Origin of the sequence: Streptomyces sp. NPDC051963, assembly GCF_044593495.1 — a bacterium.
Lineage (GTDB): Bacteria > Actinomycetota > Actinomycetes > Streptomycetales > Streptomycetaceae > Streptomyces.
Window position 1 is genome coordinate 517,744 of record NZ_JBIUCC010000001.1, and the last position, 55,938, is coordinate 573,681.

General features: G+C 70.9%; 52 protein-coding genes and 1 pseudogene (1 of these 53 only partly in view). 32 read left to right on the plus strand and 21 right to left on the minus strand.

Annotation, left to right across the window (positions count from 1 at the left end):
- A protein-coding gene (locus tag ACIHFB_RS02060; protein WP_365268631.1) for a hypothetical protein crosses the window boundary here: on the plus strand, positions 1–894 show its 3' portion. Its footprint begins 645 nt before the window's first position; the window shows 894 of its 1,539 coding nt (coding positions 646–1,539); its start codon lies off the left edge, out of view; the stop codon is at positions 892–894.
- A gap of 45 nt (positions 895–939) precedes the next feature.
- Here ACIHFB_RS02060 and ACIHFB_RS02065 read toward each other — a convergent pair whose 3' ends face one another.
- A complete protein-coding gene (locus ACIHFB_RS02065) occupies positions 940–1,167 on the minus strand; it encodes a hypothetical protein (RefSeq protein ID WP_365268633.1) in 228 nt (75 codons plus the stop codon).
- Position 1,168: 1 nt separating this feature from the next.
- Here ACIHFB_RS02065 and ACIHFB_RS02070 point away from each other — a divergent pair, with 1 nt between their 5' ends.
- The 5 genes from ACIHFB_RS02070 to ACIHFB_RS02090 all read left to right on the plus strand — a co-directional run bounded on the left by ACIHFB_RS02070 (position 1,169) and on the right by ACIHFB_RS02090 (position 5,855).
- On the plus strand, positions 1,169–1,408 hold the full coding sequence (locus ACIHFB_RS02070; RefSeq protein WP_365268636.1) for an alpha/beta hydrolase fold domain-containing protein: 240 nt from the start codon (positions 1,169–1,171) through the stop codon (positions 1,406–1,408).
- A 123-nt stretch (positions 1,409–1,531) separates the two neighbouring features.
- Positions 1,532–2,878, plus strand: coding sequence for a diacylglycerol kinase family protein (locus ACIHFB_RS02075; protein WP_365268638.1), 1,347 nt, complete (start codon positions 1,532–1,534; stop codon positions 2,876–2,878).
- A 113-nt stretch (positions 2,879–2,991) separates the two neighbouring features.
- Positions 2,992–3,612: an L-threonylcarbamoyladenylate synthase gene (locus ACIHFB_RS02080; protein WP_365268641.1), complete on the plus strand. Its 621-nt coding sequence runs from the start codon at positions 2,992–2,994 to the stop codon at positions 3,610–3,612.
- Positions 3,613–3,748: 136 nt separating this feature from the next.
- Positions 3,749–4,504, plus strand: a complete 756-nt coding sequence (locus ACIHFB_RS02085; protein ID WP_400124931.1) for a dienelactone hydrolase family protein — start codon at positions 3,749–3,751, stop codon at positions 4,502–4,504.
- 187 nt (positions 4,505–4,691) lie between these two features.
- Positions 4,692–5,855 carry a glycoside hydrolase family 64 protein gene (locus ACIHFB_RS02090; RefSeq protein ID WP_400124932.1) on the plus strand — a complete coding sequence of 388 codons (1,164 nt, stop codon included), beginning with the start codon at positions 4,692–4,694 and terminating at the stop codon, positions 5,853–5,855.
- On the opposite strand, the gene ACIHFB_RS02095 is transcribed toward ACIHFB_RS02090, so the two are convergent.
- Together ACIHFB_RS02095 and ACIHFB_RS02100 are read right to left on the minus strand one after the other, a co-directional pair.
- Complete coding sequence (locus ACIHFB_RS02095; RefSeq protein WP_400124933.1) at positions 5,848–6,711, minus strand: NAD(P)H-binding protein; 864 nt, start codon at positions 6,709–6,711, stop codon at positions 5,848–5,850. The genes ACIHFB_RS02090 and ACIHFB_RS02095 overlap by 8 nt on opposite strands.
- On the minus strand, positions 6,708–7,139 hold the full coding sequence (locus ACIHFB_RS02100) for a nuclear transport factor 2 family protein (protein ID WP_365268650.1): 432 nt from the start codon (positions 7,137–7,139) through the stop codon (positions 6,708–6,710). The genes ACIHFB_RS02095 and ACIHFB_RS02100 overlap by 4 nt, the downstream gene beginning before the upstream one ends.
- Positions 7,140–7,226: 87 nt before the next feature.
- Between ACIHFB_RS02100 and ACIHFB_RS02105 the strand changes: the two genes are divergently transcribed.
- Positions 7,227–7,814: a TetR/AcrR family transcriptional regulator gene (locus ACIHFB_RS02105; RefSeq protein WP_400124934.1), complete on the plus strand. Its 588-nt coding sequence runs from the start codon at positions 7,227–7,229 to the stop codon at positions 7,812–7,814.
- Here ACIHFB_RS02105 and ACIHFB_RS02110 read toward each other — a convergent pair.
- Positions 7,795–8,808 carry a WYL domain-containing protein gene (locus ACIHFB_RS02110; RefSeq protein ID WP_365268656.1) on the minus strand — a complete coding sequence of 338 codons (1,014 nt, stop codon included), beginning with the start codon at positions 8,806–8,808 and terminating at the stop codon, positions 7,795–7,797. The genes ACIHFB_RS02105 and ACIHFB_RS02110 overlap by 20 nt on opposite strands.
- Before the next feature lie 118 nt (positions 8,809–8,926).
- Here ACIHFB_RS02110 and ACIHFB_RS02115 point away from each other — a divergent pair, with 118 nt between their 5' ends.
- Positions 8,927–9,352: a VOC family protein gene (locus ACIHFB_RS02115; RefSeq protein WP_400124935.1), complete on the plus strand. Its 426-nt coding sequence runs from the start codon at positions 8,927–8,929 to the stop codon at positions 9,350–9,352.
- A gap of 180 nt (positions 9,353–9,532) precedes the next feature.
- The gene (locus ACIHFB_RS02120) at positions 9,533–10,414 is read left to right on the plus strand and encodes an MHYT domain-containing protein (RefSeq protein WP_365268662.1); all 882 of its coding nucleotides are present in this window, start codon (positions 9,533–9,535) and stop codon (positions 10,412–10,414) included.
- Positions 10,415–10,448: 34 nt separating this feature from the next.
- Here the strand turns inward: ACIHFB_RS02120 and ACIHFB_RS02125 are convergent, their stop codons facing one another.
- On the minus strand, positions 10,449–11,063 hold the full coding sequence (locus ACIHFB_RS02125) for a dihydrofolate reductase family protein (RefSeq protein ID WP_365268665.1): 615 nt from the start codon (positions 11,061–11,063) through the stop codon (positions 10,449–10,451).
- 150 nt (positions 11,064–11,213) lie between these two features.
- On the opposite strand from ACIHFB_RS02125, the gene ACIHFB_RS02130 reads away from it, so the two are divergent.
- Positions 11,214–12,716, plus strand: a complete 1,503-nt coding sequence (locus tag ACIHFB_RS02130; protein ID WP_365268667.1) for a metallophosphoesterase — start codon at positions 11,214–11,216, stop codon at positions 12,714–12,716.
- 38 nt (positions 12,717–12,754) lie between these two features.
- Entirely contained in the window at positions 12,755–13,783 is a 1,029-nt protein-coding gene (locus ACIHFB_RS02135; protein WP_365268670.1) for an LLM class flavin-dependent oxidoreductase, read from the plus strand.
- A 2-nt stretch (positions 13,784–13,785) separates the two neighbouring features.
- Here ACIHFB_RS02135 and ACIHFB_RS02140 read toward each other — a convergent pair whose 3' ends face one another.
- Positions 13,786–14,760 (minus strand): TauD/TfdA family dioxygenase, encoded by a 975-nt coding sequence (locus ACIHFB_RS02140; RefSeq protein WP_365268673.1) that lies wholly within the window; start codon positions 14,758–14,760, stop codon positions 13,786–13,788.
- A 148-nt stretch (positions 14,761–14,908) separates the two neighbouring features.
- Positions 14,909–16,459 (minus strand): GH32 C-terminal domain-containing protein, encoded by a 1,551-nt coding sequence (locus tag ACIHFB_RS02145; protein ID WP_365268676.1) that lies wholly within the window; start codon positions 16,457–16,459, stop codon positions 14,909–14,911.
- Positions 16,460–16,629: 170 nt separating this feature from the next.
- On the opposite strand from ACIHFB_RS02145, the gene ACIHFB_RS02150 reads away from it, so the two are divergent.
- Genes ACIHFB_RS02150 through ACIHFB_RS02165 form a run of 4 tightly spaced genes read left to right on the plus strand, consistent with a single transcriptional unit; the run spans position 16,630 to position 21,255 of the window.
- A complete protein-coding gene (locus ACIHFB_RS02150; RefSeq protein ID WP_365268678.1) occupies positions 16,630–18,039 on the plus strand; it encodes an extracellular solute-binding protein in 1,410 nt (469 codons plus the stop codon).
- Positions 18,036–18,989, plus strand: a complete 954-nt coding sequence (locus ACIHFB_RS02155) for a sugar ABC transporter permease (protein WP_365268681.1) — start codon at positions 18,036–18,038, stop codon at positions 18,987–18,989. Before ACIHFB_RS02150 ends, ACIHFB_RS02155 begins: the two co-directional genes overlap by 4 nt.
- Positions 18,990–19,003: 14 nt before the next feature.
- Entirely contained in the window at positions 19,004–19,858 is an 855-nt protein-coding gene (locus tag ACIHFB_RS02160) for a carbohydrate ABC transporter permease (protein WP_365268684.1), read from the plus strand.
- Positions 19,855–21,255 carry a glycoside hydrolase family 32 protein gene (locus ACIHFB_RS02165; protein ID WP_365268687.1) on the plus strand — a complete coding sequence of 467 codons (1,401 nt, stop codon included), beginning with the start codon at positions 19,855–19,857 and terminating at the stop codon, positions 21,253–21,255. Before ACIHFB_RS02160 ends, ACIHFB_RS02165 begins: the two co-directional genes overlap by 4 nt.
- On the opposite strand, the gene ACIHFB_RS02170 is transcribed toward ACIHFB_RS02165, so the two are convergent.
- The gene (locus tag ACIHFB_RS02170; protein ID WP_365268690.1) at positions 21,218–22,300 is read right to left on the minus strand and encodes a LacI family DNA-binding transcriptional regulator; all 1,083 of its coding nucleotides are present in this window, start codon (positions 22,298–22,300) and stop codon (positions 21,218–21,220) included. The two genes, ACIHFB_RS02165 and ACIHFB_RS02170, sit on opposite strands and share 38 nt — an antisense overlap.
- A gap of 120 nt (positions 22,301–22,420) precedes the next feature.
- Here ACIHFB_RS02170 and ACIHFB_RS02175 point away from each other — a divergent pair, with 120 nt between their 5' ends.
- The gene (locus ACIHFB_RS02175) at positions 22,421–23,251 is read left to right on the plus strand and encodes an aldo/keto reductase (protein ID WP_365268693.1); all 831 of its coding nucleotides are present in this window, start codon (positions 22,421–22,423) and stop codon (positions 23,249–23,251) included.
- A gap of 107 nt (positions 23,252–23,358) precedes the next feature.
- Positions 23,359–23,793, plus strand: a complete 435-nt coding sequence (locus ACIHFB_RS02180; RefSeq protein ID WP_365268696.1) for a cupin domain-containing protein — start codon at positions 23,359–23,361, stop codon at positions 23,791–23,793.
- Here ACIHFB_RS02180 and ACIHFB_RS02185 read toward each other — a convergent pair.
- From ACIHFB_RS02185 to ACIHFB_RS02205, 5 genes and pseudogenes are all read right to left on the minus strand, one after another.
- Positions 23,794–26,132, minus strand: a pseudogene (locus tag ACIHFB_RS02185) (SpoIIE family protein phosphatase).
- A gap of 66 nt (positions 26,133–26,198) precedes the next feature.
- Positions 26,199–26,666, minus strand: a complete 468-nt coding sequence (locus tag ACIHFB_RS02190; protein WP_365268702.1) for a peroxiredoxin — start codon at positions 26,664–26,666, stop codon at positions 26,199–26,201.
- Positions 26,667–26,797: 131 nt separating this feature from the next.
- The gene (locus tag ACIHFB_RS02195; protein WP_365268705.1) at positions 26,798–27,319 is read right to left on the minus strand and encodes a MarR family transcriptional regulator; all 522 of its coding nucleotides are present in this window, start codon (positions 27,317–27,319) and stop codon (positions 26,798–26,800) included.
- 51 nt (positions 27,320–27,370) lie between these two features.
- Positions 27,371–28,453 (minus strand): FecCD family ABC transporter permease, encoded by a 1,083-nt coding sequence (locus tag ACIHFB_RS02200; RefSeq protein ID WP_400124936.1) that lies wholly within the window; start codon positions 28,451–28,453, stop codon positions 27,371–27,373.
- Positions 28,450–29,490 (minus strand): iron chelate uptake ABC transporter family permease subunit, encoded by a 1,041-nt coding sequence (locus ACIHFB_RS02205; RefSeq protein WP_365268707.1) that lies wholly within the window; start codon positions 29,488–29,490, stop codon positions 28,450–28,452. The genes ACIHFB_RS02200 and ACIHFB_RS02205 overlap by 4 nt, the downstream gene beginning before the upstream one ends.
- Before the next feature lie 231 nt (positions 29,491–29,721).
- On the opposite strand from ACIHFB_RS02205, the gene fes (ACIHFB_RS02210) reads away from it, so the two are divergent.
- The 10 genes from fes (ACIHFB_RS02210) (at position 29,722) to ACIHFB_RS02255 (ending at position 41,469) form a co-directional block, all read left to right on the plus strand.
- The gene (gene fes, locus ACIHFB_RS02210; RefSeq protein WP_365268710.1) at positions 29,722–31,038 is read left to right on the plus strand and encodes an enterochelin esterase; all 1,317 of its coding nucleotides are present in this window, start codon (positions 29,722–29,724) and stop codon (positions 31,036–31,038) included.
- A 118-nt stretch (positions 31,039–31,156) separates the two neighbouring features.
- Positions 31,157–32,140 (plus strand): ABC transporter substrate-binding protein, encoded by a 984-nt coding sequence (locus ACIHFB_RS02215; protein ID WP_365268713.1) that lies wholly within the window; start codon positions 31,157–31,159, stop codon positions 32,138–32,140.
- A complete protein-coding gene (locus ACIHFB_RS02220) occupies positions 32,137–32,925 on the plus strand; it encodes a 2,3-dihydro-2,3-dihydroxybenzoate dehydrogenase (RefSeq protein WP_365268716.1) in 789 nt (262 codons plus the stop codon). The genes ACIHFB_RS02215 and ACIHFB_RS02220 overlap by 4 nt, the downstream gene beginning before the upstream one ends.
- Positions 32,926–32,959: 34 nt before the next feature.
- A complete protein-coding gene (locus ACIHFB_RS02225; protein WP_365268719.1) occupies positions 32,960–34,153 on the plus strand; it encodes an isochorismate synthase in 1,194 nt (397 codons plus the stop codon).
- Complete coding sequence (locus ACIHFB_RS02230; protein ID WP_400124937.1) at positions 34,150–35,778, plus strand: (2,3-dihydroxybenzoyl)adenylate synthase; 1,629 nt, start codon at positions 34,150–34,152, stop codon at positions 35,776–35,778. The genes ACIHFB_RS02225 and ACIHFB_RS02230 overlap by 4 nt, the downstream gene beginning before the upstream one ends.
- A 15-nt stretch (positions 35,779–35,793) precedes the next feature.
- Positions 35,794–36,426 carry an isochorismatase family protein gene (locus ACIHFB_RS02235; RefSeq protein ID WP_365268725.1) on the plus strand — a complete coding sequence of 211 codons (633 nt, stop codon included), beginning with the start codon at positions 35,794–35,796 and terminating at the stop codon, positions 36,424–36,426.
- A 3-nt stretch (positions 36,427–36,429) separates the two neighbouring features.
- Positions 36,430–36,657: a phosphopantetheine-binding protein gene (locus ACIHFB_RS02240; protein WP_365268728.1), complete on the plus strand. Its 228-nt coding sequence runs from the start codon at positions 36,430–36,432 to the stop codon at positions 36,655–36,657.
- Positions 36,654–40,520 carry an amino acid adenylation domain-containing protein gene (locus ACIHFB_RS02245; protein WP_400124938.1) on the plus strand — a complete coding sequence of 1,289 codons (3,867 nt, stop codon included), beginning with the start codon at positions 36,654–36,656 and terminating at the stop codon, positions 40,518–40,520. The genes ACIHFB_RS02240 and ACIHFB_RS02245 overlap by 4 nt, the downstream gene beginning before the upstream one ends.
- A complete protein-coding gene (locus tag ACIHFB_RS02250) occupies positions 40,517–40,696 on the plus strand; it encodes an MbtH family NRPS accessory protein (protein ID WP_400124939.1) in 180 nt (59 codons plus the stop codon). The genes ACIHFB_RS02245 and ACIHFB_RS02250 overlap by 4 nt, the downstream gene beginning before the upstream one ends.
- Positions 40,693–41,469 carry a 4'-phosphopantetheinyl transferase family protein gene (locus tag ACIHFB_RS02255; RefSeq protein WP_400124940.1) on the plus strand — a complete coding sequence of 259 codons (777 nt, stop codon included), beginning with the start codon at positions 40,693–40,695 and terminating at the stop codon, positions 41,467–41,469. The genes ACIHFB_RS02250 and ACIHFB_RS02255 overlap by 4 nt, the downstream gene beginning before the upstream one ends.
- Here the strand turns inward: ACIHFB_RS02255 and fes (ACIHFB_RS02260) are convergent.
- On the minus strand, positions 41,396–42,628 hold the full coding sequence (fes, locus tag ACIHFB_RS02260) for an enterochelin esterase (RefSeq protein WP_400124941.1): 1,233 nt from the start codon (positions 42,626–42,628) through the stop codon (positions 41,396–41,398). The two genes, ACIHFB_RS02255 and fes (ACIHFB_RS02260), sit on opposite strands and share 74 nt — an antisense overlap.
- 144 nt (positions 42,629–42,772) lie before the next feature.
- Here fes (ACIHFB_RS02260) and ACIHFB_RS02265 point away from each other — a divergent pair, with 144 nt between their 5' ends.
- Both ACIHFB_RS02265 and ACIHFB_RS02270 read left to right on the plus strand, forming a co-directional pair.
- Complete coding sequence (locus ACIHFB_RS02265) at positions 42,773–42,937, plus strand: hypothetical protein (protein ID WP_400124942.1); 165 nt, start codon at positions 42,773–42,775, stop codon at positions 42,935–42,937.
- Positions 42,938–43,073: 136 nt separating this feature from the next.
- Positions 43,074–45,035: a right-handed parallel beta-helix repeat-containing protein gene (locus tag ACIHFB_RS02270; RefSeq protein ID WP_400124943.1), complete on the plus strand. Its 1,962-nt coding sequence runs from the start codon at positions 43,074–43,076 to the stop codon at positions 45,033–45,035.
- A 36-nt stretch (positions 45,036–45,071) separates the two neighbouring features.
- On the opposite strand, the gene ACIHFB_RS02275 is transcribed toward ACIHFB_RS02270, so the two are convergent.
- Positions 45,072–45,791 (minus strand): NAD(P)H-binding protein, encoded by a 720-nt coding sequence (locus tag ACIHFB_RS02275; RefSeq protein WP_365268748.1) that lies wholly within the window; start codon positions 45,789–45,791, stop codon positions 45,072–45,074.
- A gap of 105 nt (positions 45,792–45,896) precedes the next feature.
- Here ACIHFB_RS02275 and ACIHFB_RS02280 point away from each other — a divergent pair, with 105 nt between their 5' ends.
- Positions 45,897–46,586, plus strand: a complete 690-nt coding sequence (locus ACIHFB_RS02280) for a TetR/AcrR family transcriptional regulator (RefSeq protein ID WP_400124944.1) — start codon at positions 45,897–45,899, stop codon at positions 46,584–46,586.
- Positions 46,587–46,662: 76 nt separating this feature from the next.
- Here ACIHFB_RS02280 and ACIHFB_RS02285 read toward each other — a convergent pair whose 3' ends face one another.
- Positions 46,663–46,905: a hypothetical protein gene (locus ACIHFB_RS02285; protein ID WP_365268754.1), complete on the minus strand. Its 243-nt coding sequence runs from the start codon at positions 46,903–46,905 to the stop codon at positions 46,663–46,665.
- Between the two features lie 62 nt (positions 46,906–46,967).
- The gene (locus ACIHFB_RS02290; RefSeq protein WP_400124945.1) at positions 46,968–48,374 is read right to left on the minus strand and encodes a ferric reductase-like transmembrane domain-containing protein; all 1,407 of its coding nucleotides are present in this window, start codon (positions 48,372–48,374) and stop codon (positions 46,968–46,970) included.
- A gap of 258 nt (positions 48,375–48,632) precedes the next feature.
- Here ACIHFB_RS02290 and ACIHFB_RS02295 point away from each other — a divergent pair, with 258 nt between their 5' ends.
- Positions 48,633–49,316: a response regulator transcription factor gene (locus ACIHFB_RS02295; RefSeq protein WP_365268760.1), complete on the plus strand. Its 684-nt coding sequence runs from the start codon at positions 48,633–48,635 to the stop codon at positions 49,314–49,316.
- An 11-nt stretch (positions 49,317–49,327) separates the two neighbouring features.
- Positions 49,328–50,719 carry an ATP-binding protein gene (locus ACIHFB_RS02300; RefSeq protein ID WP_400124946.1) on the plus strand — a complete coding sequence of 464 codons (1,392 nt, stop codon included), beginning with the start codon at positions 49,328–49,330 and terminating at the stop codon, positions 50,717–50,719.
- A 14-nt stretch (positions 50,720–50,733) separates the two neighbouring features.
- Here ACIHFB_RS02300 and ACIHFB_RS02305 read toward each other — a convergent pair whose 3' ends face one another.
- From ACIHFB_RS02305 to ACIHFB_RS02320, 4 genes are all read right to left on the minus strand, one after another.
- Positions 50,734–52,989 (minus strand): carbohydrate-binding protein, encoded by a 2,256-nt coding sequence (locus ACIHFB_RS02305; protein WP_365268765.1) that lies wholly within the window; start codon positions 52,987–52,989, stop codon positions 50,734–50,736.
- Positions 52,990–53,208: 219 nt separating this feature from the next.
- Complete coding sequence (locus ACIHFB_RS02310; RefSeq protein WP_365268768.1) at positions 53,209–54,276, minus strand: MBL fold metallo-hydrolase; 1,068 nt, start codon at positions 54,274–54,276, stop codon at positions 53,209–53,211.
- A 45-nt stretch (positions 54,277–54,321) separates the two neighbouring features.
- Positions 54,322–55,119 (minus strand): SDR family NAD(P)-dependent oxidoreductase, encoded by a 798-nt coding sequence (locus ACIHFB_RS02315; protein ID WP_400124947.1) that lies wholly within the window; start codon positions 55,117–55,119, stop codon positions 54,322–54,324.
- A 41-nt stretch (positions 55,120–55,160) separates the two neighbouring features.
- The gene (locus ACIHFB_RS02320) at positions 55,161–55,841 is read right to left on the minus strand and encodes an SDR family oxidoreductase (RefSeq protein ID WP_365268773.1); all 681 of its coding nucleotides are present in this window, start codon (positions 55,839–55,841) and stop codon (positions 55,161–55,163) included.
- Positions 55,842–55,938: the final 97 nt, after the last annotated feature.

Consider the following 55,938-nt stretch of genomic DNA (forward strand, 5'->3'; position numbering starts at 1 on the left):
CTCGTCGGGCTCGGCATGACGGGCGCCGGACTCGGCGCCGCGGCGATCACGCTCGGACCGGTGCTGCTCTGGTACGACCGCGACTACCTCGGCATGACGCTGCATGAACTGCACGGCGTCAACCACCATCTCGTGCACTTCCTCCAGCACGACCGGATCACCATGGCCGGCACCATGGTGGCGATCGGTGCCCTCTACTCGGGCCTGGCCGTGGGCGGGATCAGACGCGGCTGGCCCTGGGCCCGCGAGGTGTATCTGCTCTCGGGGGCGATCGGCTTCCCCACCTTGTTCTACTTCCTGGTCACCGGCTTCGTGGAACCGCTGCACACGGCCACCACCGTCGTGCTGTTCCCGATGTTCGTCGCCGCGGTCCGCCGGGCCCCGCACACACCGCGGTGGCGGCCGGCGCCCGAGGGACCCGAGCGGGAGCGCCGACGGGCACTCACCGGCCAGCTGCTGCTGATCGTCACGGGAGCCGGGCTGTTCGTCGGTGGAGCCGTGATCTCGGTGGTCGGCCTGACCGGCGTGTTCGTGCCGGCCGACCTGGCCTTCCTGGACACCGGAGCGCAGACCCTGGAAGCGGCGAACCCCCGGCTCGTGCCGTTTGTCGCCCACGACCGTGCAGGTTTCGGCGGTGCCCTGATGGCCGCCGCGGTGGCGATCACCCTGCTCAGCGCGTGGGGCTGGCGGCGGGGTGAGGCCTGGGTGTTCTGGACCCTGGCCACGGCGGCGGCCGCCGGTTTTCTGCCGGCAGTCGTGGTGCACGGCGCGATCCACTACACGGACTTCATCCACCTCGCGCCGGTCTACTTCGGCATTGCCATGACCGCCACCGGCCTGCTGCTCGCGCGGCCATACCTGTGCGCCAAGGCATCGGCGGGACCGAAGGGCTGACGGGCCGTCTGTCCGGCTCGGTCCTGGCCGTGCTCAAGAACAGGCTCAGGTGCGGGGCCGTCCGTCGGCGATGATCGTGACGAGGGTGTCGACGAGTTCGTCGGCGGAGGTGCGCCAATTCCCGGTGCTGAAGTGGCCGCTCAGTTCTGCGCTGATGATGCCGCTGACGCCGGTGAGGAGCAGGGCGCCGTATCGGTGCAGGTCCTGTTCGTCGACGAGTCCGGAGACGACGGCCAGGAATTCGTCCTGAGCGCGCCAGGAGGCACGGATCATCGTGGCGGGGTCGTCGCCGCCGCACACCATCTCCGTCAACGAGCTCGACCCGCTGCGTGACGAGGGGCTGGTCTACCACCGCCGTCTCGTCGAGGCCGGGGTCGAGGCAGCGTCACGGACCGTGGCCGGGACGAGCCACGCGGGCGATCCGATGCTCCGGTCCGCCGTCCCGGAAATGTATGAGGCGATCGTCGAGGGCGTGCACCGTTTTCGCTGCCGGCCTCTGAATGCCCAGCGGTAGGGCCCCCACGTGATCATCGGGGGTTTGCGTTGGCCCCTGAAGCATGATCAGCACCGTCCGAGCCGCTCCGCCTCACCTGGAACAGGTGAGGCGGAGCCCGGGCATCGGCGATGGGATGAACCCATGCGCGGCGCGAAGAACACGACGGCCACGTCCCGGGACCCCGACCGTGCCATGCACTGGACGGCGCGTCTGGCCCTGGTGACCGCGGCCGCGGCGGTGCTGAACCTGCTGGTGGCCGCCGGGCTCAGGGGCATCGCCGTACTGGCTCTCGGGGCGGCCGGGCTCGCCGTCACGGCGGCGGCGGTGTGGTGGGCCCTGGCCCACCGGGGACTGCTGCGGGCGCTCGCGGTCATGCTGGCCCTGGCGGTTCCGGTCGCCCTGCTGGTGCACTACGCCCTGATCGGTCTGCTCTGGCCCGTGGCACTGTCCCTGGTGCTGTGGGCGGGCGCGGCACTCGCCGCGAGAGCCGCGCTGGGCATGGACGCCCGGCCGATCCGTGCGGTGGAGCACTCCGCCGCGCCCCCGAAGCGGCCATTCCTGATCATGAACCCGCGCTCGGGCGGCGGAAAGGTCGGCAGATTCGACCTCGTCGCCAAGGCCCAGAGGCTCGGGGCCGAGGTCGTGGTGCTCGATCCGGCCCATCCCCAGGATGTCTCCGGACTGGCCCAGGAGGCCCTGGCCGACGGCGCCGACCTCCTGGGAGTCGCCGGCGGCGACGGCACGCAGGCCCTGGTCGCCGGTGTGGCCGCTCAGCACGACGTGCCGTTCATGGTCGTCTCGGCCGGCACCCGCAACCACTTCGCCCTGGATCTCGGCCTGGACCGCGACGACCCGTCGACCTGCCTGGACGCCCTGACGGACGGCGTCGAAATCCGGGTCGACCTCGGTGTCATCGGGGACCGTGTCTTCGTCAACAACGCCTCGTTCGGTACGTACGCCGCCGTCGTGCAGAGCCCCGCCTACCGGGACGACAAGGTCCCCACCATCCTGCGCGCGCTGCCCGACCTCCTGACCCACCAGGCCGGCCCGCGGCTGACCGTCCACGCCGCGAACGTGACCATCGACGCCCCGCAGGCCGTCCTGGTGAGCAACAACCCGTATCGCATGGGCGATTCCGCCGGTCTCGGACGCCGCCCCCGGCTGGACTCCGGGGTCCTGGGCGTCCTCGGCGTCACCGTCGACAACGCGGCCCAGGCCGCGGGCATGCTCCGCGGCGCGGGAGCCTCCGGACTGACGGCTCTGACGTCGCAGGAGGCGGTCATCGAAGCCGACACCGCGGAGATCCCGGTCGGCGTCGACGGCGAGGCGCTCACCCTGCCCACGCCCGTCCGCTGCCGGATCCGGCCGGGGGCACTGCGTGTGCGGGTGCCGCGGCATCGGCAGGCCGCGTTCTCGGCGAAGCCGCACCTGAGCTGGCGCAGAGTGGGGCAACTCGCCTTCGCGACCCGGCATGCCCGCGCGGCGTGAACGGGCCGAAGGGCCGGCCCTTCGACGCACAGCGCGGCGGACGTGGCGGAAGGTGCGCTGCCGTACCCGGGTGAATGAGCGGACACCGTGCGGCGAGCGCATAAGCTCAGCGGATGGCGAAGTACTTCGACGTGCACCCCGACAACCCCCAGCCGCGCACCATCGCTCAGGTCGCCGACAGCGTCCGCTCGGGTGCGCTCATCGCTTATCCGACCGACTCCTGCTATGCGCTCGGCTGCCGGCTGGGCAGCCGGGACGGCATCGAGCGGATCCGTACGATCCGCCACCTGGACGACCGGCACCACTTCACCCTCGTGTGCCAGGACTTCGCGCAGCTCGGCCAGTTCGTACGCGTCGACAAGGACGTGTTCCGCGCGATCAAGGCGTCGACGCCCGGCAGTTACACCTTCATCCTGCCCGCGACGAAGGAGGTGCCGCGCATGCTCCAGCACCCGAAGAAGAAGACCGTCGGTGTGCGCATCCCCGATCATGTCGTCACCCAGGCCCTGCTCGCCGAGCTGGGTGAGCCGCTGCTGTCCAGCACGCTGCTGCTGCCCGACGAGGACGAGCCGATGACCCAGGGCTGGGAGATCAAGGACCGGCTCGACCACATGCTCGACGCGGTCGTGGACTCCGGGGACTGCGGGACCGAGCCGACGACGGTCATCGACTTCTCGGGCGGCGAGGCCGAGATCGTACGGCGCGGGGCGGGCGACCTGGCGCGGTTCGAGTAGGACGCGGTTCGAGTAAGAAGGCGGTGAGGATCCCGCAGGGATCACCCTTAACCGTGCGTGTAACGATGGCCCGGGCCGGGCCTCTCGCACGGGCCGGCCCTCATCGACTCCCCCACGCAGAGAGGCAGCCCCCGCCATGACCGCCGTACAGGGAACCACCGTCGACATTCCCACCGAGGACGGCACCGCCGACGCCTACCTGAGCCACCCCGGCGACGGGACCCCTCATCCGGCGGTCCTGCTGTACATGGACGCCTTCGGAGTGCGCCCGCGGCTCAACGCGATGGCCGACCGGCTCGCCGAGGCCGGTTACACGGTGCTCGTGCCGAACGTGTTCTACCGCCACGGGCGTGCGCCGGTCTTCGAGCTGCCGGAGTTCATCGACGACGCGTCGCGTCCGGCGCTCTTCGAGCAGATCGTCCCGGTCATGCAGGCTCTGACACCCGAGCGGGCGATGCAGGACGCCGATGCCTATCTGCGCTGGCTGGCCGACAGCCCGGTGGTGGCCGACGGACCGGTCGCGATCACTGGGTACTGCATGGGAGCCGGGCTGGCGCTGCGCACCGCCGGTACGTATCCGGAGCGGGTCGCCGCGGCGGCGGGTTTCCACGGCGGACGCCTGGCGACCGACGGCCCGGACAGTCCGCACCTGCTGGCCGAACACATCACCGCCGAGCTGTATTTCGGTCACGCCGACGAGGACCCGTCGCTGCCCGCCGAGCAGATCAAGCGCCTGGAGGACGCACTGACCACGGCAGGTGTCCGGCACCACTGCGAGGTCTATCCCGGCGCCCACCACGGGTACACGCAGTCCGACACGTCCGCGTACCACCGCGAAGGTGACGAGCGGCACTGGGCAGCACTGCTCGACCTGCTCGATCGCACTTTCTGAGGAGACCTTCCGAGGGGCGGGCGGCACGCGTGCGTGCCGCCCCTTTTCCGCACCACTTGTTGACATGACCGCGTCGCAGCGCAACGCTGAGAGCGCTCTCACAACAGGTACGGACCAATTCTCCCCGAGTAGAAGCCCCCCACGGAGGTGGAGAGTGCCAGGACGCCCGTCCCACCGGTTCTCAGCCATGGCGGCGACAACCGCCCTGCTGGGCGCGCTGTTCATGTTCGGGGCACCGTCGCCCGCACAGGCGGTGCCCGACACGATTCCCCTGAACGTCACCAACAACTCCGGCCGCGGCGAGCCGGTCTACGTCTACAACCTCGGCACCTTGCTGACGACGGGTCAGCAGGGCTGGGCGGACGCGAACGGCACGTTCCATCCATGGCCCGCCGGCGGCAACCCGCCGACGCCCGCACCAGACGCATCCATCGCGGGACCGACGGCCGGACAGTCGAAGACGATCCGGATCCCCAAGTTCTCGGGACGGATCTACTTCTCGTACGGCCAGAAGCTCGACTTCAGGCTGACGACCGGCGGGTTGGTGCAGCCGGCCGTACAGAACCCGAGCGACCCGAACCGCAACATCCTCTTCAACTGGTCCGAGTACACGCTCAACGACTCCGGCCTGTGGCTCAACAGCACGCAGGTCGACATGTTCTCCGCGCCGTACGCGGTGGGCGTCAAGCGCGCCGACGGCAGCACGGCCACCACCGGGCACCTCAAGTCGGGCGGCTACAACGCGGTCCTCAACGGCCTGCGCGGACAGGCGGGCGGCTGGTCCGGTCTCGTGCAGACGCGGTCCGACGGCACCGTGCTGCGGGCCCTCTCGCCCGGTCACGGAGTGGGGGCCGGCGCCATTCCGGCCACGGTGATGGACGACTACATCAATCGCGTCTGGCAGAAGTACGCCGGCTCCACGCTGACGGTGACGCCGTTCGCCGACCAGCCGAACACCAAGTACTTCGGCCGGGTGTCGGGCGGGGTCATGAACTTCACCAACAGCTCCGGAGCCGTCGTCACCAGCTTCCAGAAGCCGGACGCGGACAGCATCTTCGGCTGCCACAAGCTGCTCGACGCTCCCAACGACCTGGTGCGCGGGCCGATTTCACGCACGCTGTGCGCCGGCTTCAACCGTTCCACGCTGCTCAGCAATCCGAACCAGCCGGACACGTCGTCGGCGAACTTCTACCAGGACTCGGTGACCAACCACTACGCCCGTCTGATCCACGCGCAGATGGCCGACGGCAAGGCGTACGCGTTCGCCTTCGACGACGTGGGCCAGCACGAGTCACTCGTCCACGACGGAAATCCGCAGCAGGCCTATCTCACGCTGGATCCGTTCAGCTGAGCCGGTCGGGCAGCGGCGGACCCGTCACCAGCTCCGCGTGCGCACGAAAGGTGCGGGGCGGACGCCCGGTGATGCGCTGAACGGTGTCGGTGGTGCGGTCCTCGGCTCCGTCGGCGATGGCCCTGTCGAGGCCGACCAGGAACGTCGCGAACGCGGCCGGCATGCTCTCGGCCAGTCGGTCGTGCAACTGCTCGTGCGTGAAGTGCCGGTGGGTGACCGGGCGTCCGGTCACCGCCGTCAGCGTGGTGGCGATCTCGCCGTGGCTCAGCGCCTCGGGGCCGGTGATGAGGAGGTCGGTGTTGGGCGCGGGGCCGTCGGTCAGTGCATGGGCGGCGACCTCGGCGATGTCATCGGCGTCGACGAAGGCGACGCGCCCCTCGCCCGTCGCCGTCCAGAACATGCCGTCCTCGCGGATGCTCTGCGCGTGCAGGTGGTTGCCCGTGAAGTTCTGCATGAACCAGGAGGGCCGCAGAACCGCCCACTCGTCGAACAGGCCGGGCAGCGCCAGATGTATCTCCCCGGTGGCGGGGCCGCCCGCGGGAACGGCCGAGGAGCTGAGCAGCACGGCACGTCGCACTCCGGCGGCGCGAGCCTGTTCCAGGAAGGGCGGCACGGTGGTGCCGGGCTCGGCCGAGCCCAACGGCGGGACGAGATAGACCCGATCGGCTCCGCGCAGGGCATCGGCGTAGGTCGTGGAGTCGTACCAGTCGAAGCGGACGGGCCGGGCTCCGTCGACAGCGGTGGGGCGCCGGCTTGCGGCGCTGACCCGGTGGCCGCGTGCGGCGAGTCGGGAGACGAGGCGGCTGCCGGTGGTGCCGGTGGCTCCGATGACCAGCGTGTGCGCGACGGTGGTCATGAGGCCGCACCCCGGGTGAAGTCGGCTGCGCCGTCCTGCGGGAGGGCGAGCGGGTTCCAGTAGTCGCGGTAGTGCGTGATCAGGCCGTCCTCGACGGTGACCACGGCGATGTAGGTCATGTCGAAGGGGTCTCCGCTCTGCACCACCCGCCCCGTGCCGCGCATCTCGACGACGATGATCCGGGGATCGACGGTCCGGTGGATCTCCAGCGAGGGGAACTCATGGAGGTCGATGTGCTCGGAGTAGTCGCGCATGTAGTCGGCGATGGCGGTCCTGCCTTCCAGCCGCCGCGGCCAGCCTTCGGGAGCGAAGGGGAACGCCATGACTCCGTGGTCGGCCCAGAGGCCGAGCCAGGCGGGGATGTCCTTGTCGAGGAGCAGGGCGAGGCTGTGGCGGAAGAGGTCCGCCGGGTGCTCATGGGTGGTCATGAGGACTCCGTCCAGTAGAATACGGACCTCGGGTCCGCTTCTCGAACTATACGGACCCCGGGTCCGTTTTTTCAGGAGAGGACCGCCGTGCCCGAGCGCAAACCCCGGGTGGACGCCGCCCGCAACCGCGAGGCCGTACTGACCGCGGCGGATGCACTGTTCGCCGAGTGCGACAGCCCGGACGCCGTGACCATGGCCGACATCGCGGCCGCGGCCGGAGTCGGCAAGGCGACCCTCTTCCGCGGGTACGGCGATCGCACCGGCCTGATCCAGGCGCTGTACGCGGCCCGCCTCGAACCGGTCCACCAAGCCGTGACCGACGGCCCCCCTCCCCTGGGCCCCGACACCCCGCCCGCCGAACGGGTCCCCGCCCTGCTGGACGCCCTCCTGCGCTTCAAGCTCGACCACCGGCACCTCTCACTGGCCCTGGAGGCGACGGGTTCCGACAGCCCGTACCAGGCGGCGCACTACGAGTGGTGGCACGCCACGATCCGGGACGTCCTCGACCGGATCCCCGGCTTCACCGGCAGCGACTTCGCCGCGCACGCACTGCTCGCGGCGGTCCGCGCCGACCTCGTCGCCCACCTGGCCGACCGCCGGCACATGACGCGTGAGGAGTTGCGGGCGGAGTTGGCCGCCTTCACCGCCAACGTCCTTACAGGTCGGGCGAGTTGAGAGGCAGCGGCTCGGCCGCGGCATCGGCGTATCGGCGGGCCAACTCGGCGAAGGCGTCCCTGAGTTCATCCGGGCCGACGACCTCGATCCCGGCGTCGAACCGGCCGATGCCGGCCGCCAGGGCGGGCCATGACCACGACCCCAGGACGAGGCGGCAGCGGTCCGGGCCGAGCGCCTCGACGACTCCGTCGACGGTGTGACGGGACACGTCCGCGGCGGGCAGGTCCAGGATGACCTCGCCGCGGCACGGCCAGTCGTCGGTGCCGTCGGACCCGCGGAACCTGCCCGCCACGAAGGCGGCCACATCACCACCGGGCAGTTCCCGCGGAGTGAACCGCGGCCCTGTGGGGATGCGCGGGGTGATGCGGTCCGCGCGGAAGGTGCGCCAGCCCTCGCGGTCGAGATCCCAGGCGACGAGGTACCAGCGCCCGCCCCAGGTGACGAGGTGGTGGGGCTGCACCCGGCGCGGAGGAGTCACTCCGGGGCCGTCGTCGCCGCCTCCCGGTGAGGACGTGTAGTCGAAGCGCAGCACCTCGCGGGCGTGCACGGCGGCGCTGAGTGCCATGAGCACCGTGCTGTCGACCTGTGGGACCGATCGGGACGCGGGCCGCTCGACGGCGGTGACCTGGAGGGTGTCGATCCGACGGCGCAGCCGGGCGGGCATGACCTGCCGGACCGTGGTCAGCGCGCGTGCCGCGGCGTCCTCGATACCGGCACCCGTGGTGATCGCAATCTGGAGGGCGACGGCGAGGGCGACGGCCTGCTCGTCGTCGAACAGCAGCGGCGGCAGCTCCGTACCGGCTTCGAGCCGATAGCCGCCGTCGGGCCCCTTGAACGCCACGATGGGATAGCCGAGTTCGCGCAGCCGATCGACGTCACGTCGCACCGTACGCGGGCTGATGTCGAGCCGCTCGGCCAGGAGCACCCCCGGCCAGTCCCGGCGTGCCTGGAGCAGCGAGAGCAACGACAGCAGCCGCGCTGAGGTCTTCTGCATGGTCCCCATGATGCCCGGAGAAGCGGCCACATCCTGACCGCTTCTCTTGCGACGGTGATCCATGAGCGGGGCCGAGAGAGCCGACGCTCACGCCGAATCGAGAAGCAAGGAGCCAGTCATGCCCGTCAACGCTGTGACCCACCTGAACTTCCGGGGTGACGCCCGCGCGGCGCTCACGTTCTACCAGTCCGTGTTCGCCGGACAGATCGTCATGGTCACCTACAAGGACGCCGGAAACGTCCAGGACCCGTCCGAGGCGGACCAGGTGATGTGGGGGCAGGTGGCCGCCGACAGCGGCTTCCGCGTGATGGCGTACGACGTGCCCTCACACCTGCCGTGGGACCAGGGCGAGAACGCCTTCTTCGTCTCGCTGCGCGGCGAAACGGTCGAGGAGATCACCACGCACTGGGAGAGGCTGTCCGCCGGCGCGGTCATCGTGCGCCCGCTGGAGCCCGCGCAGTGGGCGCCCCTCTACGGAATGCTGAAGGACCGGTTCGGCGTCACCTGGGTCGTGGACGTCGTCAGCGAGTACGACCCGTCCTGAACGACTCGTCCCAGCCGCGAAAAGCGGGCCCGTGGCCTGTTTCCGACCCGCGTCACCTGGGCTGACTCACGATATTTTCAGAGTTCACCCCCGAACCACCGGTAAGGGCTTGCTAATACTCGCCCGTCACACGTAGACCTGCCTTCACAACATCCGTGGCTCTGGGGGGAGTTCGCGAAGATGGAAGGCACGGTAGATGGTTTTCGCTATGGGGCGGTGACCCCGGTGGCGGCCTATGTCATGGCCTGCCTGGGAGGGGCACTGGGGCTTCGCTGCATCGTCCGATCCCTGCTCAACGAACAGTCGTGGAAGCCCGGTTGGCTGGCGCTCGGCGCCACGTCGATCGGCTGCGGCATCTGGACGATGCACTTCATCGCCATGATCGGTTTCCAGGTCGAGGAAACCCGGATCGGCTATGACGTGGGTCTGACGGTCCTCAGCCTCGCTGTGGCCGTTGTCGTGGTCGGCATCGGCGTTTTCATCGTGGGCTACCTCGGCGCCAGCAAGGTCACGCTGTCCGTCGCGGGCGTCATCACCGGTCTCGGGGTCGCCGCCATGCATTACCTGGGCATGGCGGCGCTCCGGCTCAGCGGCACCGTCCACTACGACGTCCTCACCGTCGTCCTCTCCGTGGTGATCGCGATCGTCGCCGCGACCGCGGCACTGTGGGCGGCGGTCAGCATCCGGGGCTTCCTCGCCAGCCTGGGTGCGAGTCTCGTGATGGGCGTGGCCGTGTCCGGGATGCACTACACGGCCATGGCCGCGGTGGGCGTCCATGTGCACGGCAACTCCGGCGCCTCCTGGGCCGGCGACTCGCCCACCTCTTTGCTGCTTCCCATGCTCGTGGGGCCGTTCATCTTCCTCGTACTGGCCGGGGTGGTGGTGATGTTCGACCCGCTGCTGGTGCTGGGCGACGGCGATTGGAACGACCTGCCGCCCGGGAAGGCCGCCGCTTCCCCACGGCCCGCTGTGAGTCCGAACCCCGTCCGCGAGGCTCAGGACGGCCCCGTATGGCGTCAGCCGGAACCGGAAGCGACAGGGCGCAGCCGCCACAAGTGGTGAACGGCCGGCGGGGCCGAGCCCTGTCCGTGCCGGGTCACTTCACGAAGCGGTACTTCAAGTGGGTGGCGAGGGGCGTGTCGACGACCCCGATCGACTCGAGGTCCCGCCGGCCGGTGCCCCCTCCTTCGAAGAGCCGCAGCCCGTCTCCCAGCAGCGCGGGCACCACATGCAGCTGGAGCTCGTCGATGAGCCCCTCCCTGAGGTACTGCTGCACCGTGCTCGCTCCGCCCGCGATGTCGACGTTGGCGTCGCCGGCGGCTGCCCTCGCCTGGTCGAGGGCGCTGTGGATGCCGTCGGTGACGAAGGTGAACGTGGTGCCGCCCTCCTTGACGAGGGTCGGCCGGGGGCGGTGCGTGAGCACGAAGACCGGGGCCCGGAACGGCGGGTTCTCGCCCCAGAACTCCTCGCCCGTGTCGTACATCATCCGCCCCATGACCACCGCCCCGGTGGCGTCGAACCACTCCCGCATCAGCTCGGAGTCGCGGTTCTCCTCCCCGCCGCTCATGCCCTGGCGTTCCCGCCAGCTCGCCAGGTTGTGGATCCACTCGAAGAGCGGCTCGGCGCCGTCACCCCCCGGATTGTCGAGGGCGACATCGGTGCCGGCGATGTAGCCGTCGAGGGAGATGGCCATATCCGCGGTTACGGTCATGATGCGGTGCTCCTGAAGTCCTGGAAAGTGCTGCCTTCACTCTTGCGTCGATCGGGAACCGACGCATTCGACGCTCCCGGCGAGCCGGGCGGCGTTGACACAACCGCGGCCGCCTTCGAGGCTCGCCTAGATCGTTGTTACGGTTCACCGGTGTCTGACTCTTCACGCGATACCGCCGAAGGCGCCGGCTGGGGCACCACCGAACCCGGCATGTACCGGCGGCTGATGCCGTCCAAGGTCGAGAAGATCTCGTGGCTCGACCCGAGGATGCTGTGGGCCGCCCGCAACGGCGTGCTGGCCTCCTGGTTCGGCGACCCGACGGGCGGTACGCGCAGCCGGTGGGTGGCGCAGCGCACGGCCGTCGGCGCGCCCGCCGACAAGGTGATCCGGCGCGACGACCCGGACCGGTTCTCGTTCCTCGTGATCGGCGACACCGGTGAGGGCGACGACCCCCAATACGCTGTCGTGCCCGGCCTGTTGGACATCGGTCAGGACACCCGGTTCGCCGTCCTCGCCAGCGACGTGATCTACCCGGTGGGCAGCGCCGACGACTACGGCACCAAGTTCTTCCGCCCGTACCAGGACTACCGGGCGCCCATCTACGCGATACCCGGCAACCACGACTGGTACGAGGACCTCGCCGCCTTCATGCGCGTCTTCTGCGACGACGCCCCGGCCCTCGCGCCCGAGCCGCGGCCCCGTCCGATGAGCCGGGCGTGGCTGCGGTCCCTGCTGTGGCACCGACCGCGGGCGAACGACGGGCAACGCCTCGCCGAGGCCCGGACGTTGCGCTCCTCCCCTGCCCAACAGGCCGTCCAGCCCGGCCCGTACTGGGCCATCGACACCGGACCGGTGCGGATCATAGGCATCGACACCGGCCTGCTCGGAACCGTCGACGCCGAACAGGGCGCCTGGCTGCGGGAGGTGTCCCAGGGGCCTCGCCCGAAGATCCTCATCACGGGTTCGCCCCTGTACGTGGACGGCAAGCACGACCCCTGCGTGATCGAGGGAGGCGGCACGGTCGACGACGTCGTGCGCGATCCGGCCCACCACTACGTCGCGGCGATAGGCGGCGACATCCACAACTACCAGCGCTACCCGGTACGGGTGGACGACCGCACCATCCAGTACGTCGTCGCGGGCGGCGGCGGTGCGTTCATGCACGCCACTCACACCATCCCGCGCGTCGACATCGCGAACGTCACCGAGGACGAATTCCGCTGCTACCCGCTGCGCGGCGACTCCCTGGCCTTCTACAGCAAGCTGTACGGCCGCCGACTGCGCCTGCGCCGCTTCTTCACCCTCACCGATGCCGAGGCCACGGCCGTCGTCGCCGAGCGGCTGGAGATCCGTCCGGGGCGCGCGCCCGCCCCGGACGCCCGCATCACATGGCGCACCCGCCTGGTCGCCGGGCTGCTGGGCACCGGACGCCGCCCCGACCGCACCTCGCGGTTCCGGCTGCCCGTGCGGAAGATCTACACACAGCTGTTCTCGCCGAGCTCGGCGACGTACAGCCCGCCGTTCTTCAAGTGTTTCCTGCGCCTGGACGTCACCCCGGAGTCGGTACGGCTGCGCTGCTACGCCGCGACCGGGAACCGGGCCCAGGAGATCGACCCACCGGTCGAGGACGACGTCACCATTGACCTGCACTGATCCCTGGACACAACTGGCGTACGACGCCGGAGGAACTCGTGCCTTCCACTTCACGCCCCTTGCGCAAGCTGGGCTTCCTGACCATCGGGCTGTTCGACGAGAGCGACCCGCGCCGGGGCCATGAATCGACCCTGGAGATCATCGAGTTGGGCGAAGGACTCGGGTTCGACAGCGCGTGGGTCCGCCACCGCCATCTCCAGTACGGCATCTCGTCCCCCGTCGCCGTCCTTGCCGCCGCCTCGCAGCGCACCCGCCGCATCGAGCTCGGCACCGCGGTCATCCCGCTCGGCTGGGAGAACCCGCTGCGGCTGGCGGAGGACCTGGCGACGGTCGACCTGCTGTCCGGCGGCCGACTCAACCCGGGGGTCAGCGTGGGCCCGCCGATGCACTACGACCAGATCAAGGAAGCCCTGTACCCGGACACGGCCGAGCGGGAGGACTTCAGCTACGAACGGGTGCGGCGGCTGCTGGACTTCGTGCGCGGTGAACCGGCCACCGGTTTCCGTGGGACCGAGGGGTTCGAGGTGTTCTCGGACCGGGTTCAGCCGCACTCCCCCGGTCTGGGCCGCCGTCTCTGGTACGGCGGCGGGAGCCTGGGCTCGGCGCAGTGGGCGGGCGAGCACGGCATGAACTTCCTCTCCAGCAGCGTCGTCAAGGCAGAAGGGCCCGATGAATCGGCGGACTTCGCCGAGATCCAGCTCTCCCACATCCGCATGTTCCGCGCCCACCACCCCGACGGCGACGACGCCCGTGTCTCCCAGGGCCTCGTCGTCATCCCCACCGATTCGGCCACGCCCGAACAGCGCGCCAGGTACGAGGAGTACGCCGCCCGGCGAACCCCTCGTACGACATCACCTCAGGGCCCGGCCCGCCTGATGTTCGCACCCGACCTCGTCGGCACCAGCGCGCAGCTCGCCGAACGGCTGCATGCGCACGCCGCGTTCCGAGAGGTCGACGAGGTCGCCTTCGCGCTGCCGTTCACCTTCGACCACGAGGACTACGTGCAGATCCTCACGGACATGGCGACGAGGCTCGGCCCGGCGCTCGGTTGGCAGCCGGCCGCCTGACCTCACCAACGCCCGGGCTCGGTCCCGACGATCGGCTCGGACGCCTTGCCGTCGACCCCGACCGGCACGTCACCGGCCAGCATCACCCGGTGCATGATCCGCGGGAAGCCGAGGTGGGCGTTGTCGCCGGGTGCCAGGTGGATGGTGGCCCGGTTGTCCCAGAAGGCGACGCTGCCCGGCTCCCAGCGGAAGCGGACCGTGTACTCGGGCCGCACCGCCTGTTCCAGCAGCATGTCCAGGATCGCCCGGCTCTCGGCGCGGGAGAGGCCGGCGATCTGCTCCAGGTAGTAACCGTTCACGAACAGCACCCGCTCCGCCGTCTCCGGGTGAACGCGCACCAGCGGGTGCACCGAGGCGACCTGATGGTCCAGCAGATGCCGCATGTACGCGTCGTCCCCCGGCCGGGGCTGATATCCCACGCCCAGCCGGTGCTCGGCCCGGAGTCCGTCCACGAACTCCCGGACGGGGCCGGACAGTCCGGCGTACGCCGCCGCCAGGTTGGACCAGGTCGTGTCGCCGCCGTACGGCGGAACGGACTCGGCGCGCAGGATCGTAGCGGCGGGCGGGTCGACACGGGCGCCGTGATCACAGTGCCAGCCGCGCAGCAGCGTGTGCCGTCGGCGCTGAAGCCACTCGTCGTGCTCCATGCCGAACCGCCCGCCCAGTTCCAGGCGGTCGGCGGTCGTCTCGATCTCGGGGACGTCCGGTGGGGAGGCGCTGCCGCGTTTGCGCAGCACGACGGGCTCCCCGAAGCGCCGGGCGAACGCCACATGCCGGGCGTGGTCCAGCCGCTGCCCACGGAAGAACACCACCTTCCAGCGCAGTACGGCCTCCCGGATGGCGGCGACCACGGGCTCGTCGAGGTCACCGCCCAGGTCGACGCCCGTGATCTCCGCCCCGATGTGCCCGGCGACCGGTTTCACCTCGATCCCCGCGACGTGCTCCGTCCCGTCCGCCGTGGCCCTGTCCGTCGTCATGCGCGCTCCGATGATCCGTCCGTCCGTGCCGGCCCGGTTCGAGCCGGCTCCGTGAAGATCGTGACAGCGTTCGCGGCACGTGGCGACAGGGCCTCATGCGGTGGTCATCTCCGGGCGCGCAGGGCCGCGATGCCCACCCGGGGATACCTCAGACGGTGAACTCCCGGATCACCACGTTGTGGAACACCGCCGTGCCGTCGATCGTGAACAGCGCGAGCCCGGTGTCGATCAGATACGGAAAGACCTCCGACGAGTGCACGTACCGGCCGTCGTCCACGAACATCTCGACGGACGTACGGTCGACCAGGATGTGCAGTTTCACGGTGCGGGCGGACGGGTCGAAGGGGCTGTGGCTCTCCTGCCATCTGCCGGAGGCGTCGGGGTTCACGGTGGGGCGACGGTTGAGGAAGGCGTAGTCGCCGTAGATCCCGACGTCGACATGGCGGCCCCCGTCGGGGGAACGGCGCAACTGGAGCCCGGCACCCGTGAGTTGGTCCCAGGTGATCTCGCAGGTCACCTCGTAGGCCGTTCCCCGGTAGTCGAGCACGCGGGTGCCGGTGACCTCCAGGTCGCCCAGGTTCACCGTGCGGGAGACGTGGTCGTCCAGCGTGGCGACCGGTTGTGAGGCGAGGTAGTACGTTCCGGAGGGGGCTCGCTTCAGGATGATCTCCCGGACGATCGAGTCGGTGCCGTTGAAGCCGTCGCAGTCGATGGTGGGCGTGATGTGCGCGTAGTCCCAGTTGTTCAGCCAGCCCATCGCGTAGCGGACGGACGGGTCCACCGAGCCGTCGCTCCCGTGCTTCTCGAAGGTGACCGCTCCGTACCAGTCCCAGCCGTTGTCGAGCCACTGCGGGTCGGCCGCGTCGGCGGCGAACGCGCTGCCGTCGAAGGATCCCGTCCAGTACGCGTAGGTGTTGGGCAGCCCTGAGCCCTTTCCGTTGGCGCTGACGCCCAGCACCCACCGCACGGTGCTGTCCTCGGCGGTGATGCGGAACAGGTCGGGGCACTCCAGAGTGCCGATGCCCTCCTTGATGAAGCCGCCCGCGTACGTCCACGACTTGAGATCGGCGGAGTGGTAGAAGCCCACCTTGGTGCCCTCGGCGAGCGCCATCACCCAGCGGTCGCGGTCCTCGTCGCGGATGACCTTGGGGTCACGGAAGTCGGCCCCCGCACTCGGACTTGCCAGCACGGGGCCGGTGCCGTGGTTGGTGAACGTGCGTCCGCCGTCGGTGGAGTAGTACAGGAACTGCTCCTGGTGGTCGGTGCCGCCGCCGGGCGACATGGTGGCGATCACGATCACCGCACCGGCACCGAAGCCCGCGGTGTTGTGCGTGTCCACCACCGTCGAGCCCGACCAGATGTCGCCGTTGGGCGTCGTGTCCTTGGGCACGGCGACCCCTCGGTCTGTGAAGGACACCAGGTCGGTGCTGGTCGCCAGGCGCCAGGCAGTCCCTTCGACGCCGGCGAAGTAGTCCGCGTTGTACAGGTAGTAGTACCGGTACTCCCCGTCGATCCAGACCGGTCGCTGCGGGTCGTTCTTCCACTGGTCCGGGACCGTGAAGTGGTACTCGGCACGGTAACTGGCGCAGGTGGCGGCAGCCTTGGGTTTCGCGGCGGCCGGGCTCGCGGCGGGCAGAAGTGCGGTCGCCGCGCCCGCCGCCGAACCGGCGAAGAGCGCTCTCCTGGACAATCCACGCATCACACATCGTTCCTCTCGTCGTCGAGGTTCAGAACGGCGGCTCATGTGGATCAGGACTGTGCGACCTAACTCGTTAAAGGTCAAGTGGTTCACGAGTATTGACAGTCCCGTGGACCGCTTCGCATCATCTGGGCATCAACCGAGAACTAACACGAGTTAGGCCCTGTCCGATGACCGACTCGCACGTCACTCGCCGCACGCTGCTGCGGTACGGCGCCTACGGCGCGGGAGCCGCCGCGCTGGCCGGTACCGCCGCGAGCTGGGACCGGCTCACCGGAGCCGACATCCCCGGCCGGGACGACGGCTCCCTCGTCGTCGCCACCCTCGGTCCCGCCTACGGACCGGAGGCCGTACGCACGCTCACCGAGGGCTTCAAGAAGGTCCACCCCGACATCAAGCTCCGGATCAACGCGGTGCAGGCCGTCGACTGGTCGGACTTCTTCGCGAAGATCCTCACCCAGATCGCGGCGGGCATCGCCCCCGACCTCGTCTATGTCGCCACCGAGGGCGTGCAGTTGTTCGCGCAGCGGCTCGGCGTACCGCTGGACCGGTGGGTGAAGCGGGACGCAGCCGAACTGCGCGAGTACTTCGCCGACGTCCATCCCTCGCTGGTGGAGTCGATGATGTACGAGGGGAGCCTGTACCAGTTGCCGGTCGAGTTCAACGCCGCCGACATGTACCTCAACAAGCAGGTGCTCAGGCGCGCGGGCGCGGACTTTCCGGCCGCCGACTGGACCCGCGACGACTTCACCGCGCTGCTGCGGGACATGAAGCGGTCGAGCGGCTCGCAGTTCACGCCGTACTTCTGGACCAACCGGCTGTGGGGCGGCGTGGTGCCCTGGCTGTTCGCCAACGACACCAATCTGCTCGCCGAATCCAAGGCGCCGGGCGGCAGCTGGCTCTGGAACGGCTTCTACCCGGCCGCCGAGCGCAGCGGGCGCGGCGGCGGCTTCCGCTGGACCACCCCGCAGGCCACCCACGACCGCGTCGAGGAGGCGTACGACTACCTCGCCTCCCTCGTCCGGGACGGGCTGTGCACCCGCCCCGAGGGCGGCAACGGCCAGAACCTCATCGGCGTGTTCTCCACCGGCCGGGTCGGCGTCACGCCCGCCGGCGGCTTCTGGGCGGGCGGTCTGCATCTGGCCGGCATGCAGGCCGACGGATTCGATGTGCAGTACTTCCCGCGCTGGCGCACCCAGCGCATGCAGTTCGGCGCGGCCGGCTACGCGCTGCTGCGCACGTCGAAGAAGCAGGACGAGGCCTGGGAGTTCATCAAGTACGCCGCCCGCCGGTCCACCCTGACCAGCCTGTTCGAGACCAACCAGACGACACCCGCCCGCCGTTCGATGCTGGAGGCCGGGCGCTACACCGAAACGGGCCCGGCGCACTGGCGGGTCTTCTACGACACCCTCGACCGGTTCCCCGACACCGGGCCGATACCCGCGCCGCCGCAGGTCGCCGAGGTCGAGCAGGTGCTGCTCAAGCACACCGGAACCGCCCTTGCCTCGCCGCGCTCGGTGCGTGGCGCGCTGGCCCGGATGCAGGGCGACCTGGAGAAGGCCATGGAGCGTGACGTATGACCGACACCCGGATTCCCGCCGTACGACCGCCACGTCCCGCGGCCCCGCCCGGCGAGGCCGCACCACCCTCCCTCCGCACCCGCGGCACGCGGCTGCTGGCCACGCTGTTCCTGGCGCCGACGATCGTCGGCATCGTCGTCTTCACGGTCGTACCCATCGTCGGATCGGTGGTCCTGAGCCTGTTCCACTGGAACGTGATCGACTCGCCGACCTTCGCCGGGACCGCCAACTACCGTGAGGTCTTCGGCGATTCGACGGTGCTGGTCTCGTTCCGGAACACGCTCGTGTTCATGGTGCTCGCGGTCGCGTCGCAGCTGCTGATCGCCCTGGTGCTGGCGCTGGCGGTGAACGGGCGGATGCCGGTGTGGCTGCGCTCGGTGTTCCGGTCGGCGTTCTTCTTCCCGCTGGTGCTGTCCGCCGCGTCTATCTCGGTGGTGATGAAGTACCTGTTCAACCAGGACTTCGGGGTCGTGAACTGGGTGCTCGGGCTGGTCGGGATCGCTCCGGTGCCCTGGCTGACGTCGGAGAACGCGGCGATGGCAGCGGTCGTCCTGGTCTATGTCTGGCAGCAGTTCGGGTTCTCGTTCCTGCTGTTCGTCGGAGGACTGAACAACATCCCCAAGGAGGTCCACGAAGCCGCCGCGCTCGACGGTGCCACGGGTCTGCGCAAGCACCTCCTGGTCACGCTGCCGCTGCTGTCGCCCACGCTGCTGGTCGCGTCGGTGGTCGGCATCATCAACGCACTCCAGGTGTTCGAGCAGCCCTATGTGCTCACCAACGGCGGGCCCGGCGACTCGACCCGCACCGTGGTGATGGTCATCTACGAGACCGCGTTCGAGCAGCTGCGTTTCGGTGAGGCGTCCGCGGTGGGCGTGCTGCTGTTCGTGCTGATCATGGCGGTCACCGCCGTCCAGTTCCGGCTCAGCCGGCGTTTCGTCCACTACGAGTGAGCCGGGTGAGTCCCTTGAGCCAAGCAACCCTGTCCCTGAGCCGTGCGCGGTACTCGCTCGCGCCGTGGGCGCGGATCGCCGGGCTGACGGTGTGCGCCCTGCTGACCCTCGGCCCGGTCGTCTGGACCGTCTCCACCTCCCTGCGCACCCCGGCCGAGTCCTTCGACCTGCCACCGAAGATCATCCCGACCAACCCCACCACCGAGGCCTACGGCGGCGTCTTCGACCAGATCGACGTATGGCTGCTCGCCCTCAACTCGACGCTGGTGACCGCCCTGGTCGCCGTCGGCCAGATGATCACCGCCGGACTGGCCGGATACGCCTTCGCGCGTCTCGAATTCCGTTTCAAGAAGCCGCTGTTCGGCCTGGTCCTGGCGACCATGATGGTGCCGTTGCAGGTCACCATCGTGCCGGTGTTCCTGGTGCTGAAGCAGATGAGCCTCACCGACACCCTGCTCGGTCTGATCATCCCGGCCTTCCCGACCGCCTTCGGCACCTTCCTGATGCGCCAGTACTTCCTCGGCATGCCCAAGGACCTGGGTGAGGCGGCGATGCTGGACGGCGCCGGGCCCTGGCGGATCTTCCGGTCCGTCTACGCCCCGCTGGCCGCGCCCGGGCTCGCGATCGTCGGGGTGCTCGCCTTCAACTACCACTGGAACGAATTCTTCCGACCGCTGATCCTCGAGACGTCCGGCCAGAACTACACGCTGCCGCTGGGCCTGGTCTCCCTCCAGGGCAATCTCGGCACCGGTTCCATCTCGGTCGTGCTCGCCGGCGTCGTCCTCTCCATGATCCCCGCCGTCGCCGTCTTCGTCGTCGGCCAGCGCCCTCTCCGCGAGGGCATCACCTCCGCAGGAGTCAACCGTTGAGCCTCGCCGCTCAGTCCACGGACCCCGGCGCCCCGCGCTTCCGAGTCCGTCCCCCCGCCAACTGGGTCAACGACCCGAACGGTCCCTTCCGTTGGCGGGGCCGCCACCACCTCTTCTACCAGTACAACCCCGACGCCCCGGTGCACACCAACATCCACTGGGGCCATGCGTCCAGCCACGACCTCGTCCACTGGGAGCACCATCCGATCGCCCTCGCCCCGACGCCCGGCGGCCCGGACGAGGCGGGCTGCTGGTCGGGCTGCATGGTCGACGACGACGGCGTGCCGACGGCCGTGTACACGGGCGTCGACCGGCAGCACACCGGCGTCGGCTCGATCTGCCTGGCCCGGGCGCTGATGCCGGAGGACGAGACGCTGACCGACTTCAGGCCGCTGCCCGAGCCGGTGGTGACCGGCCCGCCCGCCGGCCTGGACGTGGTGATGTTCCGCGACCCGTTCGTGTTCCGCAGTGGTGGCCGGCGGTGGGCACTGGTCGGCGCGGGGCACGCCGACGGGACGCCGTCGGTGCTGCTGTACGACTGTGACGACCTGGCCGACTGGCGGTTCGCCGGGGTGCTGCTCGACGGCAACGACCCTGTTGCGGCGGACGCGTTCGGAGACAAGGCGGTCGGCTGGGAGTGCCCGCAGCTGTTCTCGACACCGGGCGGGGACTGGGTGCTGGTGGTCTCGCTGTGGGACGGAGACCCTTGCGCCACGGGCTATCTGACGGGCCGTCTCCAGCCTTACGGCGACGAGGAGTTGCGCTTCCTGGCCCGCACCGGCGGGCGACTGGACCACGGGCGGGACTTCTACGCGCCCGCGGTACTCCAGGAGCCGGACCGGGTGCTCCTGTGGGGGTGGTCCTGGGAGGCACGCGAACAGAGCGAGGTCGATCGCGCCGGATGGGCCGGCGTCCTGACCGCGCCGCGGATGGTGGACGTCCATCCCGACGGCGCCCTGCGTGCCGTACCGGCTCCGGAGCTCGAACTGCTGCGTGCGCCCGAGCCGTTCGTCACGGCACCGGGCCGTCGCACACCGCTGCCGGAGGCGTACGACCTGACCGTCACCGCATCCGGCCGAACCACCGTGAGTCTGCTGCGCTCCGCCTCGGACGCGGAGCTGACGGTCCTGCTGGACCCGGACGAAGGCACCGTGACGCTCGACCGCGGTGACTGGCCGCGAACAGGGCCCGAGGGGGCGGCGCCGATCGTGGTGCGTGCACCGGCCGGCGAGGCGCGGATCCTCGTCGACGGCTCTCTCCTCGAGCTGTTCGTCGGCGACCGGGCCATGGTCACCGAGCGCGTCTACCGGCGACCGGACGATGTGCCCGAGCTCGTCGTCACGGGTTCCGGGGCCAGGGTCACCGGCTGGGAGCTGGTCCCACCGACGCACGACTGATCACCGGACAGGCAAGGCGCCGTACCGTCGCGGGCGGCGTCCTGCCCGTGTCGATGGCGTCGAGGAGCAGCCGTGCGGCGGCCTCACCCATCTCACGGTGGGGCAGCGCGATGGTGGTGAGGGGCGGTGTGAGGAACTCGGCCATGTGCTCCTGGTCGTCGTAGCCGACCACGGACAGCTCGCCGGGGACGGCGACGCCGAGCCGGGTCGCGGCGTGCAGGACGCCCGCGGCGACCCGGTCGTTGTAGCAGAAGACGCCGGTGGGGCGCCGGTCGGCGGGGACGCCGTCGAGGATCCGCATGGCGCCCTCGTACCCGCCGACGATCTCGCCGCCGCTGCGTACGACCCACTCTTTGGGGACCGTGATCCGCTCGACGCGCAGCGCGTCACGGAAGCCGCGCAGGCGGTCGACGGAGGCGATGTCGTCCTGGCCGCCCACCATGGCGACTCTGCGGTGTCCCTCGTCCAGCAGGAGCCGTGCCGCCGTACGGCCTCCCGCGCGCTCCGCGGGGATGACGGCGGGCAGCGAGTCGTCCTCGGGCAGGCAGTTGGCGAGCACCGAGTGGGTGCGGTGCAGGCCTTCGGGGACGCGGACGCGGCGCAGGGACATGGCCGCGTAGATGATGCCGTCCACCCTGCGGTCGAGGAGTTCGGCGACGGCCGCGTCCTCCTTCGCCGGGTCACCGCCGGAGTCGACGGTCAGGACCAGGTGTTCGCTGCCCCAGGCCGTCTCCATCGCGCCACGCAGCAGTCGCCCGGCGAACGGCGACGAGGCGATCTCGTCGGTGACCAGCCCGATCACGGCCGTACGATTGCTGCGCAGGCCGCGGGCGACGGGGTCGGGCCGGTAGCCGAGCTCGGCTGCGGCCTGCCGGATGCGCTCCTGGGTGGCGGGCGAGAGGTTGCCCTGGGCCCGGCCGTTGAACACGAACGACACCGCGGTGTGCGACACGCCGGCGAGCCGGGCCACGTCCCGTGAGGTGGGACGCGCGGCTCCCGTCGTTCGTCTGTCCTCGGCACTGCCCACGCCGTCCGCCGCCCTCATCCCCCACCCGTCCGGTTGATCACTCCTCAGCCTATCCGGCCCTCGGCGGCATCGGACCTGCCCGCCCCGACGGGAACTCCCATACTGGCTGTACGACACAGTCAACGGGAAGGTACGACCGTGCTCAGCATCCCGGCACACACGCTCAACGACGGCACGACGATCCCCGCCATCGGCCTGGGCACCTGGCCGATGAACGACGCGCAGGCCGAGGAGGCGGTGCGCGGGGCGCTCGAGACGGGCTACCGGCTCGTCGACACGGCGACGAACTACCGCAACGAGACCGGTGTCGGCCGTGGCGTCGCGAGCAGCGCCGTCCCCCGCGAGGAGGTCGTGGTGACGACGAAGCTTCCGGGACGGCACCACGGGTACGAGGAGACACTCGCCTCCTTCGAGGAGTCCCGCGGCCGGCTCGGCCTGGACTACGTCGACCTGTATCTCATCCACTGGCCGCTCCCCCGGGTCGACAAGTACGTCGACTCGTGGAAAGCCATGATCAAGCTCCGGGAGGACGGCCTGGTGCGGTCGATCGGCGTCTCCAACTTCACGGCCGAGCACATCGAACGGCTGGAGAAGGAGACGGGGGTCCTGCCGTCCGTGAACCAGATCGAGCTGCACCCGCTGCTCCCTCAGGAGGACCTGCGCGCCTTCCACGCCGGCAAGGGCATCGTCACGGAGAGCTGGAGCCCGCTGGGCCGGGGCTCCCAACTGCTGGAGGACCCCGTGGTCGTCGGCATCGCCGAGGCGCACGGGGTACAGCCCGGCCAGGTCGTGCTGCGCTGGCACACGCAACTGGGCGCGGTGCCCATCCCGAAGTCGGCCAGCCCCGGGCGGCAGCGCGAGAACCTCGACGTCTTCGGCTTCGAACTGGATCCCGCCCAGATGGAGGCTCTCGCCGACCGCACCCACCGGCGCCTGGGCGGGGACCCCGAAGTGCACGAGGAGTTCTGAGCCGGCCCGGAGTTCATGACCGGAATCCGCCCCAACCGGCCTCCCGCGCCTCTATGTTCGCAGCGGCACGTCATAGATCGTCCGCTCACGCCGGGAGACCCGTACCCATGCGCATCGTCCTCCGTACCGCCATAACCGGGGCGGTCGCCGCCGCCACGTTCCTGACCTGTGGCACCGCTCAGGCGACACCCCCCGGTCCCGGAGTCACCGGCCGGGTGATCACCCAGACCACCGTCGGGGACACCGACTACATCCTGCGGGAGATCACCATCCCGCCGGGACAGGCGACCGGCTGGCACTACCACGACGGTCCCCTGTACGGCGTCGTGCAGGAGGGAACGCTCAGCCACTTCGACTCCACCTGCGCGTCCGACGGCGTGTATCCCAAGGGCAGCCCCATTCAGGAGCCGGCCGGGCCGGGCAACGTGCACATCGGCCGCAATCTGGGCGACACCGCGGTCGTTCTCGACGTGCTGTACGTCCTGCCGCACGGGGCGCCGTTCTCCGAGGACGCGGCGAATCCGGGCTGCCCGTTCGAGTGATCACACCGGTGGCAGCTGCTGCTCGGCCCAGATCGTCTTGCCGCGGACGGTCTGGCGGCTGCCCCAGCGCTGGGTGAGCTGGGCGACCAGGAGGAGGCCTCGGCCGCCCTCGTCGTAGGCGTGGGCGCGGCGCAGATGCGGTGAGGTGGAACTGCCGTCGGAGACCTCGCAGATGAGGGTACGGTCGCGGATCAGCCGCAGCCTGATGGGCGGTTCGCCGTAGCGGATGGCGTTGGTGACGAGTTCGCTGACGACCAGTTCGGTGACGAAGGCCTCCTCGTCCAGTCCCCACGCGGCCAGTTGCTCGGTGGCCTCCTGCCGGGTGACGGCCACGTGCGCGGGGTCCGGGATCACGTCCCAGGTGGCGACCCGGTCGGCGCCCAGCGCCCGGGTGCGGGCGAGCAGCAGGGCCACGTCGTCACTGGGGTCTTCCGGCAGTACGGCCTTCAGCGCCGTGTCGCACAGGTCGTCCAGGGTGTCCGTGCGGGCGGTCAGCGCCCGGCACAGTTCGGACGTGGCGTGGTCCACGTCTCGGTCCCGGTCCTCGATGAGGCCGTCCGTGTACAGGGCGACGACGGCTCCTTCGGGGAGTTTTCCAGCTCCACCGACTCGAAGGGCAGCCCGCCGACGCCGAGCGGGGGTCCGGCGTTGAGCTCCAGGAGCCGCGCGGTGCCGTCGGGGAGGACCACGGCCGGCGGGGGGTGTCCGGCGGCGGCCATGGTGAGGCATCGGGTGACGGGGTCGTAGACGGCGTACAGGCAGGTGGCGCCCAGTTCGGCGGCCTCGTCGTCGCGGTCGTCCGACGCCAGGTGGGTGACCAGGTCGTCCAGGTGGGTGAGGAGTTCGTCCGGCGGCAGGTCCACGTCGGCGAGGGTGCGGACGGCCGTGCACAGGCGGCCCATGGTCGCCGAGGACGGGATGCCGTGCCCGACGACGTCGCCGACGACCAGGGCGACCCGGCTGCCGGACAGCGGGATCACGTCGAACCAGTCGCCGCCGATGCCCGCGAGGGACCCGGAGGGCAGATAGCGGTGGGCGACCTCGACCGCCGCCTGTCCGGGCAGTCCGCGCGGCAGCAGGCTGTGCTGGAGGGCCAGCGCGGTCGTGCGTTCGCGGGCGAAGCGGCGGGCGTTGTCGACGCAGACGGCGGCCCGGCTGGCGAGCTCCTCGGCGAGTACGGCGTCGTCCTCGCCGTACTCGTCGGGGTGGGCGATACGGACGGCGACCGCGACGCCGAGGGTGGTGCCGCGGGCCCGCAGCGGCACCGCGAGCATCGAGTGGACGCCCCTGCGGTAGGAACTCCCCGCCGGGGCCCGCGCGTTGCGTTCGGCGACCCAGCGCACGAAGTCCGGCTCGCCCGCCTGGCTGAGGACCGCCCGCCCTTCCCGCAGCGCCCTGGCGGGTGGCGAGTACGCGGGGTAGACGTCGGTCGCGCCCAGGCGCACGGCCGCCTCCGGTGTGCCCTCGGTGCCGGAGCCGTGGGCGACTCGGCGCAGGACGACCTCGGCGTCCAGCGCCGTCGGGGACTCGTCCGCGCCGAGGACCCAGTCGAGCAGGTCCACGCTGGCGAAGTCGGCGTACCGCGGGGCCAGGAGTTCCACCAGTTCCTCGGCGGTCCGCACCACGTCCAGGGTGGTGCCGATGGCTGCCGCCGCGTGATTGAGCAGCGCCAGCCGCTGTCGGGCCCAGTACTGCTCGGTGCTGTCGAGCGCCGCCAGGGCGACACCGGTCACTCCGCCGGAGGCGTCCCTCAGGGGCCACATCTCGATGTTCCAGGCGTGTTCCCGGTTGAGGGCGGGCGCGCCGGTGAAGCTCTCGTAGTGGACCGGCCGGCCCGTCTCGGCGACGCGGCGCAGATTGCTGTGGAAGCCCCGGCTGTGCTCCGCGTCCTCCACGGTCTCCGGGAAGGGCCTGCCGAGCAGGGCCTCCTCCGGTACGCCCATCACCCTGCATGCCGTGTCATTGAGGCGCAGGTACTGCTGGCGGGTGTCGAAGACCGACATCGACATGGACGCCTGCTGGAAGGCCTGTCCCGCCAGGGTGGGTTCGTGGCCCACGGGCCGGGCCGTGATCACGTATCCACCGGGTGCGCCGCCCGGGCCCAGCACTGCGCTCGCCTCTACGGGCAGCGCGACGGCGGAGCCGTCACGGTGACGCAGCACGACGGAGCCGACCAGCGCGGTCACGGCCTCCGGCGACGGGTCCTCGGCGAGCAGAGCACGCACTGCCCGTCCGACGGCCTCCTCGGCCGGGTATCCGGTCAGCCGCCGGGCACCCTCGCTCCACCCCGTTACGACACCCGAGGCATCGATGATCACCGTGGCGGAGACATGCTCCATATCGTCCAGAATGACCCTCTTATGGGGCCGTATCAACCGCCGCCCGCGACCCGTGCGGGTCCGGGGTCACTTCCGGTGGGCGCGCAGTGCGGCGAGGGCCCGGTCGGCGTGGGTGTTCATGCGCATTTCGCTGTGGACGACCTCTAGGACGGTGCGGTCCTCGGCGATGACGTAGGTGGCTCGCTTGGTGGGTGCGAGGGAGAAGCCGCGCTTCACACCGAACTGTTCCCGGACCGTCCCGTCGACGTCGGACAGCAGCGGCATGCCCAGGGTGTGGCGGTCGGCGAACTCCTGCTGGCGCTCCACGGAGTCGCCGCTGATACCGATGGGGCGGGCACCGACGGCGGCGAACTCGGCGGCCAGGTCCCGGAAGTGGCACGCCTCGGCGGTGCAGCCGGCGGAGAGGGCGGCGGGGTAGAAGAACAGCACCACCGGGCCCTCGGTGAGCAGTTCGGTCAGGCTTCGGCGGGTGCCCGTCTCGTCCGCCAGCTCGAAGTCCTCGACCTTGTCCCCGACCGCTGTACGTCCGCTCACTGTGTACCTCTCCCATGGTTCCCGCGCGCGATTACTGGAGCGTAGCGCGGTCGCCCGCCCTTCCCGGACGCGGGGCACACCTCGAAAGGAAGCCCTGGGAACGGCGGTTGTGCGTTCCCGCGGGGCGTGGCTCAGGCGGTGCCTGCCGGCGCCACCGACTCCGCTTCGACATCGTCGTCGATGGCGTACGACAGGAAGTCGTCGACCATGCGGTGGAAGAGCGCGGCGAGCTGGCGCAGCTCCTCCGGGGACCAGTCGCCCAGGGCCAGCTGCATGCCGCGCGCGCCCGCGTCGCGGATGCGGTCGATCGCCCGGCGCCCCGCGTCGGTGAGCTGGATGCGCTGGGCACGGCGGTCGTCGGGGTCCGGGACCCGGGTGACGTAACCGGCCTTCTGCAACTGCTGCACGGTGCGCGTGACGTGCGAGGCCTCCACGCCGAGCCGGGTGGCCAGTTCCCCGGGGCGCAGCGGCTCCGAGTCGGCGACCTGCCGCAGCAGCGCCACGGCGGCCCGGTCCAGCGGCACGCCGGCCAGCGCCATCAGCCGGTCGTGCTGCCGGGCACGCGTGCTCAGGTAGGTGATGCGGGTGAGCGCCCGCTCGATCTCGATCACTTCCGGGGACGCAGGGGCATCGGGCAGCTCTGGTGTGGACATACGGGCCACTTTACCATCTTGTTGCGTAACTCAATTAATCTGCGGCCCGTCTCAGATCCGGTCCGCCCTGCGCTCCCCTCGCAGCAGCCAGGCCAGATAGGCGCCGCCGGCCACGCCCGTCACCACGCCGACCGGCAGCAGGGCGGAGCCGCTGACGCGCTGCGTGGCGAGGTCGGCGGCGGACACCAGGAGTGCGCCCGTCCAGGCGGCGGGCAGGACGTTCGGTCCGGCGGCCCGGGTGACGCGACGCGCCAGCTGGGGTGCGGCCATCGCGACGAACGGGATCGGCCCGGCCGCGGCGACCGCCAGCGCGGTCAGTCCGGTGCCGGCGCACAGCAGTACCAGGCGACTGCGCTCGGGGGGCACGCCGAGCGCGGCAGCGGTGTCGTCGCCCATCTCGAGCATGGTCAGGCGTCGGGCGTACACCAGGAGGACGGGGACGAACAGCACCAGGCCGAGGGCGGCGATGCGCACGTCGCCCCAGTCCCGGGCGTTCAGCGAGCCGATCATCCAGCTCGCCGCCTGCGCCGCCTTGCCGATGTCGGCGCGGACGTAGAGGAAGCTGGTCACCGAGCCGAGGACGGCGGAGGCGCCGATGCCGACGAGGACGAGCCGGTAGCCGTGCACGCCCCGCTTCCACGCGAGCAGGTAGACGGCGACCGCGGTGGCGAAGCCGCCGCACACCGCGCCGATCGCGGTCTGCGAGGCTCCGGCGTCGAAGAGGATGATGGCGACCAGTGCGCCCGCGGAGGCGCCGTTGCCGAAGCCGATGATGTCCGGGCTGCCCAGCGGATTGCGGGTCAGGGACTGGAACACCGCGCCCGCCATGCCCATCCCGAAGCCCACCAGGACGGCCACGAGGGCGCGCGGCAGCCGCAGGCCGACGACGATGAACTCGGCGCCCGGCGGTCCGTTCCCGGCGAGGGTGCGCAGGACCTCCGGCGGCGACAGTTCGTAGGTGCCGGTCCCGATGGCGAGCACGGTCGCGCATGCGGCGAGTACGACGAGGGCGACGCAGACGACCAGGGCGCGGGTGTCGTAGCGCAGCGACCAACGGCCCGTGCACAGCAGCCCATGCCGCAGGTCGATCCGGACCACCGCCGTCCGGTGCCGTCGGTCCTGGACCGCGCTCACAGCTGGGCCGCCTTTCGCTGCCGTACGAGATGGATGAAGAGGAGTCCGCCGAGGAAAGCCGTGACGGTGCCCACCTCGATCTCCGACAGGGGCACCACCACCCGTCCGATCACGTCGGAGACGAGCAGCAGCACCGGTGCGTACACGGCGCAGTACGGCAGGAGCAGGCGTGGGTCGGGGCCGCAGAAGGTGCGGGCCGCGTGCGGGATCATCAGCCCGATGAAGCCGATGGGGCCGCACACGGCGGTGGCGCCCCCGCACAGCAGGGTGATGGCGACGACGGACAGGATCCGGGTGCGCCAAACGCGGGTGCCGAGGGCCCTGGCGTGGTCCTCGCCGAGCGCGAGGGCACCCAGCGGCCTGGCCAGGGCGAGGGCGAGGGCGGTGCCGGCAACGAGCAGCGGGAGTACGGCGATCAGCAGGTCGGGGTCGCGCTTGGCGAGGGTGCCGACGGACCAGTACCGCATCTCGTCCAGGGTGTTCAGGTCCCACAGCTGGAGGCCGTTGACGTAGCCGAACAGGGCCGCGTTGACGGCGGTTCCGGCGAGGGCGAGGCGGACCGGGGTGGCGTACCGGCCGCCGCCGAGGGCGTTGACGGCGGTCGCGGCGACGGCGGCTCCGGCAAGGGCGAACCACAGGTAGCCACGGAACGACGTGATGCCGAGCACGCTGATCGCGGTGACGACGGCGGCCGACGCGCCCGCGTTCACGCCGAGCAGTCCGGGGTCCGCCAGCGGATTGCGGGTCAGCGTCTGCATGACACCGCCGCCGAGGCCGAGCGCGACGCCGACGGCGATGCCGATGAGGGTGCGCGGCAGTCGCAGGTCCCGCACGATCGCGTCGTTCTCGGTCCCCGAGGGGGACAGCAGCGCCGACCAGACCTGGTCGAGCGGAATCCGTTGGGTGCCGACCGACAGGGACAGCGCAGCGGCCGCGACCAGCAGCGCCAGGCCGAGCAGCAGGCCCGCCGACCGTAGCGACGTCCGGGATCGGGGTTTCTCCGTACTCACCGGTGCGGGGGCGCCCGTGGCGGTCATGGCCCGACCTCCGCGTACGTCCGGACGGTGGGCGGCACTTGATAACGGGCGGGGCGCCGCTCGGCGTCGAGCAAAGCCCCTTCCGGGCGGGGACACATCCACAGGAACATGTGCTTAGCTTAGGCTAACCTTACTTCATGTGTTGACGATTTCGTTGACACATTCAACCTCGCATGCCCGACCGCGGTACGCGAGGCCTTGTTCCCGCTGTCGGCTACGAGAAGGGGAGAGATGCCCGCTCAGCGCCCCGCCGCCCTGGCGGACGCCCGCCACCAGGTACGGCCGGTCCGAGTCACCGGGCCGCGCGTCGCGCGCCTCGTGGCGCAGTTGGCCGGGGCCGACGACCCGCAACGTGCGGCTCTGACGGCCGAGTTCTGGAGCGAGGTGGACCACGTTGGCACCCCGCTCGTCGAGGAACTGGACGGCGAGCCGGACCACCGTGCCGTCACGTTCCTGTGGCGCGGTCACCGTGCGACGCGGCAGGTCCTCCTGTCCGCGAACCGCATCGTCGACCGCGAGCACCTCGCCGCTTCGCTCCTCGACCGCGTACCCGGCACCGACGTATGGCACCTCGGTCTGCGGCTGCGCGCCGACCACCGGGGTTCGTACCGGATGGCCGCCGACATCTCGACCAAGGAGCCGCCCACGGAGCCGGCGCCGCTCCAGCAGCGGCTGCGGTCGCTGGTCGTACACGCCGCGCCGGATCCGCTCAACCGGCAGACCGTTGCCACCCGTTGGCACCCCGTGTCCAGTTCGGTGTTCGCCCTGCCGCACGCTCCGGCGCAGCCGTGGGCCGGGCGGAAGGGCGCCGTTCCGGCCGGGCGGATCGAGCGGCACCGGGTGCCCGCGACGGCACTCGGCGGTGACCGGGACACCTGGGTGTACCTGCCGCCGGGAGGTGGCGGTGCGCCGCTGCCCGTGCTGGTCCTGACCGACGGTGACATGTGGTTCGGGCGGCTCGGGTTCGGGGACACGCTGGACGCGCTGATCGCCGACGGGGCGCTGCCCCCGCTCGCCGTGCTGGCGCCGGACGCCGTGGACCGGCACACCCGCTGGCGTGAACTCGGCGCGCGCGACTCGTTCGTGGGCTTCCTGGCGGACGAGCTGCTGCCGTGGGCGGCGGGCCGCTGGCCGCTCACCACGGAGGCCAGCCGGATCGTCGTCGCCGGGCAGAGCCTGGGCGCCATGACCGCGCTGCACGCCGGCCATGTGCGACCCGACCGGTTCGGGAACGTCCTCGCCCAGTCCGCCTCCCTGTGGTGGCGGCCCGGACTACCGGCCGTCAGCGGGCCCAAACCGCCCGTCTTCGGCGTGCCTTGGCTGGTGAGCCGCTATGCCGCAACGGAACCGCGGCCGGTGACGATCCACCTGGACGTCGGCCTGCACGAGGGAACCATGGTCGACCACAGCCGCGCCCTGTACGACGCCCTGCGCACCGCCCGCTACCGGGTCACCTACGGCGAGTTCAACGGCGGCCACGACTACGTCTGCTGGCACGGCGCCCTGGCCGACGGCCTGGTGCGCCTGCTGGGCACCGCGACTCCCTGATTCCCGGATCACCGGATCCCTGATGTCCCGGATCCCTGATTCCCGGGTTTCCCAGACCTCATCTGACGATTCAACGATTCATCGACAACTCTCTTTGTCTGCAAGGAGCTTTACCCTCATGTCCTCTGCACGAGCCTCTCGCAGGGCGGTCCTGACGTCCGCCGCCGCGGTAGTGACCGGAGCGCTGCTCCTCACCGGCTGCGGTGACGACGGCAACGACAGCGCCGCCGGCGCCGCCGGCCAGGAGTCGAGCACGCGCCAGGTCACCGACGCCACCGGCCGCAAGGTGGAGGTGCCGTCCGACCCGCAGAAGGTCGTCACCCTGAGCGAGCCCACCCTGGATGCCGCCCTCGCCCTCGGTGTCGAGCCCGTCGGCGCCACCGCCGGCCGCGGCCAGAAGGGCGTGTCCACCTATCTCGCCGACAAGGCGAAGAAGGCCGAGGTCGTCGCGACCGTCGCCGAGGCCGACATGGAGAAGCTCGCCGCGCTCCAGCCCGATCTGATCCTGCTGGACGAGACGACCGCCGTGAAGAGCGAGGTCTCCAAGCTCCAGGAGATCGCCCCGACCGTGGTCACCGCCAAGCTCAACGAGGACTGGAAGAAGGCGTTCACCTCGACGGCCGAGGCGCTGAACAAGACGTCTCAGGCCGAGAAGATCCTCACTGACCTCGACGCCGACGTCGCCGCCACGAAGAAGAAGCTGGGCGACAACGCGGGCGCGGTCGTCAGCGTGATCCGCTGGCAGAACGGCGCGCCCTCGGTGGTCGGCAGGGGTGTCGGCCACGTCGGTTCCACCCTCTCCACGCTGGGGCTGGAACGGCCCACGGACCAGCAGGGCGCCGGCACCGGCCACAGCGAGCCGGTGAGCCTGGAGAAGCTGTCCACCATCGACGGCGACTGGCTGTTCTTCGGCACCCTCGGCGACCGGGCGGACGGCGAGAAGGCGTACGCCGAGGCGAAGAAGGTCCCCAACTTCAGCAAGCTGAAGGCCGAGCAGGAGGGGCATGTCGTCGTCGTGCAGGGCTCGGCCTGGAACAGCGCGGGCGGCCCGCTGGCGGCGCGGATCGTCCTGGACGACGTGACGAAGGCGCTCGCCTCGTGAGCGCCGAACTCGCCGACCGGCTGGCCCTCGTGACCGGAGCGGGCCGGGGCATCGGCGCCGCGGTGGTCACCGCCCTCGTCGAACAGGGCGCCCGGGTGCTCGCCACCGACCTCGACGGCGAGGGCATCGAGGCGCTCGCCGCGAAGCACGGCGACCGGGTCGCCGCGCGCACGCTCGACGTGACGGACGCCGTCGCCGTGGACGCCGTCGTCGACGAGGCGGAGCGCACGCTCGGCCCGCTGGACATCGCCGTCAACGTCGCCGGAATCCTGCGCGAGTCGCACGTCGTCGACCTCACCGACCAGGAGTGGGCGGCCACCTTCGCCGTCAACACCACCGGCGTCTTCCACGTCTCGCGCTGCGCCGCCCGCCGGATGGCCGAGCGCGGTCACGGCTCGATCGTCACCGTCGCCTCCAACGCGGCCGGAATCCCCAGGACCGGCATGGCCGCCTACGCCGCCTCGAAGGCCGCCTCCGTCATGTTCACCAAATGCCTGGGACTGGAGGTGGCCGCGAGCGGCGTCCGCTGCAACACGGTCTCCCCCGGCTCGACCCTCACCGGCATGCAGCGCGCGATGTGGACGGCGTCGGGCGCCGACGAGTCGGCCGCCGCCCGCCGCGTCATCGAGGGCGACCCGGCGACGTACCGGACGGGCATTCCGCTCGGCCGGATCGCCGATCCCGCCGACATCGCCGACGCGGTCGCCTTCCTGGTCTCGGACCGGGCCCGGCACATCACCCTGCACGACCTCTACGTCGACGGCGGAGCCACGCTCCGGGCCTGATCCCGCACCTCGTGCCCCCCCACTGGAGATACCCATGTCCACGTCATTGCACGAACTCACCGTCCCCCTCATCTCCCCCGGCGCCGCGACGGCCCTCCTCGATGCCTACAGCCCCGCCACCGACCGGTTCCTCGCCTCGCCCCGCCACACCCTGCTGGGCCGCGGTTCCGCAGCCGAAATACCCCACGAGGACCGCCCGTTGACCCTCCGGATACGGGAGGCGCTCGAAGCCCGGCGCCGCCCGGGTGCCCCGGCTCCGGTGGTCCTCGGCTCGCTGCCGTTCGCCCCGGACGCCCCACCCGCGCTCGCCGTCCCCGAGGAGGTGCACTGGGCGCCTCCGCTGCGCGAGGACCCGCTGATCGCACTGCCGGTACCGCACGAGAAGGACCGGCCCCGCTGGCGGGTGACGGAGGTACCCGCGCCGGAGCGGTACGGCGAGGCGGTGGCCGCCGCGGTCGCGCGGATGCGGGCCGGGGAGTTCGACAAGGTCGTCCTCGCCCGCACGCTGGAGCTGACGTCCCCGCGCGAGCCGGACCTGCCCGCCATGCTGCGCCGCCTCGCCCGCCGCGACCCGGCCGGGTACACCTTCGCCGTGCCCAGCGGCCCGGGCCGCACCCTGGTCGGCGCCAGCCCCGAACTGCTGGTGTCCCGACAGGACGGCCGCCTGGTCGCCAACCCCCTGGCCGGGTCGGCGCCCCGCAGCACCGACCTGGCCGAGGACGTACGCCGCGCGGTCGCGCTCCTCGAATCCCCGAAGGACCTGCACGAGCACGCCGTCGTCGTGGCCGCCGTACGCGAGGCGCTCGCGCCGTTCTGCACACGCCTGGAGGTACCGGAGCGGCCCACGCTGGTACGGACCGCGGCCATGTGGCATCTGTCGACCACCGTCACCGGCGAGTTGGCCGAGACGGACACCACCGCCCTCGATCTGGCGCTCGCGCTGCATCCCACGCCGGCGGTGTGCGGTACGCCGACGGACGTGGCGCGGGCCGTCATCACGGAGTCGGAGCCGTTCGACCGCGGCCCCTACACCGGCATGGTCGGCTGGCAGGACGCGGACGGCGACGGCGAGTGGGTCGTGACCATCCGCTGCGCGGAGGCCGAGGGGCGATCGCTGCGGCTGTTCGCGGGCGCGGGCGTGGTCGCCGAGTCGTCGCCCGAGGCCGAGACCGCGGAGACGGCGGCGAAGTTCCGTACGTTCCTGGACGCGGTGGGGGCCTCGCTGTGACCCTCGCACCCGGCGTGGACGCGCCCACCTGGCCCGAGGAGTTCGCCGAGCGCTACCGCGCGGAGGGCTACTGGCGCGGGGAGACGTTCGGCGGCGTGCTGCGCGAGCGCGCCGCCGGGCATCCCGACCGGATCGCCCTGATCGACCCGGCGCCCGAGCGCCGTACCTGGACCTACCGCGAACTCGACGAGCGCGCGGACCGGTTGGCCGCGGGGTTCGCCGCTCGCGGGATTTCCAGGGGCGACCGGGTCGTCGTACAGCTGCCGAACGTCGGCGAGTTCATCGAGGTGGTCTTCGGGCTGTTCCGGATCGGGGCGCTGCCCGTGTACGCGCTGCCCGCGCACCGGGAGTCCGAGATCGGGCACTTCTGCGCCTTCACCGAAGCCGTCGCATACGTCATCCCGGACCGGCACGCCGGTTTCGACCACCGTGACCTCGCATCGCGGGTGAAGAAGCAGACGCCGGGCCTGGAGCACGTCTTCGTGGCCGGCGACCCGGGCGAACACACGCCGCTGTCCGAGGTGTACGCCGATCCGGTCGCCCTGCCGGCCGGCCCGGCACCGCACGAGCTGGCGTTCCTCCAGCTGTCGGGCGGGACGACGGGGGTGTCCAAGCTGATCCCCCGCACCCACGACGACTACCTGTACTCGCTGTGGGGCTCGAACGAGATCTGTGGTGTCGATGCCGATACGCGGTTCCTCGTGGCACTCCCGGCCGCGCACAACTTCCCGATGAGTTCGCCGGGTTGGCTGGGCGTGCTGTACGCCGGCGGGACGGTGGTGCTCTGCCCGAAGCCCGATCCGGCGACGGCGTTCCCGCTCGTGGAGAGCGAGCGGATCACCATGTCGGGACTCGTGCCGCCGCTCGCCCTGCTGTGGACCGACGCCGCCGCCCGGACCCGACACGACCTGTCCAGCCTGGAGTTGATCCTCGTCGGCGGCGCCAAGTACAGCGAGGAGGCGGCCCGTCGGCTGGAGCCCGCGCTGGGCTGTCGGCTGATGCAGGTCTTCGGCATGGCCGAAGGGCTGGTCAACTACACCCGGCTGGACGACGACGAGGCGACGATCGTCGGAACGCAGGGGCGGCCGATCTCCGTGGCCGACGAGATCCGCGTCGTCGACGACGCCGACCGTGACGTCCCGGACGGCGAGCCCGGACATCTGCTGACCCGCGGCCCCTACACCATCCGCGGCTACTGGCGCGCACCCGAGCACAACACACGAGCCTTCACCGAGGACGGCTTCTACCGCACCGGCGACATCGTCCGCCGCACCCCGACCGGCCATCTCGTCGTGGTGGGGCGGGCCAAGGACCAGATCAACCGGGGCGGTGAGAAGGTCGCGCCGGAGGAGATAGAGAACATCATCCTCGCCCATCCCTCCGTGCACGACGTGTCCGTGGTCGCGGTGCCCGACGAGTACCTCGGCGAACGCTCCCTCGCCTACGTCGTCCTGCGCGCCGGTGCCGGTCCGCTGAAGCCGGTCGCGGTCAAACGGTTCGTGCGCGAGCGCGGGGTGGCCGCCTACAAGGTCCCCGATCTCGTCGAGTTCGTCGACACCTTCCCGCAGACCGGTGTCGGCAAGGTCAGCAAGAAGCAGCTGCGGTCCACCGCCGAGCAGTCCTGAAAGGCCCTGGTTCTCATGGCACTCCCCGCCATCTCCCCCTATCCGCTTCCCACCGCACAACAGCTCCCCGCCAACCGGGTGTCATGGACCGTGGACCCGGCGCGCGCCGTCCTGCTCGTGCACGACCTCCAGCACCACTTCCTCTCCGCGTTCCCGGCCGGCGCCCAGCCGCTGACCGGCCTGCTCGACAACACCGCCCGCCTCCTCAAGGACGCCCGCAGGCTCGGCGTGCCGGTCGTCTACTCGGCGCAGCGCGGCGGGCAGACGCCCGAACAGCGCGGGCTCCAGCTCGACTTCTGGGGCCCCGGCGTTGCGGACGACCCGGAGGCGCTCGCCATGCCCGGTCCGGTGGCCCCCGAGCCCGGGGACACCACGCTCACGAAGTGGAAGTACAGCGCCTTCGCGCGCACCGAACTCGACGTGCTGCTGCGGGAGTCGGGCCGCGACCAGCTGGTGATCGTCGGCGTGTACGCGCACATCGGCGTGCTGATGACCGCCGCCGACGCGTGGAGCCGGGACATCCAGGCGTTCGTCGTCGCCGACGCCGTGGCCGACTTCTCCCCCGAGGACCACGAGATGGCCCTGCGCTGGGCCGCCGGCCGCTGCGCGGTCGTGACCACCACCGACGCCCTCTTCAAGGAGGTCTGAGCCATGGCCCTCACCCTGGAGCAGATCCGCACCGACGTCGCCGACGCGCTCGGCGAGGACCCCGCCGACATCCCCTTCGACGAGAACCTCGTCGACTACGGCCTGGACTCGGTCCGCATCATGACGCTGCTCGAACGCTGGCGCCGCGACCACGACATCACGGCGGACTTCGCCGACCTCGCCGAGCAGCCCGCCATCGAGGCCTGGGCGCCGAAGCTGGGGGTCGCATGACCACCGCCGTCGCGACCGAGGCCGTGCTCCCGCTGACGTCGGCCCAGTCGGGCATGTGGTTCGCGCAGGCCCTCGATCCGCTGAGCCCCGCACAGAACACCGCGGAGTGCCTGGAGATCGACGGCCCGATCGACCCGGACCTCTTCGCCGCCGCCCTGCACCAGGTCGCTCAGGAGGCGGAGGCGCTGCGCGTCGTCGTGGCGGACACCCCCGACGGACCGCGCCAGCACATCCGTACCGACGTCGAGTTGCCGCTCACGGTCCATGATCGCAGTACTGACGGGCAGGCCGAGGCGTGGATGCGCGCCGACCTGGCCGAGCCCCTCGACCTGGCCTCCGGTCCACTGTGCCGGCACGCCCTCTTCCGGGTCGGCGAGCAGCGCTGGCTCTGGTACCAGCGCATCCATCACCTGGTGATGGACGGCTACGGCTACTCGCTGCTCGTGCGCCGCACCGCCGAGGTGTACTCCGCCCTCGCCCGCGGCCAGGAGCCCGCCGCGCGCTCCTTCGGCAGCCTCGCCGACCTGGTCGCGGACGACACCGCATACCGCGACTCCGCCGCCTTCGCGGCCGACCGCGCCCACTGGTCGCAGGCGTTCGCCGACCGCCCGGAGGCACCCCGGCTCGCGGGCCGCGGCGCGCTGCCGTCCCGCACCTTCCTCCGTCGTACGGCACACCTGGCACCGGCGGCCACCGAGCGCGTCCGTGAACTGGCCGTCCGGCTGCGGGCGACCTGGCCGGACGTGCTGATCGCCGCGCAGGCCCTCTACACCTCCCGCACCACGGCCCAGTCGGACGTGGTGCTGGGGCTGCCGATGATGGGCCGGATGGGCTCGGTCGCGCTGCGTGTGCCGGGGATGGTGATGAACGTCCTGCCGCTGCGGCTGACCGTCACCCCCGAGGCGTCGTTCGCCGAGCTGGTACGGCAGGTCGTGCTCGGCATCCGCGAGGTGCGCCGCCACCAGCGGTACCGCTACGAGGACATCCGCCGCGACCTGGGCCTGCTCGGCGAGTCACGCGGCCTGGTCGGCCCGCTCGTCAACGTCATGCCCTTCGACTACGGCGTGGACTTCGCGGGCGCGCCCGCACGGGCCCGGAACCTGTCCGCCGGGCCGGTCGACGATCTGACGGTCAACATCTACGACCGCGCCGACGGCCTGGGCCTGCGCATCGACCACGACGGCAATCCCGCGCTGTACGACGACGCCGGACTGGCCACGCACCAGCAGCGGTTCCTGCATCTGCTGGAGCGTCTCGCCGGCAGCGACCCGCAACTGCCGCTCGCCGCGCACACCATCGCGACGCCGGACGAACAGGCCCTGGTCCTCGACGAGTTCAACCGCACGGACATCGCGCTGCCGCCGACCACCCTCATCGGGCCGATCGAGTCACGGGCCGCGCAGACCCCCGACGCGACGGCGCTGGCATACGGCGACACCTCCCTCACCTACGCCGAACTCAACTCCCGCGCCAACCGGTTGGCCCACCATCTGCGCACCCTGGGAGCCGGGCCGGGGGCGGTGGTGGCGGTCTCGATACCGCGCTCGACCGAGCTGGTCGTCGCCCTGCTCGCGGTGTTGAAGGCCGGGGCCGCGTATCTGCCACTGGACCCGGACTATCCGGCGCAGCGGCTGTCGTACATGCTCCAGGACGCGGCGCCGGTGTGCGCCATCACGGACCGAGCGGGTCGTCTGCCCGAGGAGACCCCGCTGGTCGTCCTGGACGACCTGGACGTGTCCGCGTACCCGTGGGTGAATCCCGGCCGGGCGCTCACCCCCGCCCATCCCGCCTACGTGATCTACACGTCCGGCTCCACCGGCCGCCCGAAGGGTGTGGTCGTCTCGCACGGGGCGATCGACAACCGGCTGCGCTGGATGCAGCACGAGTACGGGCTGACCGCCGACGACCGTGTGTTGCAGAAGACGCCGTCGTCGTTCGACGTGTCGGTGTGGGAGTTCTTCTGGCCGCTGCGTGAGGGCGCGGCGCTGGTCGTCGCCGAGCCGGGCGGCCACAAGGACCCCGTGTACCTGGCCCGGCTGATCCGCGAACAGGCCGTCACCACCTGCCACTTCGTGCCGTCGATGCTTCAGGTGTTCCTCTCCGGGCCGGACGCGGCCGGGTGCGGTGGACTGCGCCGGGTGTTCTGCAGCGGCGAGGCCCTGCCCCGGGAAACCGCGAACGCCTTCGGGCGCACACTCCCCCGCGTCGAGCTGCACAACCTGTACGGCCCCACCGAGGCAGCCGTCGACGTCACGTACCACGCCTGCGCGCCCGACGCCGAGGGTCCGGTGCCGATCGGACGGCCGGTGTGGAACACCCGGCTGTACGTGCTGGATGCGGCGCTCCAGCTCTGCCCGCCCGGAGTGCCGGGTGAACTGCACTTGGCGGGACGGCAGTTGGCCGACGGTTACCTCAACCGGGCCGAGTTGACGGCGACCCGCTTCGTGGCCGACCCGTTCGGCCCGGCCGGCACCCGGATGTACCGGACGGGTGACCTGGCCCGGTGGACCGGAGAAGGCGAGATCGAGTATCTCGGGCGGACCGACCACCAGGTCAAGCTGCGCGGGCAGCGCATCGAACTCGGCGAGATCGAGGCCGCGTTGGCAGCTCAGCCGGAGGTGGAGGGCGCATGTGCGCTGGTGCGTGAGGACCGGCTCGTCGGCTATGTGACGGGCGGGGCCGATCCGGTGGTCGTCCGGGCGGCGCTGGCCCGCGAGTTGCCGGAACACATGGTCCCGGCCGCGGTCGTCGCCCTCGACGGATTCCCGCTCAGTCCCAACGGCAAGCTCGACCGCCGCGAACTGCCCGCCCCGGTGTTCGCCGGCGGCGAGGGCTCCCGACGTCCGGCGACCGCCCGCGAGCAGGCACTGACACTGCTGTTCGCGCAGGTGCTCGGCGTCGAACAGGTCGGCCCCGACGACGCGTTCTTCGATCTGGGCGGCACCTCGCTGCTCGCGGTACGGCTGGTGGCGCGGGTACGTGAGGAGTTCGGCACCGAGTTGACCATCGGCTCCCTGTTCGAGGCACCGACACCGGCCGCGCTCGCCGCCCGCCTGGAGGACACGGGACCGGCGTCCGAGGACGCGCTGGGCGTCGTCCTGCCGTTGCGCGCCGACGGAGAGGGGCGGCCTCTGTTCGCCATCCATCCGGCGGGCGGCATCGCCTGGTGCTACGCCGGTCTGTCCGCGCGTCTCGGCCCTGCGCAGCCCGTCCACGGCATCCAGGCCCGCGGTCTGATCGGCGACGAACCGCTTCCGCGCACCCTCCAGGAGGAGGCGGTCGACTACGCCGAGCAGATCCGCAAGGTCCAGCCGCAGGGCCCGTACCGACTGCTCGGCTGGTCGGTCGGCGGAGTCCTCGCGCACACCGTGGCCGTCCTGCTCCAGCAGGCCGGCGAGCAGGTGGAACTCCTCGCGCTGCTCGACGCGTTCCCCGCCGAGCAGTGGCGGGAGCGACCCGCCCCCGAGGAGGGCGACGCGCTGACCGCCGTACTCCGCATGGCGGGCTTCGACCGTACCGACGAACGCGACCGCGACGACGTACTGGCCACGCTGCGCCGCGCCGGAAGCCCGCTGGCCGGGCTCTCCGAGCACACCCTGTCGAAGATCGTCGACATCGTGCCCAACCACGCCCGCATGATGCGCGAGCACGAACACGGCTCGTACGACGGTGACGTGCTGTTCTTCACGGCCGCCGCCCCGCGTCCCGAGGACTGGCTGACCCGCGAGGCATGGCGGCCCCATGTCACCGGAGTGATCGTCAACCACGACCTCGACTGCACGCACCCGCAGCTGATGCGGGACCGCTACCTGGACGACATCGCGACGCATCTCGCCGCCCGGCTGAAGGAGCTCGACGCATGACCGGTCCCTTCGATCCGGGGAATGAGGGCCAGGACACCCACCTGGTGCTGGAGAACGTCGACGGGCAGCTGTCCCTGTGGCCGGCCTGGCGTGCCGTGCCCTCCGGCTGGGCGGCCGTCTCGGGCGCCGCTCCGTACGAGGCGTGCGTACGGCGGGTGGAGGCGGGCCGGGGATGACCACGGTGGCGGAACCCTTGCTGCGACCCCAGTTGCTGGTACGGGGCCCGGGACTACGGCCCCGCCGGCTCGCGCACGATCCCCTGCTGTGGGTCGTACGAGCCCCCGAACCGGGCCGACCGCTCGACGCGTCCGTGCTGGACACGGGTGAACGGCGTCGAGCGGCGGCGCTGCGGCGCCCGGCCGAGCGGGCGCTCTACGTGACCGCGCACAGCGCGTTGCGCCGGGTGCTGGGCGCCTATACGGGGCTGCGTGCCGCGTCGGTTCCGCTGGTCCGGCTGCGCTGTCCGCACTGCGGCGGGCCGCACGGCCGTCCCGCCGTGGCCGGGCCGTTCGGGGCGAAGGTGCACTTCTCGCTCTCGCACTCCGACGGCCTGGCGCTGATCGGTCTGGCCACGACGCCGATCGGAGTCGACGTCCAGGCGGTTCCGGGCCTGCGGGTCGCGGTGGACACGAGCCGTTCCCTGCATCCGGCCGAGCAGAGGGAGCTGGAACGCCTGCCCCAGAGCGCCTTTCCCGGTGCGTTCACCCGCTGCTGGACCCGTAAGGAGGCCTACCTCAAGGCGACAGGTGAGGGAGTGTCCGGTGCCGCTCTGCGAGGCCTGTACGTCGGGGCGGGTGAGCGCCCCGCCGCGCTGCCGGGCCGGACGTCCGCCGACGTCGATGTCCCGGTGGGCTGGGAGGCCGCCTGCGTCGTGCTCAGCGACCCAGCAACTCCACCAGGCCGTCCGCCAGTTCCGTACGCCAGCAGAGGTAGTCGTGGCCGCCGTTGAACTCCCGGTAGGAGGCGTCTTCATAGCCGGCCTGCGCGAGCGTGTCGCGCAGCCGGCGGGCCGCGGGCAGGGCCACCCATTCCTGCTCGCCGAAGGAGAGCCGGAAGCGCACCGGCAGTCGTGGCGTGCCGGCGAGGGCGCGGGTGAGCCACTCGGCGTCGGGGCCGTCGGGCCACCAGAACGAGCCCGACTGCACAAGGACGTTGCCGAAGCGGTGCGGGGCCACCGAGGCGGCGTAGGCGGCGGTCAGTCCGCCGAGGCTCTGCCCGGCGATCACGGTCCGCGCCGGATCGTCCGTGACGGGCAGCCGTGTCGCGGCCCACGGCAGTATCTCGTCGACGAGCAGCGCGACGAATTCGGGCCGGCAGGCCAACTCGGCCCAGCGCGTGGCTTCGTCGACGGCCTCCGGCAGTACGGCTGCGACCGGCGGGATACTGCCGGCGGCGATGAGGTTGTCGAGGAGATGGTTCAGGCCGAGCAGTGGCTGCCAGTGCTCGCCGTCGAGCAGGACCAGTAGATCCACCGGTTCCGCTTGGGCGCGCGGCGGTTCGTACAGCCACACACGCCGGCCGGACCGCTTGTGCTCGGTGACCGAACCACGGGCGACACCGGGCCGGGGCTCCCAGTCCACCGCGCGCGGGGCGGCCGGGAGTTCGGCGTACGGGACCGGGTCGGCGGTCCAACGGCGGGGCAGCGTACGGGAGTTGAACGGATCGGAGCGGTGGCGGGTGCGCAGCCAGGGCCCGTACTCGGGGGTGGCCGGGTCGGGGCCGTCGCCTTCGTCGACGTACAGGTCGTAGGTGCCGCGCCAGTCGTGGCGCAGACGGAGCGTCCAGTGCCAGACGTCCGTGCCGGGGACCTGCCGCATCCGGTTGCCCTCGGGGTCGCGCGGGTCGCCGAGCTTGTTGGGCAGGACCCGGACGGCGCGGGTGGCGGGGCCGCCGCGCCACAGGAACGTCACGGCCGCGTGGTCGTCGCTGCCGAGCGGATCAGGGCCGAGGAGCGGAGTGCCGCGGCGGCGGACATCCTCCCAGAACTCCTCGACGCCGTCCGGCGCGGGCAGCACGCAGGCCGGTTCCGCGAGCCGGGGCAACGGGTGCGGCCGTGCCAGGCGCGGCGGACGGGGCGGTGCGCCCTCGGGCGGTACGGACACGAGCATGCGAAGGACTCCGGTGACGAACCCTGACTTTCCACTTTCTTAGGCCACCCTAACCTACACCGTCGCGCACTGCGGTTCGCCGGGCGGCCGTCCAAGCCACCTTGCCCCATCAACTGATCGCCCGCTCAAGGGAGTTGCACCAGTATGACCACACGCACCCGTAGCCGCCGTCGTACCGCGGTCAGCGTCGCGACCGCCCCGGCGGGCGAGGACCAAGTGACCCGGATCCGTATCGCCCGCCGAGCGCGCTCGGCACCCGGCACGGTCCGCTTCCGGCAGGTGATGGCCGCCGCCGCGACGAGCCCGTGAGTTTCGGCGAATGCGACTTTGGTCGACGACATCTCGACCTGTGACCGACTGCGTACGACCTCTTGCTGCCGCACGGTGAAAGTCCGCACTACGGGGAGGCAGTATGGCGATCTTCCGCACTCGGACGAGGACAGGCGTGGTGGTACAGGCCGCGTTGGCGATCGGGATGTCGATGGCGGCACTGCCGTCTCCCGCGGCGGCAGTGCCGTCCTCGGCCGCGACGCCGACACAGCTCTACGTCGCTCCATGGGGACGCGACTCCTGGCCGGGCACCCTGGCCCGCCCCTTCGCCACACCGGGGCGGGCTCAGCAGGCCGTGCGGGACCGGGTGCCGCGGATGGCGTCGGACATCGTGGTGAACCTGCGCGGCGGGACGTACCCCCTCCACAAGCCGATGCGTCTGTCGGAGGCCGCGGGCGACTCCGGCCGCGGCGGCCACCGGGTGATCTACCAGGCGTACGGCTACGGCACACCGCGCCAGGAACGGGTGACCCTCAGCGGTGGCCGGCAGATCTCCGGATGGCGGCCGGATCAGCACCTGAAGGGCCTCTGGCGCGCGGACGTCAGCGGCCTCGAGACCCGCCAGCTGTACGTCGACGACCGGCGCGCCGCACGGCTCACCGGCGAGGGAGCCGGTTTCCCCGGCACGCTGAAGACGACCAGCACCGGTTACGTCACCACGAGCACCGTCCCCCGGACCTGGCGGAACCCCGGTGACATCGAGTTCGTCTACCGATCCGGCTATGTCGAGGGCCGCTGCGGAGTCGACCACGTCTCCGCAGCTGCCGGCCGGACCACGATCACCATGGACCAGCCGTGCTGGAAGCTGGCTCACGACCTTTACGGCGGGCCGGAGTTGCTGAAAGAGCCGACCAGTGTGGAGAACTCCCCCAGCTTCGCCCCCAGACCCGGCAGTTGGTATCTCGACCGCTCGCGGCCGGGACGCCATGAGCTGCTCTACTTCCCTCGGCCCGGAGAGGACATGGACCGGACGCGGGTGGTCGCCCCGGTCCTGGAGTCGCTGGTCACCGGCACCGGCCGACCGGGCGCTCCATTGCACGACATCGCGTTGCGCGGCCTGACGTTCGCGCACGCCACCTGGCTGGCGCCCAGTGAACCCGCGGGGTTCCCCGCCGCGTGGAGCATGTACCTGCGGCCGGGGACGGGCGAGGAGCCGGAGTTGCTGACGGTGCCGGGCGCGGTCGCCTTCCGCACCGCCGAGCGCATCGCCTTCGAGGGCAACCGCTTCACCCATCTGGGCGCCCAGGCACTGGAGTTGTCGGAGAACAGCTCGTACAACGTGGTCGACGGCAACGTCATCAGCGATGTCTCCGACGGTGGGATCCTGATGGGAGTGGTCCCGCCCGACCAGCAGGGCATCAACCGCGGCAACCGGATCACGAACAACTGGATCCATCACACCGGCGCGGAGTACCACGCCTCCTCCGCGATCTGGGACACCGCGACCCAGGACACCACCATCGCGCACAACCAGGTCAACGACGTCCCCTACACCGGCATCCTGTCCGGCCCCAGCGACGACCTGCGCGGCATCATGCGCCGCAACCGCATCCTCGGCAACCGCGTCTTCGCGACGAACCGGCTCCTGGCGGACGGCGGCGGAATCTATCTCCGCGGCGAACAGGGCAGCAGCTTCGCCGACGGGGCCGTCATCAGCGGCAATGCGGTCACCGCGAGCAAGTACGGCGTCTGGAACGTCGGGATCTACACCGACGACAGCACCAACTGGGTCACCGTGGACCGCAACGCCGTCCATGACTACGTCGCCTCCATCGGCGGATGCAGCGAGGAGTGGGGCGACCGGCCCGTCCGGAACGTGCGGTATCGCGGCAACTTCTGGGACGACGCGGTGCCGGAATGGCTGGAGCGGCGGGAGTTCCCCGGAGCCTGGCCCCCGGCCGACGAGCAGAACCCGGAGGAGGGCTGCGGAGACCCCCACGACCTCACCTTCACCGACAACACCCTGCTGCCGCCGTCCGACCCCGGCCGGGCCTGCGCCACCGACACCACCTGCGCGACCGTCCTGGCGAACGCCGGCCCTCTCCCGTCCTACCGGCGGCAATTGGGCGTGCGGTGACGGAACGGCGAGCCGGGACGTGGACCAACCGCCCGTCTAGGTGTGCTTGTCGTGCGAACCCCCGGCGTGAGCGAGTGCGCTGGGGGTTCGGCAGCCGACGATCGCCGGCGCCTCCTGGACGAGCGTGTCGTCGGTGAGGGCCTCCACCATGAAGAGCGCGAAGTCGACCCGACGGGTCAGGTCGTCGGCCAGTACCGGGTCGCCCACATGCCGGCTCCACACGGGCAGCCCCTGACTGTCACCCTCCTCCAGGGAGCTGCCCCGCACCACGGTCCACCGGGTGTCGCTGGCGAACACCCGTCGACACGCCTCCACTTGGTCGTCGATCTCGACGGCGCGGACCAGCTTGCCCAACACGGCGGCCATCCGGACACCCAGGGTGAACAGCCGCGAGTACTTGTCCTTGCCGTCGCGCGTGATGTGCCAGCCGCAGGAGAAGACCAGCCGCGCGCCCGGCCGTGCGTGGTCGAGCACCGCCTGTGCCGTGCCCGACGAGTACTGCCGTACGCCCCAGGGCACCAGCACCGTCAGCACCCCGTCGCACCCGGCGACCGCCCGCCGGATCACCTCGGGGTCGTTCGTCGCTCCGGGCACGACGGTCATCCGGCCTTCGAACGCGGCGAGCTTCGGCACGCTGCGCTCCCGGCACACGCCCACCACCTCGTAGCCGCGTTCCAGTGCGTGCCGGACCATGTACCGCCCGAGCTTCCCCGAAGCCCCGACGATGCAGACCTTCTTCATCCGATCCGTGCCCATGGCGCAGCCCCTTCGCCGGCATGCTGACCTTATGTTGTAAGGTAAGTTAGCCTTATGCCGTAAGGCGGTCAAGGCTCCGGTCAGGGGATACGAAAAGGAGGGCGGATGCGCGAGGCAGGCAAGGGCCGTCGGCGCGGGGCATCGGGGCGCATCCCGCTCAGTCGCGAGCGCGTGATCCGTACGGCGGTGACGGTGGCGGACGAGAAGGGGTCGGCCGCGCTCACCATGCGGGCCATCGCCGAACCGCTGGGAGTCGAGGCGATGTCGCTGTATCACCACGTGGCGGGTCGGGAGGACATCCTCGACGGCATGGTGGACGCGGTGTTCGGCGAGATCGACCTGCCACCGCGCGACCTCGACTGGAAGGCCGCCATGCGCCACCGGGCGGACTCCGCCCGAGCCGCCCTCCGCCGCCACCCGTGGGCCATCGGCCTGATGGACTCCCGCTCCCAGCCCGGCCCGGCGACGCTGCGCCACCACGACGCCGTGATCGGAGCGCTGCGCGCCGCGGGCTTCTCCGTCGCGATGACCGCGCACGCCTTCTCACTGATCGACAGCTACCTCTACGGCTTCGTACTCCAGGAACTGAGCCTGCCGTTCAGCGGCGAAGCGGAGCTGGACGAGGTCGCGGGGGCCATGCTGCGCGACATGCCCGCCCCCGACGCCTACCCCCACCTCACCGAACTGGCCACCGAGCACGTCCTCAAGCCCGGCTACGCCTACGCCGACGAGTTCGCCTTCGGCCTCACCCTCATCCTCGACGCCCTCCACCCGGACGAGACCGCGGGCGACTAGCCGGTTCAGCCAGGCGGCCGCTCTGTTCCCGCAGCCGGTCATGGGCCCGCGGTGCGCGCCGGTTTCACCCGGTCCCCTATTTGTTCTCGCCCGGCTTGCCGACGTGCTCGCCGTCGCCCGGGGTGTCGTCGCCGGACTTCGCCTCATCCGTGGGTTGTGCGGACGGGGTGCTGCCGGGGCTGCTCGGGGCGGTGGCGACCGGGGCCTCGTCGTGGTCCTCGCCGCCCTTGGCCCCGCTGCCGGAGAGGTTGAGCTGGTGGGCGAAGAGGAGGGCGGCCACGGCGAGGGTGGCCGTGAACCAGAGGGTGATGCGTCGCATGGCTGCTCCTTGGATGTTTCGGTTTCTTGGAGGTCCTTGATCGGGGTGGTGAAGCGACGGCGCTACCAGGCGAACTCCTCGGTGTGGAGGTCGTCGCGGTGGACGCCGGCGCGTCCGGTGGCCTTGCGGACCGCCGAGAGCCAGGCAGGCGGGCCACAGACGTAGACGTCGCGGTCGGCGATGTCCGGGACGAGCGTCCTGAGCGCCTCGGCGTCGTCCGTGTGACGTCCGACGCCGGCCGGCAGCCAGGAGGCGTCGGCGCGTCGCGGGCCGGGCATGAAGTGCATCCGGACACCGCGGCGTTGGGCGATCTCCCGGAGCTCGCTCGCGAACACGGCGTGCTCGGCCTCGGTGTAGCGGTACAGAAGGGTGGCCTCGCCGGGCGCGTACGGCGTGTCCTCCAGCAGGGCCCGCATGGGGGTGATCCCGATGCCTGCGGCGATCATCAGCATGCGGGGGCGGCGGCGCTGCCGTGCGGTGAGGGTGCCGTAGGGGCCTTCGATGAGGACGCGTGTGCCGGGCGCGAGCCGGGCCGCTCGCTCGCTGCCATCCCCGGCGATCTTGATGGTGATGCGCAGACTGTCGGCGGTGGGTGCCGCGGACAGGGTGTACGGGTTGCCGCGCGACCAGCCGGGGCCGTCGAGGAAGCGCCAGATGAAGAACTGGCCGGACTCGGTGCGCAGCCTGTCCAGGCGGTGTCCGCGCAGGGTGACGGAGAAGGTCCCGGGCGCCTCGGTGCGCACCTCGGCCACACGCAGGCGATGGTGGAGGGACCGCCAGGCCGGATACGCCAGCCGGTAGACGACGGTGACACCGGCGGCGAACAGGTACAGCGTCCACCAGTAGGTGCGGGCCCACGGCTCGTGGAAGTCCGCGCCGTCCTGAAGCATGTGCGGGAAGGTGAACGCGATGCCGAGATAGGCATACAGGTGGAGCAGATGCCACGACTCGTAGCGGAGCCTGCGGCGGGCGGCCCGCATCGAGGTGACCACCACCATGATCAGCAGGATGGTGCCCACGGTGGCGAACAGCATCCACGCGTCTGTGACGAAGAGGGTCCACAGCTCGTCCAGGGCGGCCGCCGGATCGCGGGTCACGCGCTGTACGGCGAAGAGGACGACGTGCGCCGTCATCAGCCAGAACGAGGCGAAGCCGATCCACCGGTGGCGCCGGGTGAGCACGTCGTGTCCCCAGGACCGTTCGACCCAGGGGATCCTGGCCAGCAGGACCACCTGAAGGAGCATCAGGTCGGCGGAGACCAGCCCGGTCAGCAGCCCGAGCGAGCCGATTGCGCTGTCGACCGTGGTGAGGCTCGCCAGGCCCTGGTTGCGGATCCACAGGCCGACGACGAAGACCACCGAGGCGATGGCGGCGGGTCCCAGCAGATCGGCCAACCCGAACCGGGGACCCCCGCGCCGGGGCCCGGGCGACTTCCGACGGCCGACCGCCGGCGCTCTGTACGTGGTCATCTCTGCCTTCCCTCACACCTGGGCCCGCTCGCAGGGGCCGCATTCCGGCGCCCTTGCCGGGCGCCTCGCCGACCAGCCTGGCGGCGGATCTTGTGGCTGCTCTAAGAAGGGCTCTGCTGAAGGGAAGTGCGGTGACCTGCGGCTTCCGCTGTCGATCTGTGGGGTGACGTTCTTAATCTGTCTTGTGAATCGACCGGACATACTGGGCGCAGGTGGCGGTCCGTCCATCGCCACGGCACGAAAGTGAGCGTGATGCCGATGTCGCGGCGCAAGCCGGAGGTCCTCGTGGTCGACGACGACCAGGGGGTCCGCCAGGCCCTGCGGCTGGGACTGTCCGTCGAGGGCTTCGACGTCCGGGAGGCCGCCACCGGCGAGTCCGCGCTGGAGGCGATCGCCGCCCGACCGCCCTCGGTGGTCCTGCTCGACGTGGTCATGCCCGGCCTGAGCGGGGTCGAGGCGGTACGCCGTCTACGGCAGCGGGGCAGCACCATCCCGGTGTGCATGCTGTCCGCCCGCGACGAGGTCGACGACCGGGTCGCGGGTCTGGCGGCCGGCGCCGACGACTACGTGGTCAAGCCGTTCTCGGTGGCCGAACTCGCCGCCCGTCTGCACGCCCTGGTCCGCCTCCACGAGAGCAGCCACGAACGCCCTCTCGTCCTGGGCGACCTCGCCATCGAGCCCGTCCGCCGCGAGGCCACCCGTGCGGGCCGCGAACTGGGGCTGACCACAAGGGAGTTCGACCTGCTGATGGCGCTCGCCCGGCGCCCGGGGCAGGTGCTGAGCCGTACCCAGCTGCTTGAGCAGGTATGGGGCTACACCTGGGACGTCGACACGAACGTGGTCGACGTCTTCATCGGCTATCTGCGCAAGAAGCTCGAAGCCGGGGGCGAGCAGCGCATCCTGCGGACGGTGCGCGGCGTCGGGTTCGCGCTGCGGACATGAGGCCGCGGATCATGAGCCGGAATGTGAAATTGCCTCTGCCGCGCAGTCTGCGCTCACAGATCACCGCCGGCGTGGCGCTCCTGGTCGTGCTCGTGGTCGCCCTGGCGGGTCTGATCATCGTGGCCCGGATCGACCACCGCGACCGCACCGACGTCGACCGGCAGTTGTCCGCACGCGCGGACAAGGTCCGGGAGGACGCCGACAAGCTGGTGTCCGAGGGGGACGGCGCGAACGACACGGACGACTACGGCGGTCTGCTGGTCGGCAGCCAGTCCGTGGTCCGACTGGTGTCGAACGGCCAGGTCGTCGCGGAGCGCGGCGACCGGCCCACCGTGGACATTCCCGTGCCCTCCTCCGACGGCATGAGCACCCTGTACGTCGGCGGTCAGTCCTGGCGCTCCCTGGTGGAACCCGTCGACGGCACGGGCGACGAACGATTGCAGGTGCTCCAGGACCTCAGCCCGATCGAGCAGCGCCGCACCGACAACACACGCATCGTGGCCGGGGTCGCCGTCCTGGCCACCCTGGTCGCGGCGGGCGGCGTCTGGCTGATCACCCGGGTGATCATGCAGCCGTTGCAGCGGCTGCGCGCCGGAGTGCAGCGCATCCGTCCCGCGGACACCTCCAGGATGCTGCCCCAGGTCAGCCGCCCCCAGGAGGTGGCCGACCTGTCCGCCGCCCTCAACGGCATGCTGGGCCAGCTCCAGACCAGCATGCGGGCCACCCGACGTTTCACCGCGGACGCCGGACACGAGCTGCGCACCCCGCTGACCGTCCTCGGCATGAACCTGGAGACCCTCCAGCGCAATCCCCGACTGCCGGCCGGGCAGCGCCAGGAGGCGCTGGACGCCATGGCCGTCGAGCACCGCCGCATCACCGCGCTGCTGGAGGGCCTCCAGATCCTCGCCCGCGGCGACGCCCACGCGCTGCCCCCACGTGCCACCGTGGATCTGCCCGCCCTGCTGGACGAGGCGGTCCGCCACGCCCGCAACCGTCACCCCGGCGCCACCTACGACGTCCACATCCCCGCGGAACCGGCCCCCCAGGTACAGGGCTGGTCCACCGGTCTGCGGCTGGCCGTGGACAACCTCCTCGACAACGCCGCCCTCCACGGCCGCAGGCCCCACGGCCGGGTCGACGTCTCCCTCTCCTGGGACCCCGGCCGGCTGCACATCGCCGTCTCCGACGACGGCCCCGGCATCCCGGCCGACCGACGCGAGGCCGTCAAGGAGCGCTTCGCACGCGGGTCCCGGCCCCGCTCCCCCGGTTCCGGCCTGGGCCTGGCCCTCGTACAGCAGCAGGCCGAACTGCACGGCGGCGCCCTCACGTTGGCGGACGCCCCCGGCGGCGGGCTCCGGGCGACCCTGACGGTGCAGAGTCGGCCCGCGGAGCCTGCCGCTTGACCGGACGAGGGCAGTCAGCTCTGTGAGATGCGCAGGTAGTCGAGGTTGAAGCCACCGGTTTCGCAGTAGACGGTGATCGTCTGTTCACCTGCCCGGAGGGCGACGGGTGCGTGCACGGACCGGTAGGTCCCCCAGCCACCCGTGGCCGGCACAGAGGCCGTTGCCAGCGTGGTGCCGGTGTCGTCACGGAGGGACAAGGCGTTCGCCGCGGTGGCGTCCCCGCCGTTGGCGACGCGCAGCTCAAGATCGTAGGAGCCCGCCCGCGGCACCTCGACGCGGTAGGTGAGCCAGTTGCCGGCGGCGGTCCAGCCCACGTTCTTGCCGCCACTGGCAGCGGAGTTGGCCTCGATGAAATTGCTGCCGTCCGCGGGCCAGCCATGCTGGGCGGCATAGCCCTCGGCCTCGATCTTCTCGCCCACGGGCGCCGCGTGCGGCCGTACGGTCAGATGGAGGGTCACCTCGTCGCGCGCCCGGCCGTCCGTGGCGTAGAAGGTCAGGTCCTGCTCACCGGCGGCGGTCGGGTGGATCGTGACCAGGCCGGTCGCCGGGTCGAGGGCCACGCCGTCCGGCAGTTCGGTGGCGTAGTAGGCCGGCCGGTCGCCGTCACGGTCGGTTGCCTTCAACTGCACGCGTACGGTGCTGTATTGGTCGGCGACGACATCGGCGGCCTGTCCGAGGACCGGGGCGTGATTGCGGGAGCCCTGGGGAACCTTGCCCTTCCAACGGTAGGTGGCGAAGGCGCCCGCCGGGACGGTCACCACGAACTTCTGGCCGGCGACGACGATCCGGACCTTGCTGGCGGTGCTGGAGCTGTTGCCGACGACAGCGACGTAGTTCGATTTCCCGGAACGGTAGACCACGTTGCTGACACCGTTCTCCGCGGCGCTGGACTCGAGGCGTACGTCGCCCGGGGAGAGGTACTTGGCGAACTGCCCCATCTCGTACAGCTCGTCGCGGACGGTGAAGTCCTTCGTGACCGTGTTCACCTTCACCAGCCGGTCCGGCCACTTGGTGGTGGCCGCGACCTCGTCCCAGTCGATGTCGTTGTCGCGGGAGGGCGTCCAGTGCAGTGTCCCGCCGTCCTGGTCCGTGGCCTGGGCCCACAGAATGTAGGAACCGGCGTCGAGGCGGAAGTCGTTGAGGATGGTCGACGGCGACAGATCGCTCGTCTCCGTCATATGGACCGGCTTCCCCGTCTGTTCATAGGCGTCGCGCATGACGCGCGGGTCCCCCCAGTAGGGGTGGAAGGCGATGGCGTCCGAGGCCTTGCGGACCTGCTCGCCGGTCACCGAGCCGTCCGGGGCGTCCTCGAAGATGCGGTAGTAGTTCTTGGTCGCCGTGCTGTTGGGATCACGCCAGTCCCAGAAGTTGAAGTCATGCACATACAGCTGGGTGTTCAGCCGTGCGGCCCGGAACTCACGCTTCATCGCCAGGGCCAGCTTCTGCTGCTGGGCGACGCTGATGTCCATGGCCGGGTAGACGACGTCCATGCCCGGCTCGTTCAGCAGGGTCAGCGCGTCGACACGGACGCCCTGCTTGGCGTACGCCTGGACGAACTTGACGTAGTACCGCGCGAACACGTCGATGCAGTCGTCCCGCAACTTGCCGGCCTGGTAGTACTCCGTGGTGCTCCCGGGCTTGAGCGCGACCTCGCCGGTGAACCGGTTGTTCGTCTTCATCCACGCCGGTGCGCTCCACGCCGAGGCGAAGAACGTCGCGCGGGGGTTGTAGCGCTGGATGAGCTTGATCGTGTCGATGATGTGCAGGTCGATGTCCCGCTGGATGGAGAAGTACTTCAGATCGAAGTCCTCGGTGACGCCTGCGGGCAGGTCGTCCTCCGACCAGAACGGGAGGTGCTCGATGAGATCGGGGCTGCCGATGGTCAGCCGGAACCGGTCCAGGCCCGCGCCGTGCTCGGGGTCGACCAGCAGCCGGATGGCCTCCTCCCGCTTGGCGGGGGTGAGCTTCCACAGGTTGGACACGCTGGTCTCGTCCAGGGAGAAGCCGATGCCCGTGTATTTCTGCCGGGCGGCGCTGGGGTCGACGACCACGGTGGCGTCCACGGGGCCGCCGGAATCAGTGCCGGTCCGGACGTCCGGCAACGGCTGCCATGCCTGCACACCGCCGGTGGAGTAGGTACCGGTCACGACCTGGCCGCGCCCGGCCGAACCGCTTGCGGCCCGGTCCGCGTTGGCGGCCGGACCGGCGCCGACCAGCGTGGACAGAGTCATGACAGCGACGGCCGCGATCGCGGTGAGAGAACGTCTCACAGCTGCTCCTGGGCTTGGGGATGTGGGGACCCCTCCCGCCCCACGATGCCCGAGATCCAAGCAATATCCGTGGTGTTAAGTCAAGGCTTAAGGAAAGCCTGCTTGATACGGCGTCACCGACGGGGCGGCGCGGTCGGCGCACCGTGTCCGCCGAACCGACGACCTCAGCCGTCGGCATGCGGACGGCTGAGGTCGTGAGACTCCGGGGCGGCTTTGTGCTCAGGCGTGGACCTGGGAGCCGTAGCCGAGGTCGAGGCGGATGGACTCCAGGATGGTGAAGGCGTGGCTGGCGGTGTATACGTCCGCGGCGGCCAGGACGCCGGTGTACTTCTTGATGACCGGGGCGGCGGCGTACTCGGCCTGGGCGTCCTGGTAGGTCTTGACGGCGGCCCAGGTGTTGTTGCCGTACTTGGCGAAGAACGGGGTCGGGTCGACGTTGGCCATCGCGGACTTGACCGAGTCGACGATGTCGTCGACGTACTGCTGGTGGACGACCAGGTCGCGACGGGTGCCCAGGCGCCCCATGTGCCCGCCGATGTAGTGGGTCCACGGGTACGTCAGGGCCTTGCCCGGGGCGGCGATGGAGCCCTGGACGTCCTCGTTGATGTTGAGGTTCTGGAACGGCACCCAGCCGGGCAGGGCGATGTCGACGAGCATCAGGGCGTCGTGGTCCGGGAAGTGGATGTAGATGTTGTCGGCGCTGTGGTTGGTGCCCTTGTGGATCAGTTCGACGCGCTCCCCGCCGACGCGCAGGGTCTTGTGGTGCTCGAAGGTGACGTTCGGTGCCGGGCGCGCCGGGTCGTTGTCGCGCAGCAGCAGTCGACGGTTCTCGACATGGCCGATCCGCTCCACATGACGGCCGAACAGGGACGAGGCCCCGAGATGGTCGGCGTGGTGGTGGGAGTAGACGATGTGGGTGACCTTGTTGGAGGTGCCGTTCGCGGCGGCTATCTCATTGATCGCACGCTGAAGGTTGTGCCCGATGGTCGGGGGCGCGTCGAACAGTACGACGCCTTCCTTGGTCGTCAGGAACGCGGCCTGGTAGGTGGAGTCGGTGACCCAGTACAGGTTCCGCTTGATCCGGCCCACGTAGTAGCCCTGGGCGTTGACCGCCGGGCCGAGTGCCGAGGCCGGTATCGGTGCGTAGTCCGGAAGTTCGGTGGTGCCGGCGGCGGCCGGCTCGGCAAGGACGCCTCCGGCCACGGCGGCGAGCGCCGGGACGGCCGCGATCTTCGCCGACTTGGCCAGGAACGAACGACGGTTCGTGGAGGAATCGAGCTCAGACATGATCGGTACTGCCTTTCACAATGAAATGAACTGGCTGGTCAGAAGTCAGTAGTTGCGGGTGTAGCCGCCGTCGGCGGCGATGAACTTGGCGGTGACGAAGTCGGCGTCGTCCCCGGTGAGGAACAGCACCGTGCCGACGATGTCCTCCGCCGCCGCGGGGCGCTTGATCGCCTGCTCGTCGGCGAGCCGGGTGTCGATGTCGGGCGGCATGGCCCCGCCGGAGACCGTTTCGTCGATCAGCGGAGTGCGGGTGAACGCCGGGGACACCGCATTGACCGTGATGCCGTCGGCGGCGAGGTCGTTGGCCAGGCCGCTGGTCAGACCGAGGATCCCGGCCTTGCTGGCCATGTACGGGGTCATGTCCCTTGTGGTGGTGTAGATCGACGAGGAACTCATGTTGACGATCCGTCCCCACCCGCGCTCCCGCATGTCCGCGGCGAACGCCATGGCCATCAGGAACTGTGAGTCGAGGTTGATCGACAGCACACGGCGCCAGTGAGCGAAGTCGACGTCGGCCAGCGGTGCCACGCCGGCGATCCCCGCGTTGTTGACCAGGATGTCCGTCGGCCCGCAGGCGGCACGTACTGCTTCGTGCAACTCCCGTACGGCGTCCGGGTCGGAGACGTCGGCGATCAGGGGGACACATGTGCCGCCGGCCTTCTCGATGTCCTCCCTGGTCTGCTCGGCGGCTGTCAGGTCCACCGCGGCGACGGTCGCGCCGCGGCCCGCCAGCCCGCGGGCGATGGCGGCACCGAGGCCACGGGCCGCGCCGGTGACGACGGCGACTCGGCCCGCATGGGTGGCCGACAGTGCGGTGGGAGCCGGACCAGTACTTTCTGACATGGGATTTCTCCTTGCAGCGCCTTGACGCACCGAAGTCGGGGTCAGCCGCCGTAGGTCGGCAGGATCGCTCCGCTGATCGGTGCGGCGGCGTCACTGACGAGGAAGGCGATCACCGTCGCGATCGCTTCGGGGGAAACCGCGTGCGCCAGTTGGTCCTCGGAGAGGAAGCCGCGGTTCTTGGGGGTGTCGATCAGCTGCGGGGCGACCGCGTTCACGCGGATGCCGCCGGGGCGCAGTTCGAGGTCGAGACTGCGGACCAGGTGGGTGAGTGCGGCCTTGCTGACGCCGTACGCCGTCAGTCCGGGCGTCGGTTCGATGCCCGGTCGCGCGGAGACATGCACGATGGCTCCCGACCCACGCCTTTGCATGTGGGCTCCGACCGCCTGGCTCAGCCACAGGGCCGCGCCCAGGTTCACGTCGACCATGAGGCGCAGCGCCTCGGGTGTCGTGCTGAACGCGTCCGAGAGGTCGAACGCACCCAAGGTGTTCACCAGTACGTCCGGAGCACCGACCTCGGTGGCGATCCTGTCGACGAGAGTCCTGGCCACGTCCGGATCGGTGGTGTCCCCCACCTGACGGCCGATGCCGTCGGGCAGCTGGTCGAGGGCGCGCTCGTTGCGGTCGACGCCCACGACGGTGAAGCCGTCGGCGGCGAGGGCCGAGGCGGTCGCGCGGCCGAGGGCACCACCGGCGCCGGCCACGATCGCCACTCCGCCGCTCACCGGGCCGCCTCCTTGCTGACGCGCGGTGCGTGCACACCGAAGTCGGTCAGGGGCGGGGACAGGTAGAGGGGCATGTCGCTTCTCCTTGATCGGTGCG

What these genes read in the sequence shown, in the direction of transcription:
- ACIHFB_RS02065 (WP_365268633.1), bottom strand. Translation starts at nt 1,167, where the DNA reads ATGATCCGTGCCTCCTGGCGCGCTCAGGACGAATTCCTGGCCGTCGTC.
- ACIHFB_RS02075 (WP_365268638.1), top strand. Translation starts at nt 1,532, where the DNA reads ATGCGCGGCGCGAAGAACACGACGGCCACGTCCCGGGACCCCGACCGT.
- ACIHFB_RS02080 (WP_365268641.1), top strand. Translation starts at nt 2,992, where the DNA reads ATGGCGAAGTACTTCGACGTGCACCCCGACAACCCCCAGCCGCGCACC.
- ACIHFB_RS02085 (WP_400124931.1), top strand. Translation starts at nt 3,749, where the DNA reads ATGACCGCCGTACAGGGAACCACCGTCGACATTCCCACCGAGGACGGC.
- ACIHFB_RS02090 (WP_400124932.1), top strand. Translation starts at nt 4,692, where the DNA reads ATGGCGGCGACAACCGCCCTGCTGGGCGCGCTGTTCATGTTCGGGGCA.
- ACIHFB_RS02095 (WP_400124933.1), bottom strand. Translation starts at nt 6,711, where the DNA reads ATGACCACCGTCGCGCACACGCTGGTCATCGGAGCCACCGGCACCACC.
- ACIHFB_RS02100 (WP_365268650.1), bottom strand. Translation starts at nt 7,139, where the DNA reads ATGACCACCCATGAGCACCCGGCGGACCTCTTCCGCCACAGCCTCGCC.
- ACIHFB_RS02110 (WP_365268656.1), bottom strand. Translation starts at nt 8,808, where the DNA reads ATGCAGAAGACCTCAGCGCGGCTGCTGTCGTTGCTCTCGCTGCTCCAG.
- ACIHFB_RS02115 (WP_400124935.1), top strand. Translation starts at nt 8,927, where the DNA reads ATGCCCGTCAACGCTGTGACCCACCTGAACTTCCGGGGTGACGCCCGC.
- ACIHFB_RS02120 (WP_365268662.1), top strand. Translation starts at nt 9,533, where the DNA reads ATGGAAGGCACGGTAGATGGTTTTCGCTATGGGGCGGTGACCCCGGTG.
- ACIHFB_RS02125 (WP_365268665.1), bottom strand. Translation starts at nt 11,063, where the DNA reads ATGACCGTAACCGCGGATATGGCCATCTCCCTCGACGGCTACATCGCC.
- ACIHFB_RS02140 (WP_365268673.1), bottom strand. Translation starts at nt 14,760, where the DNA reads ATGACGACGGACAGGGCCACGGCGGACGGGACGGAGCACGTCGCGGGG.
- ACIHFB_RS02145 (WP_365268676.1), bottom strand. Translation starts at nt 16,459, where the DNA reads ATGCGTGGATTGTCCAGGAGAGCGCTCTTCGCCGGTTCGGCGGCGGGC.
- ACIHFB_RS02150 (WP_365268678.1), top strand. Translation starts at nt 16,630, where the DNA reads ATGACCGACTCGCACGTCACTCGCCGCACGCTGCTGCGGTACGGCGCC.
- ACIHFB_RS02155 (WP_365268681.1), top strand. Translation starts at nt 18,036, where the DNA reads ATGACCGACACCCGGATTCCCGCCGTACGACCGCCACGTCCCGCGGCC.
- ACIHFB_RS02170 (WP_365268690.1), bottom strand. Translation starts at nt 22,300, where the DNA reads ATGAGGGCGGCGGACGGCGTGGGCAGTGCCGAGGACAGACGAACGACG.
- ACIHFB_RS02180 (WP_365268696.1), top strand. Translation starts at nt 23,359, where the DNA reads ATGCGCATCGTCCTCCGTACCGCCATAACCGGGGCGGTCGCCGCCGCC.
- ACIHFB_RS02195 (WP_365268705.1), bottom strand. Translation starts at nt 27,319, where the DNA reads ATGTCCACACCAGAGCTGCCCGATGCCCCTGCGTCCCCGGAAGTGATC.
- ACIHFB_RS02205 (WP_365268707.1), bottom strand. Translation starts at nt 29,490, where the DNA reads ATGACCGCCACGGGCGCCCCCGCACCGGTGAGTACGGAGAAACCCCGA.
- fes (WP_365268710.1), top strand. Translation starts at nt 29,722, where the DNA reads ATGCCCGCTCAGCGCCCCGCCGCCCTGGCGGACGCCCGCCACCAGGTA.
- ACIHFB_RS02215 (WP_365268713.1), top strand. Translation starts at nt 31,157, where the DNA reads ATGTCCTCTGCACGAGCCTCTCGCAGGGCGGTCCTGACGTCCGCCGCC.
- ACIHFB_RS02225 (WP_365268719.1), top strand. Translation starts at nt 32,960, where the DNA reads ATGTCCACGTCATTGCACGAACTCACCGTCCCCCTCATCTCCCCCGGC.
- ACIHFB_RS02235 (WP_365268725.1), top strand. Translation starts at nt 35,794, where the DNA reads ATGGCACTCCCCGCCATCTCCCCCTATCCGCTTCCCACCGCACAACAG.
- ACIHFB_RS02240 (WP_365268728.1), top strand. Translation starts at nt 36,430, where the DNA reads ATGGCCCTCACCCTGGAGCAGATCCGCACCGACGTCGCCGACGCGCTC.
- ACIHFB_RS02245 (WP_400124938.1), top strand. Translation starts at nt 36,654, where the DNA reads ATGACCACCGCCGTCGCGACCGAGGCCGTGCTCCCGCTGACGTCGGCC.
- ACIHFB_RS02250 (WP_400124939.1), top strand. Translation starts at nt 40,517, where the DNA reads ATGACCGGTCCCTTCGATCCGGGGAATGAGGGCCAGGACACCCACCTG.
- ACIHFB_RS02255 (WP_400124940.1), top strand. Translation starts at nt 40,693, where the DNA reads ATGACCACGGTGGCGGAACCCTTGCTGCGACCCCAGTTGCTGGTACGG.
- fes (WP_400124941.1), bottom strand. Translation starts at nt 42,628, where the DNA reads ATGCTCGTGTCCGTACCGCCCGAGGGCGCACCGCCCCGTCCGCCGCGC.
- ACIHFB_RS02265 (WP_400124942.1), top strand. Translation starts at nt 42,773, where the DNA reads ATGACCACACGCACCCGTAGCCGCCGTCGTACCGCGGTCAGCGTCGCG.
- ACIHFB_RS02275 (WP_365268748.1), bottom strand. Translation starts at nt 45,791, where the DNA reads ATGGGCACGGATCGGATGAAGAAGGTCTGCATCGTCGGGGCTTCGGGG.
- ACIHFB_RS02280 (WP_400124944.1), top strand. Translation starts at nt 45,897, where the DNA reads ATGCGCGAGGCAGGCAAGGGCCGTCGGCGCGGGGCATCGGGGCGCATC.
- ACIHFB_RS02285 (WP_365268754.1), bottom strand. Translation starts at nt 46,905, where the DNA reads ATGCGACGCATCACCCTCTGGTTCACGGCCACCCTCGCCGTGGCCGCC.
- ACIHFB_RS02290 (WP_400124945.1), bottom strand. Translation starts at nt 48,374, where the DNA reads ATGACCACGTACAGAGCGCCGGCGGTCGGCCGTCGGAAGTCGCCCGGG.
- ACIHFB_RS02295 (WP_365268760.1), top strand. Translation starts at nt 48,633, where the DNA reads ATGTCGCGGCGCAAGCCGGAGGTCCTCGTGGTCGACGACGACCAGGGG.
- ACIHFB_RS02300 (WP_400124946.1), top strand. Translation starts at nt 49,328, where the DNA reads ATGAGCCGGAATGTGAAATTGCCTCTGCCGCGCAGTCTGCGCTCACAG.
- ACIHFB_RS02310 (WP_365268768.1), bottom strand. Translation starts at nt 54,276, where the DNA reads ATGTCTGAGCTCGATTCCTCCACGAACCGTCGTTCGTTCCTGGCCAAG.
- ACIHFB_RS02315 (WP_400124947.1), bottom strand. Translation starts at nt 55,119, where the DNA reads ATGTCAGAAAGTACTGGTCCGGCTCCCACCGCACTGTCGGCCACCCAT.